This is a genomic window from uncultured Veillonella sp., from assembly GCF_934230905.1.
Taxonomy (GTDB): Bacteria; Bacillota; Negativicutes; order Veillonellales; family Veillonellaceae; genus Veillonella.
In genome coordinates, this window is record NZ_CAKQFJ010000004.1 from 57,672 (window position 1) to 100,839 (window position 43,168).

39 protein-coding genes and 2 pseudogenes (1 of these 41 running past the window's edge) are annotated in these 43,168 nt (G+C 36.5%); 9 read left to right on the top strand and 32 right to left on the bottom strand.

Features of this window, described 5'->3' with window-relative positions; genetic code table 11:
- The 6 genes from Q0E20_RS01725 to Q0E20_RS01750 all read right to left on the bottom strand — a co-directional run.
- Positions 1-873 carry the 5' portion of a cobyrinate a,c-diamide synthase gene (locus Q0E20_RS01725; protein ID WP_295995369.1) on the bottom strand. It extends 501 nt beyond the left edge of the window, so 873 of the gene's 1,374 nt are visible here — the first part of the coding sequence; its start codon is at positions 871-873; its stop codon lies beyond the left edge, outside the window.
- Positions 874-944: 71 nt separating this feature from the next.
- Positions 945-1,652, bottom strand: coding sequence for a precorrin-2 C(20)-methyltransferase (gene cobI, locus Q0E20_RS01730; RefSeq protein ID WP_295995371.1), 708 nt, complete (start codon positions 1,650-1,652; stop codon positions 945-947).
- A gap of 92 nt (positions 1,653-1,744) precedes the next feature.
- Positions 1,745-2,599: a sirohydrochlorin cobaltochelatase gene (locus Q0E20_RS01735; protein ID WP_295995373.1), complete on the bottom strand. Its 855-nt coding sequence runs from the start codon at positions 2,597-2,599 to the stop codon at positions 1,745-1,747.
- Between the two features lie 206 nt (positions 2,600-2,805).
- Positions 2,806-3,687 (bottom strand): sirohydrochlorin cobaltochelatase, encoded by an 882-nt coding sequence (locus Q0E20_RS01740; RefSeq protein ID WP_295995376.1) that lies wholly within the window; start codon positions 3,685-3,687, stop codon positions 2,806-2,808.
- 358 nt (positions 3,688-4,045) lie between these two features.
- A complete protein-coding gene (locus Q0E20_RS01745) occupies positions 4,046-4,603 on the bottom strand; it encodes a DUF805 domain-containing protein (protein WP_295995380.1) in 558 nt (185 codons plus the stop codon).
- A gap of 510 nt (positions 4,604-5,113) precedes the next feature.
- Positions 5,114-5,566: a hypothetical protein gene (locus tag Q0E20_RS01750; RefSeq protein ID WP_295995383.1), complete on the bottom strand. Its 453-nt coding sequence runs from the start codon at positions 5,564-5,566 to the stop codon at positions 5,114-5,116.
- A gap of 311 nt (positions 5,567-5,877) precedes the next feature.
- Here Q0E20_RS01750 and Q0E20_RS01755 point away from each other — a divergent pair, with 311 nt between their 5' ends.
- Both Q0E20_RS01755 and Q0E20_RS01760 read left to right on the top strand, forming a co-directional pair.
- Positions 5,878-6,879: a sirohydrochlorin cobaltochelatase gene (locus Q0E20_RS01755; protein WP_295995386.1), complete on the top strand. Its 1,002-nt coding sequence runs from the start codon at positions 5,878-5,880 to the stop codon at positions 6,877-6,879.
- A 51-nt stretch (positions 6,880-6,930) separates the two neighbouring features.
- On the top strand, positions 6,931-7,872 hold the full coding sequence (locus tag Q0E20_RS01760; RefSeq protein ID WP_295995389.1) for an ABC transporter substrate-binding protein: 942 nt from the start codon (positions 6,931-6,933) through the stop codon (positions 7,870-7,872).
- Positions 7,873-7,942: 70 nt separating this feature from the next.
- Here the strand turns inward: Q0E20_RS01760 and Q0E20_RS01765 are convergent, their stop codons facing one another.
- From Q0E20_RS01765 to Q0E20_RS01820, 12 genes are all read right to left on the bottom strand, one after another.
- Positions 7,943-8,725 carry an ABC transporter ATP-binding protein gene (locus Q0E20_RS01765; protein WP_295995392.1) on the bottom strand — a complete coding sequence of 261 codons (783 nt, stop codon included), beginning with the start codon at positions 8,723-8,725 and terminating at the stop codon, positions 7,943-7,945.
- Positions 8,725-9,720: an iron ABC transporter permease gene (locus Q0E20_RS01770; protein WP_295995397.1), complete on the bottom strand. Its 996-nt coding sequence runs from the start codon at positions 9,718-9,720 to the stop codon at positions 8,725-8,727. The genes Q0E20_RS01765 and Q0E20_RS01770 overlap by 1 nt, the downstream gene beginning before the upstream one ends.
- A 119-nt stretch (positions 9,721-9,839) precedes the next feature.
- Positions 9,840-10,505, bottom strand: a complete 666-nt coding sequence (locus tag Q0E20_RS01775; RefSeq protein ID WP_295991586.1) for a precorrin-8X methylmutase — start codon at positions 10,503-10,505, stop codon at positions 9,840-9,842.
- Positions 10,492-11,280 (bottom strand): precorrin-6A reductase, encoded by a 789-nt coding sequence (gene cobK / locus Q0E20_RS01780; RefSeq protein ID WP_295995400.1) that lies wholly within the window; start codon positions 11,278-11,280, stop codon positions 10,492-10,494. The genes Q0E20_RS01775 and cobK overlap by 14 nt, the downstream gene beginning before the upstream one ends.
- Positions 11,277-11,966, bottom strand: coding sequence for a precorrin-3B C(17)-methyltransferase (cobJ, locus tag Q0E20_RS01785; RefSeq protein ID WP_295995479.1), 690 nt, complete (start codon positions 11,964-11,966; stop codon positions 11,277-11,279). The genes cobK and cobJ overlap by 4 nt, the downstream gene beginning before the upstream one ends.
- Before the next feature lie 29 nt (positions 11,967-11,995).
- Positions 11,996-13,117, bottom strand: a complete 1,122-nt coding sequence (locus tag Q0E20_RS01790) for a cobalt-precorrin 5A hydrolase (protein ID WP_295995403.1) — start codon at positions 13,115-13,117, stop codon at positions 11,996-11,998.
- A gap of 4 nt (positions 13,118-13,121) precedes the next feature.
- Positions 13,122-13,883 (bottom strand): precorrin-4 C(11)-methyltransferase, encoded by a 762-nt coding sequence (cobM, locus tag Q0E20_RS01795; RefSeq protein WP_295995407.1) that lies wholly within the window; start codon positions 13,881-13,883, stop codon positions 13,122-13,124.
- Position 13,884: 1 nt separating this feature from the next.
- Complete coding sequence (gene cbiT / locus Q0E20_RS01800; RefSeq protein WP_295995409.1) at positions 13,885-14,472, bottom strand: precorrin-6Y C5,15-methyltransferase (decarboxylating) subunit CbiT; 588 nt, start codon at positions 14,470-14,472, stop codon at positions 13,885-13,887.
- Positions 14,469-15,095: a precorrin-6y C5,15-methyltransferase (decarboxylating) subunit CbiE gene (gene cbiE, locus Q0E20_RS01805; protein ID WP_295995413.1), complete on the bottom strand. Its 627-nt coding sequence runs from the start codon at positions 15,093-15,095 to the stop codon at positions 14,469-14,471. Before cbiE ends, cbiT begins: the two co-directional genes overlap by 4 nt.
- The gene (gene cbiD / locus Q0E20_RS01810) at positions 15,071-16,189 is read right to left on the bottom strand and encodes a cobalt-precorrin-5B (C(1))-methyltransferase CbiD (RefSeq protein ID WP_295995417.1); all 1,119 of its coding nucleotides are present in this window, start codon (positions 16,187-16,189) and stop codon (positions 15,071-15,073) included. The genes cbiE and cbiD overlap by 25 nt, the downstream gene beginning before the upstream one ends.
- A gap of 71 nt (positions 16,190-16,260) precedes the next feature.
- Entirely contained in the window at positions 16,261-16,755 is a 495-nt protein-coding gene (locus tag Q0E20_RS01815; protein ID WP_295995419.1) for a YajQ family cyclic di-GMP-binding protein, read from the bottom strand.
- Between the two features lie 294 nt (positions 16,756-17,049).
- Complete coding sequence (locus tag Q0E20_RS01820) at positions 17,050-18,660, bottom strand: WG repeat-containing protein (RefSeq protein ID WP_295995422.1); 1,611 nt, start codon at positions 18,658-18,660, stop codon at positions 17,050-17,052.
- Between the two features lie 147 nt (positions 18,661-18,807).
- Between Q0E20_RS01820 and Q0E20_RS01825 the strand changes: the two genes are divergently transcribed.
- The 3 genes from Q0E20_RS01825 to Q0E20_RS01835 all read left to right on the top strand — a co-directional run bounded on the left by Q0E20_RS01825 (position 18,808) and on the right by Q0E20_RS01835 (position 22,362).
- Complete coding sequence (locus tag Q0E20_RS01825) at positions 18,808-19,728, top strand: RluA family pseudouridine synthase (protein WP_295995424.1); 921 nt, start codon at positions 18,808-18,810, stop codon at positions 19,726-19,728.
- A gap of 144 nt (positions 19,729-19,872) precedes the next feature.
- Positions 19,873-20,802 carry a class II fructose-1,6-bisphosphate aldolase gene (gene fba / locus Q0E20_RS01830; RefSeq protein WP_005376256.1) on the top strand — a complete coding sequence of 310 codons (930 nt, stop codon included), beginning with the start codon at positions 19,873-19,875 and terminating at the stop codon, positions 20,800-20,802.
- 3 nt (positions 20,803-20,805) lie between these two features.
- Positions 20,806-22,362 (top strand): polysaccharide biosynthesis protein, encoded by a 1,557-nt coding sequence (locus tag Q0E20_RS01835; protein ID WP_295991634.1) that lies wholly within the window; start codon positions 20,806-20,808, stop codon positions 22,360-22,362.
- A 111-nt stretch (positions 22,363-22,473) separates the two neighbouring features.
- Here Q0E20_RS01835 and Q0E20_RS01840 read toward each other — a convergent pair whose 3' ends face one another.
- A complete protein-coding gene (locus tag Q0E20_RS01840; protein WP_295995427.1) occupies positions 22,474-23,838 on the bottom strand; it encodes a hypothetical protein in 1,365 nt (454 codons plus the stop codon).
- 220 nt (positions 23,839-24,058) lie between these two features.
- Between Q0E20_RS01840 and Q0E20_RS01845 the strand changes: the two genes are divergently transcribed.
- Both Q0E20_RS01845 and Q0E20_RS01850 read left to right on the top strand, forming a co-directional pair.
- Complete coding sequence (locus Q0E20_RS01845; protein ID WP_295995430.1) at positions 24,059-24,793, top strand: gamma-glutamyl-gamma-aminobutyrate hydrolase family protein; 735 nt, start codon at positions 24,059-24,061, stop codon at positions 24,791-24,793.
- On the top strand, positions 24,793-26,100 hold the full coding sequence (locus Q0E20_RS01850) for an APC family permease (protein WP_295995433.1): 1,308 nt from the start codon (positions 24,793-24,795) through the stop codon (positions 26,098-26,100). The genes Q0E20_RS01845 and Q0E20_RS01850 overlap by 1 nt, the downstream gene beginning before the upstream one ends.
- Before the next feature lie 58 nt (positions 26,101-26,158).
- Here Q0E20_RS01850 and Q0E20_RS01855 read toward each other — a convergent pair whose 3' ends face one another.
- Complete coding sequence (locus tag Q0E20_RS01855; RefSeq protein WP_295995434.1) at positions 26,159-26,992, bottom strand: hypothetical protein; 834 nt, start codon at positions 26,990-26,992, stop codon at positions 26,159-26,161.
- Between the two features lie 112 nt (positions 26,993-27,104).
- Between Q0E20_RS01855 and Q0E20_RS01860 the strand changes: the two genes are divergently transcribed.
- Positions 27,105-27,764, top strand: a complete 660-nt coding sequence (locus tag Q0E20_RS01860) for an HAD family hydrolase (protein ID WP_295995437.1) — start codon at positions 27,105-27,107, stop codon at positions 27,762-27,764.
- Between the two features lie 58 nt (positions 27,765-27,822).
- On the opposite strand, the gene Q0E20_RS01865 is transcribed toward Q0E20_RS01860, so the two are convergent.
- From Q0E20_RS01865 to Q0E20_RS01875, 3 genes are all read right to left on the bottom strand, one after another.
- Positions 27,823-28,821, bottom strand: coding sequence for an AEC family transporter (locus Q0E20_RS01865; protein ID WP_295995440.1), 999 nt, complete (start codon positions 28,819-28,821; stop codon positions 27,823-27,825).
- A gap of 206 nt (positions 28,822-29,027) precedes the next feature.
- Complete coding sequence (locus Q0E20_RS01870; protein WP_295995443.1) at positions 29,028-29,630, bottom strand: hypothetical protein; 603 nt, start codon at positions 29,628-29,630, stop codon at positions 29,028-29,030.
- Between the two features lie 17 nt (positions 29,631-29,647).
- Positions 29,648-29,962, bottom strand: coding sequence for a hypothetical protein (locus Q0E20_RS01875; protein ID WP_295995445.1), 315 nt, complete (start codon positions 29,960-29,962; stop codon positions 29,648-29,650).
- A 245-nt stretch (positions 29,963-30,207) separates the two neighbouring features.
- On the opposite strand from Q0E20_RS01875, the gene Q0E20_RS09425 reads away from it, so the two are divergent.
- Positions 30,208-30,258 carry a hypothetical protein gene (locus tag Q0E20_RS09425; RefSeq protein ID WP_353511575.1) on the top strand — a complete coding sequence of 17 codons (51 nt, stop codon included), beginning with the start codon at positions 30,208-30,210 and terminating at the stop codon, positions 30,256-30,258.
- A gap of 515 nt (positions 30,259-30,773) precedes the next feature.
- Here Q0E20_RS09425 and Q0E20_RS01880 read toward each other — a convergent pair.
- From Q0E20_RS01880 to Q0E20_RS01925, 9 genes and pseudogenes are all read right to left on the bottom strand, one after another.
- A pseudogene (locus Q0E20_RS01880) lies at positions 30,774-31,262 on the bottom strand (hypothetical protein).
- Positions 31,263-31,358: 96 nt separating this feature from the next.
- On the bottom strand, positions 31,359-32,273 hold the full coding sequence (locus Q0E20_RS01885) for a haloacid dehalogenase-like hydrolase (protein ID WP_295995448.1): 915 nt from the start codon (positions 32,271-32,273) through the stop codon (positions 31,359-31,361).
- A 171-nt stretch (positions 32,274-32,444) separates the two neighbouring features.
- Positions 32,445-33,776 carry a hypothetical protein gene (locus Q0E20_RS01890; RefSeq protein WP_295995452.1) on the bottom strand — a complete coding sequence of 444 codons (1,332 nt, stop codon included), beginning with the start codon at positions 33,774-33,776 and terminating at the stop codon, positions 32,445-32,447.
- A gap of 20 nt (positions 33,777-33,796) precedes the next feature.
- On the bottom strand, positions 33,797-37,066 hold the full coding sequence (locus Q0E20_RS01895; RefSeq protein WP_295995455.1) for a DEAD/DEAH box helicase family protein: 3,270 nt from the start codon (positions 37,064-37,066) through the stop codon (positions 33,797-33,799).
- Positions 37,066-38,982, bottom strand: a complete 1,917-nt coding sequence (locus Q0E20_RS01900; RefSeq protein ID WP_295995458.1) for an Eco57I restriction-modification methylase domain-containing protein — start codon at positions 38,980-38,982, stop codon at positions 37,066-37,068. The genes Q0E20_RS01895 and Q0E20_RS01900 overlap by 1 nt, the downstream gene beginning before the upstream one ends.
- 143 nt (positions 38,983-39,125) lie before the next feature.
- Entirely contained in the window at positions 39,126-39,674 is a 549-nt protein-coding gene (locus Q0E20_RS01905) for a hypothetical protein (protein WP_295995461.1), read from the bottom strand.
- A 241-nt stretch (positions 39,675-39,915) separates the two neighbouring features.
- Entirely contained in the window at positions 39,916-40,290 is a 375-nt protein-coding gene (locus Q0E20_RS01910) for a hypothetical protein (RefSeq protein WP_295995464.1), read from the bottom strand.
- Positions 40,280-41,121: pseudogene (locus Q0E20_RS09430) on the bottom strand (BRO family protein). Before Q0E20_RS09430 ends, Q0E20_RS01910 begins: the two are co-directional and overlap by 11 nt.
- A gap of 247 nt (positions 41,122-41,368) precedes the next feature.
- Positions 41,369-42,706: a hypothetical protein gene (locus Q0E20_RS01925; protein WP_295995473.1), complete on the bottom strand. Its 1,338-nt coding sequence runs from the start codon at positions 42,704-42,706 to the stop codon at positions 41,369-41,371.
- Positions 42,707-43,168 lie beyond the last annotated feature (462 nt).

Consider the following 43,168-nt stretch of genomic DNA (forward strand, 5'->3'; position numbering starts at 1 on the left):
GAGGCCATCTACATCAGGAATAACACTATCTTTTAACGGACTAAAGTAAACTAGTTCAGCACCTTGTGCTTCAAGCGCAGACAAGCTTGCTGGGTAGTAGAACGAAAAGGCTTCATCATAAGCAACGCCAATTTTCGTTCGTTTTGTAACACCCTTGGTTATATCAATCGGTGCCGGCATAGGTGTAGCACTGGCCGCCACCTTATAGAGCGCCTCTAAATCCACCATAGATTCCACGGCATGCTGAATCGTTGCAATAGCCTCTGTAGGATCAACTTCTGTAACCGGTGTCAAACCAAGATGACGTTCAGGAGAATGCATGCGATCATCACGGCGTATAGCACCAATAACAGGAACGCCAATTTTTTCCATACCTTCGCGAACCATACGTTCATGATTATCAGAACCTAAACGATTTAAAATGACGCCTTTAAAATCCACATCCTTATCATACTCTCTAAAGCCCATGGCAATGGCCGCAGCGCTTTCACCCATAGCCTTGCAATCAATAACGAGTACAACAGGAGCACCTAATTGCTTAGCGATTTGAGCCGTACTGCTCACACCTTCACGACCGCCATCATAGAGGCCCATAACGCCTTCAATAATGGCTAGGTCTGCATCACCCGCCATGGATGCAAAAAATGATGGCAATGTATCCGGTGGGACTAACCAGGAATCTAAATTATAACTTTCACGGCCCGATGCAATTTTATGAAAGCCCGGATCAATATAATCCGGGCCCACTTTAAAGGATTGCACCCCATGGCCACTTGCTCGATACGCTGCGAGAAGGCCCGCAACAATAGTTGTTTTGCCAACACCAGAATTAGTACCAGCTATAACAACACGTGGAATGGGTACAGTATTCATATGTATTACCTCTTATTAATACTATCCATGTAACTTTTACACAAGCACTACAGATAACAGAGAATAGTTAATTAACGATCTTTACGTTTTGCTAAAATTGTAGATAAGTAGTTTAATTTCTTGTCTTTTGGCATATTATCGAGACCTACGAAAACTTGTTCATCAGGCAAACCAACACGAGAAATCATAACGGCATCATCAGCCATATTATGTTTCAATAATACATCTTGCACTTCATCAAAGTTTTTATACACCTTCATAATAACTGCATCATCAGCAACAGCCAATACAGCATCAATTTTTTCCTTTGGTGCAGTAGCTGGAACAATCGCCAATACTTCTTCTTTTTCTACAATTGGATAGCCAAGATGGGAACCAATAGCACAGAACGCAGTAATACCAGGGATTGTTTCAATTTCATAACCTGTATTTTCAATCAAGCGATACACATACATATATGTACTGTAGAACATTGGATCACCAAGTGTTAAGAAAACAACTTGTTTACCTTGTTCTAAATACGATACGATAATGCGCTTCGCTTCTTCCCAACCTTCTTGTTGTGTAGCATCATCTAATACCATTGGAAATACAACAGGTACAATTTCAGTATGTTCTTGAATATATGGTTTTGCAATATTAAGTGCTACAGAACCATCTTTTTTCTCTGTTTTAGGTGTAATAATAATGTCTGCTTCGCCTACAATGCGCGCAGCTTTCACAGTCATTAATTCAGAGTCCCCAGGACCAACACCTATACCATATAATTTACCTTTCATGATGATTCTCCTATTCTATATTTCAATATGATTAACATTAGTATTATACCTAATTCGTTAAATATATACAAAAATTTTGTGAAATTTACACCTTATTTTACATTAGGAATAGATGGTCTATGGCTACTACGTTTACCATATACATCATCAATACAATCTTGAATATGTTGACAATAAATATCTTGAATCTCTGTATATTCACCTAATGCATGTTGCATTTCTTCTACTTCATAGCCGGCCTCACGTAATATATTTACTACGCTATCCTCTTCATCACCAAATAAGTCATTAAGCGCATGATCACCGAGTACGAGAAGCAATGGGTGTACAAAAATTTTATTAGGAATCTTACCATCAAGCCATTCCCAAGGTATAGCAATATCCTCAACGTAAGGAGCACTTTCTAAAGTGGCAACACGAACATGATTAAGGCCACTGCGAATCAATTGGTATTGCAAATAACCATACGCAGAGTTACCAGAGCCCAATCCACCATGACCAACAAATAACAAACCATCTTCGTCGCTAATAGCTAATGATTTCACAAATGTGTCGATTAAAATTTGATAATCATTTGGGTGTTCTTCTTGTCCCATATAGTATACCAACGGACGACCAACACGCAAGGTGTTAAGTTCTTGTGCTCGTTCATGATGCAAGATATTTCCTTTTAACTTATCGAATTCTTCACCACCAGTGAAATGTAATGGTTGCACATAAATGTCTGTATATCCGTCATTAATAAGAGCATCTAAAGCACCTTGCTCTGTAGGAATCTCAATGCCACGATCACGCAAACGCTTTACGATGATACGCGATGAAAAGGCTAGTCGCACCTCATAATTTGTATATTTTTCTTTAATATGATTTACAACAGCATCAATCTGGTTTTCGCGAGCTGAATCAACTGTCGATCCAAATGCCACTACTAATATAGCTTGTTTCATAACCGTCTCCTTATTTTATATAATTCACTACTCATCATACCATACGTATTCATATAGTGGGATACCATACCATGTATAAAAAACCTATTATGATTAACTTTCATAACCTTATATGACTTAAAAAGCACCTGTCTTCAAAGACAGATGCTCTTTAATGATAGTGTGTATTTATGAGAGGGTTTATATTACAACCTTATCAAAAGCAATTAGGAAATCATTCCTTGTGCCTCCATGCGAGAAGGTCGAATAACAGTTTGATATGATTCGCGTTGAGGGCTGCGTTTTCTATCAGACATACGAATTGCTTGGCCTAAATGTTTCAAGAACAAATCTTGTACATAGGGATTTTCACCAAGGCCTTCATTCCAAATATCTACATTGTATCCTTGTTCTGTAAGAAGTGCATAAATAGAATCAGAACGATCACCGCCAAGGTAATCCATTAAATGAGTAGAACCAATCAAAGCTAATGGTACAACAAGCACATCTTTATGACCCATTCGATCTACCAATGTTAAGGCTTGCTTAAATGTAGGGAAACCATTTGTGGTAAATACAGCTACATTAGGAGCAGAACCATACATGGCTTTCAATTGTAATGTGGAGAATTCCAATTGATTTTGACCATTTGCCATTAATAAAACGGATTTATTAAGAGATTTAGTGTTAATATGACGCATAATCCCATCTAATGTAGCTTCATAATCATCAGCGTAATTTTTAACACCTAATGATGTTAATAAGGGCTTACCAATATTAACTTGAGAGAAATTATATTCACTGCTATGTAAAAATTTAAGTGCTTGCTTACGCATTTGTTGATAGCATTGATCCGCTACGAGTGTAATCGGCTGAATATATACCTCATCAATTCCCTTGCGACTAAACTCTTGCATGACGTCGGTGAAAGAAGCAATCGTATCATCATATTTTTCATTCCACTTTTCCACTAATGCATCAGACAAAAATACACGTCGTACCTCTACATCTTTATATAAAGAACGAACTTTAGACTCTATAATACCAATGGATGTTTCCACCGCTTCTTTATAAATTGATCCAAAGGATGCAATGATTATACCTTTCATATGTGACCTCCATATACCCATATATATGAAATAATTTTCATAAATGAAAATTATTATCAACTACTACGTACTAATCATACAGGATTAGTATATGAAAGTCAATGAGAAATATTATCATATAATATTTCAGTTCACATCTTGATATACGTCCCCGCCAGTTAAATAACTCCAACGACAAAATCTTTTTTTTAATCGGTACGATTTTATATAGGGAAAACTCATCTAAAAATTGTTCAAATCCACCAAAATCAATTCTTATAAAATTAGAGCCGACCTTTTCAATACAATCTGATAAGCCATAGTCATTACAATATCTTTTACTTTCATATTTTGTAATACTTTCATGAATTGACCTCTTTTAAACCGATGGCTTTACAAAAATTAGATAAAAAACATATATGTTCACAACAGGCACTATAAGAAAGAAAATCCAAAGACCACTATTACCACTATCATGAAGTCTTCGAACAAGTAAACTAAAAAAAGGAATACACAAAATAGCAACTATAAATACATTTATCATCACTATACTATTTTGTCCCATAATTTTAGGAATAAATGGTACAAAATAACTCAATACCATAGATAGAATAGAAAACAAAACCGTAAAAAGTAACAATTCATCTCTAGATGAACGACCAATAAAATTGAATACATCCTTTATAAATACATTATGTAAGACATCCATAAATTCCAAGTCATCTTTTGTAGACTCTTTATTATTTATATCCTTAATTTCATCGGTTCTTCGAATTAAATCGAGCCACAACTTTCGAAATTTACTTTTAATAATCGATACGTTCAACGGATCAACAACTAAATCCGTTCCATCCCAAAATCCAGACTTCGGTTGTTCTCCATACCGATTTATTTTATTTCCGGGAACCAATAGCAATAATAATATAATTCTATTCATAATCATAAAAAAAATACGATTTATTTAGATTAAGTATAGAACTTGCTCCTGATTTAGTTATAGATATTATAAAGTTATCGGGACTAACGAAAAAGGTTCCTCCCTGCCAGAGCGTAATTAAGGAACTAACCATAACAACCAATATGATACCTACATATCTGTGAATACCATAATCCTGACATCGATACCCCAATACTATTAAAAATAATATATTGGTAGTCATCTCTACTCCATAAAACAAATACTCATACGGCATTGGATTAATAAAAAAAGCTACACTCAACGTAAGTAAATATATATAAATTATGGTTGTATAGTAAATTAACGCAGTTGTTATGTTTATTCGTCTATTTTTAAAAATACTGGTTACTCGCAAAGATTCTATATTATCTTTAAACAATCTTATTTCATTATCTATGTTTATATATTTACTCATTCTATATAAGACACTTTCTATAAACACTTAATTAATATCAAGTAAACGCCAAGCTATTACAAAATATATATTTGTTAAGAGTTTATAGCAACTACAAATCTATATGTCGCTATAAGTATAACTAGTAATTTTAAAACAAATGTCATCTCACTTTGTATCGACCACCCCACAAAAATAATATAAGCAAGTATGATGACTGCCCATTTAAACTTATTTTTATGAGCTATATTGATTCCCAGTAACTTACCATGCAGTCCTAATAGAATATATAAAAATACTTTTCTTTTTGATCCACACATTCTTAATGCTCGATTATATATAAGCTTATACAGTTTTCTTCTTCTATATACAGGTATTAAGAAAATACATGCATATAAAAATGCAGGAAACATACCTTCTAAAACCGCTATAGAGAACTCATAATTAACATCTTGCAAACTACCTATAAAGAAACCACCTAATAATATCAACGATGAAACCCATCGAAAACGTTGATCATTTAAAAATTTTAATAATTGTCTCTCCACAGCAAATAAAATCCTCCCAATTAATTTAACATCTTATACATTTAATCATTTTAACCAACCAAAATGATTAATCCTATCATAAATATTGAATTACTTATATTTATACCAACATAACTAATAAGAATATTTTTATGAAAAATTGGATTATTCCTCATTTATTATGATTTTTTATAAAAAAATAGTTGTATAATTTATACATGTACAGGTATAGGGTTTATTGACATCCATACCATAGGTTGCTACGATTGATTATAGATTATATAGTTATATCTGCATAGGCAGATGATGTTGTTTAATGAGGTGATTCACTTATGTATAGTGTAAAAAAACGTGCATTAACAGTTTCTGCTGCATTAGCAGCTTTCGCATTGACATTTGGTGCTCCTGTGCTTGGTCACGCTGCATACCAATTAAATTCTGAAGTAAAAGATCCTACTCCAGCATTGAAAGAAGCTGCTGCAATTGGTGTTCGTACACACAATACTGAAGCTTTACAAAACTTGCCAAACAAAGATGCTATGGTTGTTATGAGCTTTGGCACAACTTATAAAGATACTCGTGCTAAAACAATTGATGCTACTGTAGATGCTATTAAAGCAGCTCATCCAAACACTAAAGTAGTAACAGCTTTTACAAGTCACATTATTCGTGATCGTATCCAACAAAAAGAAGGTATTACATACCCAACTCCTGAAGAAGCTTTGGCAGAGCTCAAAAAAGATGGTTACACTCGCATTGCATTAGCATCTCTAGATGTAATTCCTGGTATGGAATACAACTACGATGCGGCAGTATATAATTTGTACAAAGATAATTTCAAAAAAATGACACTTGGTACATCTCTTATATACTGGATGGGGCAAGAAAATCAATCTGACCAAGTCATTGAAGCTCTAAAAGCCGTTCAATCTCAATTCCCTAAATTAGGTAAAGAAGATGCTCTTCTTATCATGGCTCATGGTACTCCAGATCCTTCTAATGCCTACTATTCCGTAATTCAAGATCGTATCCATACTCTTGGTATGAAAAATGTATACATCTATACAGTAGAAGGTACGCCAAATCTTGAACAAGTTATCCCTCAATTAAAATTACATGGTATTAAACATGTTACATTGATGCCATTCATGATGGTAGCTGGCGACCATGCAAATAATGACATGGCTGGTGCAGAACCAGAATCCCATAAATCCATTCTTGAAAAAGAAGGCTTCAAAGTTGACACTTACATCCATGGTTTAGGTGAAAACCCTAACATCCGTAACTTGTTCGTTGAACGTGCTAACGAATCTTGGGACGCTTTACAAAAATAATCAATTTACAATTTAACTAGTATCGTTATTTAACGTACATAGGAGTACATCATGAAAAAACTACTACTTTGTAGTCTCGCTTTGGTCATGGTTGTACTAGCAATAGCTGGGTGTGGTAAATCCACATCCAGCTCTTCTGCTACTACGAAGGAACTTACCTTTAATGGTGAAACCTACACTGTACCAAAGGATCCACAACGCATCGCCGTTCTTTCAAATTCCGTGTTGTCCATGCTATATGCAGTGGATGGCAAGGCTATCTCCCGTGCTAGCACAACAGATAAATTAGCACCAGACTTAGAAGCATTACCAGCATTAGGTCAAACGGCTAATATCAACATGGAACAATTGTTAGGTTTAAAACCAGATGTGGTATTGGGTTTGGAAAACCAACATAAAAAATATGAATCCCAATTACAATCTAACAATATTCCAGCCGTACTTTTCAATTACGATGGCATCAAGGATAATGTGCCAATGCTAACATTCCTTGGAGAGTTAACAAACCATCAAGATAAGGCTAAATCCGTTATTGCCACCTATGAAAGTAACATTCAAAAGGTAAAGGATGCCATTAAAAACCAACAACCTGCACGTGTTGCCGTATTGCGTGCTACCGGTAAAGGTGTGACAGCCGAAACCGACGAAGCGGTAACTGCATCTATGGTCAAAGAATTAGGTATGACAAATGTTGTAACATCTCACCTAGATGGTACAGCTAAAGATAAAACGGTACCGTATTCTCTTGAAACATTAACCGCTGATAATCCTGATATTATCTTCGTCGTTACCATGGGTAAAGAAGAAGAAATTACAAAGGCCATGAAGAAAGCTATGACAGATAATCCTGCATGGGCTAATCTTAAGGCTGTACAAAACAACCGTGTCATCTACTTACCATCTAAACTATTCCTACTTAACCCAGGTCTACAAACACCTGAGGCTATGGCTCGTTTAGTGAAAGAAGCATATGGCGTTGATGTTACATTTTAACATATTCTAACATGCTAAAGAGGGCATTCCCCATTTCGGGAATGCCCTCTTTCACTATTAGTCTAGCTATCTACTCAACTAAACCTTTTACGCGTACATATTGTTTATCATCAAAGGTATCGATTTGTACATCTACGGAAAATACATCTCTAAATAGTTCATCCGATACGATTTCTTTCGTGTCTCCAGCTATCACTAAATGACCATCTTTTATAATAGCCATATAATGAGAATATTGTACGGCTTGCGTCAATTCATGGAGTACCATCAATACGGTTAACCCTTGTTCATCGTTTAATCGTTTTAACAATTCCATGATTTCTAATTGATGGTTAATATCTAAGTATGTTGTTGGTTCGTCTAATACTAATAATTTTGGTTGTTGTGCTAACGCCATAGCAATCCATACTCGTTGCCGTTCACCACCCGATAAGGATGGAATCAATTGATTCCGTAAATGATTCGTTTTTGTAATTCCTAATGCATAGTCAACGATTTCTCGGTCCTCTTTGGCCGTATTCTTCCACCACATTTGGTATGGATAGCGTCCACAATATACCAATTCTTCTACGGTCATATCCTTTGGCATATTAGGCACCTGTGGCAGAAACGCCATTTGACGTGCCAATTCATTTTGTGAATACGACTGTAATGGTTTACCTAAAATAATCACACATTCACGAGGACTATGAATATATCCAATCATAGACCGTAAGAGTGTACTTTTACCACAACCATTAGGCCCGATTAAAGTCGTTATTTTACCAACAGGGACAGATACATTAATATCATGTAAAATATGACGATTTCCGAGAGTGACGGATAACTGATTTACATCAATAGCCGTATTCATTAGTTATCCCTCCTCAATAGATATAAGAAGAATGGCGCCCCAAAGAATGCCATGATAATGCCAACCGGTACCTCAATTGGACTCCACATAACACGCCCTACCGTATCACTAACAACGAGGATGAGTGCCCCTAATAATGCAGAGCCGGGGAGTAAATAAGCATAATCATTACCGATGATAAGTCGTAACATATGCGGTATAACGAGGCCTACGAAACCGATTAAGCCCGCAATACTAACGGCACCTGCTGCTAATAGAGCCGCAACAGCAGTCATAATAAACCGCGTTTGTTCTACCTTAAGGCCTAGCCCCTTTGCTGTTTCATCACCTAAACTTAAAATAGTAAGACGTTTGGCACCTAAACAGGCAAAAATAAGACCGACTAACGCGTATGGGAACAGAACCTCTACTTGAGGCCAACTGCGTGCAGCCAAGCCCCCTACCATCCAAAGTAAGGCTCCTTGCACACGATCTCCATAGAATACAAGTAGTGCAGAAATACCAGAGCCTAAAAAAGCAGCCACTGCAACACCAGCCAAGATGATACGGCTTGGGCGTACACCATTCTTCCAAGCAAGAGCATATACCATCAACGCCGCAGCCATAGCACCTATAAAGGCGACGAGAGGCACAATATGATCATAGCCAGGGAAAAGAATAAATATAATAACACCGGCAAGTCCAGCACCGGAGGAAACGCCAACGATTTGAGGATCTGCTAAAGGGTTCTTCATAACCGCCTGTAAAATGGCACCCGATACGGCTAAACAAGCACCAACTAATGCAGCAACAATATTACGAGGCAACCTAATATTCCAAATGATTTGCGATGCTGTATCTGTTAGCTCACTAGCCCACAATGTGTGCCAAATCTCCGATAGTGACACCGGTGTTGAGCCCCAAATCAGTGAGATAATCATGCTAGCTATGACAGCAATAACCAAGACAATAATAACTGATATGCGAAAGAGTTTTCGTTCATTCAGAGAGTCCACAGTAACCTCTCCTTTCACCAATACATGGTGCTATCAGCACCCGTATTATACATATAAACCTCATAATAGATACAGTAAAACCCGAATCGCCAGCAGTATGCAACGATTCGGGTTACTTATTATTTAGATTCTTTGCCTTCTACGAAGAGCATATCGTTGCGTTTTACATCTGTGTAAAGCAATGCATTACATACGGATGCTGCAATTGGGCTACCACCCTTGTTACCTTTTACAGTGATATAAGGAACTGGGGATACTTCCATCAAATAATCTTTAGATTCCGCAGCACCTACGAAGCCTACAGGAATACCAATAATAAGTGCTGGTTTAACTCCTTCTTCAAGAGCAAGGCGCAATACTTCGTACAATGCAGTTGGCGCATTACCGATAGCAACAATTTGACCTTCTAATTGTTTACCAAATGTACGCATAGCAGCAATAGAACGAGTTACACCCAATTCTTTAGCCATTTTAGCTACGTTTTCATCTTTAATTAAGCAGTGTACTTCGTTGCCACGAAGTTTAAGAGCCGGTTTAGAAATACCAGTACGTACCATTTCAACATCTGTATAAATATCGGCACCATTATCTAATGCTTCGATACCTTTTTGAACAGCATCAGGACTCATTTTTACGAGTTTAGCATATTCAACGTCACCAGATGCGTGAACTGTACGAGATACAACGCGTACTTCATCATCGGTTAAACCTAAATCCTTTACATAATCGTAAATGATTTCCATACTTTTATCTTCAATGGCTTTAGGATTTTTAACGTAATCCATTAGTGTCCTCCCATAATTTGAAAAATTCATCATTCGATGATACCACAGGGCATTCTAATGTTACCCGTGGACGATCGATAACAATAACGTGGATACCAAGGTCGATGGCAGCCTGTAATTTCGTATCAGCACCACCTACGAGGCCAGAGTTTTTCATAACCACGACGCTCGCCTTTGTATCGTGAAACATAATACGATTCATATCGTAAGAAAATGGACCTTGTACGGCAACGATACGCTTAGGACTCACATTGAGTTCTTCCATCATTTGCAACACCTCAGCAGTTGGCAAAATACGTGTCCATACTTCACAATCTTGTAAAGCTTCAGACTTAGCAAAGATGTGCATCGTCTTACTACCAGTGGTCAAATACACATGATTGTTGTTTTCCTTTGCTAATTTGCCTGCTAAATTAGCAGCTTCTGTTTCATCCACTACGATATGCAATTTATCATAGTCTGGCAATGGAACCTCTTTTCGTTCAAACCGAACAAAAGGAATGCCCACCGCTTTTGCTGCATCTTGCGCCGTTGCAGTCACAATAGCCGCATAGGGATGGCTTGCATCTATAAGTAGGCGCACATTATGCTCCTTAATCAACTGTTGCATAGCCTCTTGGTCAAGACGACCTGTATGAACTGTAATGCCTTCATGAGCAGCTAATTCCGCCCCATATTGGCTCACGACAGTCACGAGAACCTCTTCACCAGTCCGTTCTTGGATATCTACCGCTAGGGTACGACCATCCAAAGTACCAGCGATTACCCAAATCATAATTTGTAGCCTCGAGGTGTAATCATGCGACCATTTTCAACATAAGTTTGGCTGTTACCAATGATAACAAGTGTTTGCATATCTACTTCTTCTTTTGTGAAGTTTTCAAGATCAGAAATCACCATATGTTGACCTGGGCGACCTGCTTTTTGCACGATGCCTACAGGTGTTTTAGGATCGCGGTGTTTTAGAACGATTTCACGTACTTCATCTAAATGAGTTACGCGTTTTTTACTGCGTGGGTTATACAAGGAAATAACCATGTCCCCTTGTGCACAAAGGTCAGCACGTTTTTTAATTAAATCCCATGGGGTCATCAAATCGCTTAAGGAAATAACGGCAAAGTCATGCATCAAAGGCGCACCCAATACAGAGGCTGCTACGTTGACAGCACTAAGACCTGGCACGATGTCCACGGAAGGGCGTTTGTCTGCTGATACTTTATTAGCCAATTCCAATACAAGGCCAGCCATACCGTACACGCCGGAGTCACCAGAGGATACAACAACTACTTGGTGACCTTCTACAGCCAAATCAACGGCTTGTTGGCAACGATCCACTTCTTGCATCATCGCTGTACCAACTGTTTGTTTTCCTGCGATAAGGTCTTTAATCAAATCAAGATATGTTAAATAACCGACTACACGATCTGCCGCTAAAATCGCTTCCCGTGCTTGCGGTGTCATAAATTCAGCGTCCCCAGGGCCAATGCCGATTACTTTGATATTACCTGTGCAATGGCTACCGTTGTTTTGGGATACACCGTTTTGTGCTGTATTAATGTTTGGCTCTTGGCCGCTAGTAATGCTGTTGTCTCGCATACGTTTCCTACTCCTATTGTTCCTTTTACAAATGTGGATTCTTTTAAATCCTGTTCTTCTATAACGGGTGCTATCTCTTCTTGTGTGTAGAAATGGATATCCCACCCTAATTCGTTTACGGCCTCTAATAGACCGACTTCATCTTGTTTCACGATAACCGATGCAGCTGTGACAATGCTTTTTGGTGAAAGCTTATGCGCCTGTAATGATTGCGTAATAGCATCGAGGATGAGTTCCTTTGGCGTATCTCGACGACAACCAATGCCCATCGTATATGTACGAGGACGTAAGATGAGTTGCTCTGGATACTCGGTAATCACCTTATCTGTTATGACTACACGACGAACACCATCAGTCTCAGGCAATGTAAATACATCTACCACCTGAACAGTGCCATGCGTACCGATATGTAATGCAGCAGCATCGCGTAATCGATTAGCATCGACTAAGGTTTCATCGATGTAGTAATTGACGCTTTCACCAGCCACAACGGCAGAATTCACATCCACTAATGTGTGAAAATCGTCGACCAACAAATGCTCGTGGCGCGCCAACACATCAGGCGCTGGCAATCCATTCACATCCGTAGCCGTTGTAATAACTGGGTCCGCATCGATGGCTAGCGAAATGGACTGCGTCCATTCGTTAGCGCCCCCAAGATGTCCGGATAATAAACTGATGACATGATGACCTGCCTCATCCATTACGACAACGGCAGGATCCTTGGATTTATGCTCAATATACGGAGCAATCATACGCACTACAATACCGAGTGCCATAATGCATAATACTTGGTCATAATCCTTAAAAATCTGCCCTATGTGATGTTTGAGAGAATCAAAATAGATAGCCTCTCCACCTGAAGGGCGATTTTCCTTTTCATAACAATCCGCATGGGGCGCCGCCAAAGACTTAATGCGTTGGCCTAGCCTTGCACCGCGTTCTGAAACGGAAAGAATAGCGGTTCTATTCTTATTTGCTGTCATCATAGGCTCATCGGATTCTAGTTCTTTCATCACACTAGTCCTTAGCACTACGATACATGTGGGCAAAGCCCTTATCGTAAAGCTTTGATAGTTCGTATTCGCTATCTAATACATGACTAACAACGATCATAGCTTGACGTAGTACGCCTTCCTCAGCCACGATATCCGCAATCGTTTCTAATGTGCCACGAATAATGCGTTGGTCGGGCCAAGAAGCTTTCACTACGATAGCCACAGGTGTTGTCTTATCATAACCACCTTCAATAAGTTCAGCCACTACCTTATCTAACATTTGAACGCTAAGGAAGATACACATGGTTGCTTCATGAGCCGCTAACATGCGTAATTTTTCCTTTGGAGGCATTGGTGTACGGCCTTCCATACGTGTAATAATGACTGTTTGAGATACATTTGGCAATGTATACTCTTGTTTCAATGCAGCAGCGGTAGCTAGAAAAGAGCTTACACCTGGTACTACGTCATAGGTAATCCCCATGCCAGCCAAAGCGTCCATTTGTTCTTGAATAGCACCATAAATAGCTGGGTCACCCGTGTGCAAACGGACAACCTTTTTGCCTTCTGCTACGGCTGCTTTCATAACAGCCAATACCTCATCAAGGTTCATAGTAGCACTATTATGAATTTCACAACCTGGTTTACAAGCCTCTAAAATAGCAGGGTTTACCAAAGAACCGGCATAAATAACAACGTCGGCCTCTTGTACTAAACGATACCCTTTGCGCGTAATAAGCTCTGGATTCCCAGGACCTGCGCCTATGATATGTACATCAACCATATTACTCTCCTTCTGCGATACGCGTTGCAGATACAATAAAAATTGGACTCAATGGGTCTAACAAATGATACGGACCAGCCTTACGATAACGGCTAATGGACATTTGATACCCTTCATATGTGAAAGGACGACCTTTTAACTCTTTTAAAATGGTGTATCCCGTTTCCATCGTTACAGCTGTAACAACAAGACGCCCACCTATTTTTAATAAGCGTTGTGCTTCATCCATAATCCCCGTCATACCACCGGCACTGCCGCCAATAATAACCGCATCTAGCTCAGGTAACTCTTCCATACCCTCCGGAGCCTTGGATTTAATGACAGTCATATTATTGACGTTAAATTTCTTCATATTTTCATGAATCAATTCAATGCCTTTATCAAAACGTTCGATAGCATATACATGACCTTTAGGAGCCGCCAATGCAGCTTCGATAGAAATCGAACCCGTACCTGCACCTACATCAAGGACGATGCTATCTTCTTCGATGCGTGCCTCATTCATAACGGCTTTGCGAATCTCGCATTTCGTCATGGGCACGTCACCGCGTATAAATTCCTCATCAGGAATTCCGAAAAAATGTCTCATCCTAGTACCACCATGACAGAATGTCCAAAGCCTTCGAGCTCAGTTAACACCTCTAAGGTAGAGTCTACGATTTTTTCATCATCGTAACTCAAACGCTCAAGGGCCGCCGCTCTCGTTTCTTTTGGCCATCCTGCATCTATTAAAATACGCGCAATATGCGCTGGATTATATTCAGGATCCGTTAAGAATCCCATCTTTTTTCCCGCTTCATATACGAGTTTTTCAGGCGCTGGTTGGCGTCCATGAAAACTCATTAAATCCGCATCATGCCACACCTCATTGAGTCGTGCAAAGGCAAAGGTCATAGAACTTATACCTGGTACAACCTCAATAGGGTTAGTAGGGAATTTCTTCTTTAAATATGGCAACAAGCTATAGTAACCTGTATCCCCACTAACCATAACTACAACATCATGTCTATTAAGCTCATGCTCAATTTGCTCAGCTAATAAGCTAAGCTTTCCCGTTACAGGATATGTAATTTGGCCAGGTTCTTGAAAGTCCTCTAGCGACCGTTCGCTGCCTACCAAAACAGTAGCCTGTTTTATTAAATTAAGACCTTTAGGCACCACATAATCAGGATTGCCCGGACCAATTCCTACGATATACAAGGTATGTGCCAATGTTCTAGCTCTCCTATCTCTTTTGCATGCGTATCCATAGCCAAAATCTCACCCTTTAAGGTGGTAATAATAATACCAACCTCAGCCTCATTAGCAATATATCGTTCACTACGCATAGATGCGCGGTCTACTACACGTTGATATACACCAGTTAGACCTTCTCGCTCTAAGATAGGGAACGTAGATTCTGTAGTTTGGCAATTAAATAATTCTTCACAAACTGCTTGGGATGCTCCTTCAAGGGCTGCATAGGCCACAATACTTTCCATGCGACCATCGCTCATGCGATTGTGGGTATGGAAACTTCCGCTAGCAAGCTTAATGAGCTTACCGATATGACCAATAATCAAGATTCGTTTAAAGCCAATATGCACGGCTTGTTCAAGCATAAATCCGATAAAGTTACTCGTTTCCGCCATTTGGTTTTTATGAATACCCAATACTTGTTCTGCTAAATCTTGACCAATACGACCAGGAACAAGAACAGCTGTTTCACAGCCATTTGCTTTCATCACCTTTAACTGAGGTACCAAAGAATTTTTAAACCCTTCTTCACTCATTGGTTTTACGATACCTGTTGTACCGATAATAGATATACCACCTTCGATACCCAGCGTATGGTTCAACGTCTTCTTAGCCAGCACCTTACCATTAGGAACGCTTACTGTTACCGTCACACCTTGACCATGCGTACAAAACTCTTCAAATACGAGTTTCATCATCGCTCTAGGGCCCGGATTAATGGCAGGCTGTCCAGGGGGCATGGCAAGACCGGGTTTCGTAACAGTACCGACACCAAACCCAGCGCGAAAACGTAGCTTGGCTGTATCATCAAGGGTGATGGTCGTTTCCACATCATTGCCATGGGTCACATCTGGATCGTCACCGCCATCTTTCATCACAGTCGCCTTGGCCTCTGTATCAGAAATGATTTCCACAGATTTAATAGGCACCTCGATGAATTGACCTTGTGGGTTCTCAATGACGACCTTGTCCACAACATCATGATCTAAGAGGGCCAACAAACCAGCTTTCATGCCTGCCGTAGCACATGAACCGGTCGTATATCCGCCCTTCATGTCCTCTACTCTCATAGGGCCTCCTACACGGATAGGGTTAGCGATGCAATACAATCAACCTAACCCTATCTTTTATCTTTATTAAATTAAGAACGGAAATTAACGAATTGCAATTCAACAGGTACATCCAATTGTTTTAACATTTGAATAACCGCTTGCAAATCATCTTTATCCTTGCCAGATACACGCACTTGATCCTCTTGGATAGACGCTTGTACCTTAAGCTTCATGTTCTTGATTGCCTTTACTACTTCTTTAGCATTTTCTTTCGTAATGCCTTTTTTAATAGTAATCACTTGGCGTACAGTGGCACCAGCAGCAGACTCAACCTTACCATAATCAAGGTTCTTAATTGCTACATTACGCTTAACCATTTTACCTTTTAAAACATCGATAATAGCATTTAATTTATATTCGTCATCACCGATAATTTTAATCGTATCACCTTCAAGACTGATTTCGGATTTAGAACCACGGAAATCATAGCGTGTACCAATTTCTTTCTTTGCTTGGTTTACCGCATTATCCACTTCTTGCATATCCACTTCGGATACAACGTCAAAGGAACAATCTTTAGCCATTTTATACCTCCTACACCTGAACCCGTTGGGCATGGGGTTCACGCATTATTTTCATCATCATCCTAATATTCCAAATACTAATGTAAAAGTACACTAAATCGGAATATATCTCTATAATTATACATTATAATAGGCTTATTTTCTAGGTAAATCGATTTTTTTAATTATAACTATTATTAATCACAAAAAATGTAGACTCCACAGATTGATTGCAAACCCAATAGATTGGTAACATAAAAAACACTCATCAATAGCAAAGGCTACACTCTTACGAATGTAGCCTTTTAGTTACTATTATAAAATTGTAATTTCGTCGTAAGTAGGTTGAACTACTAACTCTCCTTTAGAGTTGATAATCCCCCATTTACCTTTAATTTTTACAGAGCTATAGCCATGAGAGAAACTACCTGTACCAGAAATATCTTTCATAACTGGAGTTTCTGTCACTGTACCATCAAGAGATAGAATCTTATAATTACCATCCTTGTTATAAATCCAAGTGTATTGATCGCCAACAAATGATTTTACAGTATATGCCTTATCGCCTTTATAAATGATGCGACCATCCGCCATATCTACTACATACCGATTAGTATCATTAGTAACAGACATTTGGTGTTCCCCAACAAAATCAATTGTATCATATTTAAATGGTACCTCTTGTTTGCCGGTTTCCATATCAAAAATACCATATTTATTAGTATCTTTGTTTTTCAATGTTAATAAAACATTATTCATATCAATGGAACCAGATTCATAGTTACCAGGTTGAATAATATATTGACCTTGACGGTTCATAAAACCTAGTTTACCTTCATTGCGCACCAAGGTGCCATGTTCTTCCATAGGATATACATAGTCATTTTTACTATCAATCACAATGGTACCATTACGATCAATATAGCCGCGTTTCATACCATCATCAATAAGTCCACCAAGGCCATCGATATATACGCCACCGTGATTATACAAATAGCCCATACCAACGAGTCCTAAGATACCGCCTAAGCCAAAATGACTTACCTTACGACGATATTCGGCCAATCCATTTTTATAAGGATATACTTCATTAGATGGTGCAGTAAATACTACCTTGCCTTGACCATCAATAGCAACGACCTTACCATCCGATTTTACAAAAGCGCGGTCTTCACTAAATTTAGTTTCTACATTTGGAATCTCTTTAAATTGTGGTTGAATAACTACATTACCAGCACCATCTTTAAAGCCAAGCTTACCTTTTTCTTTGAAAGTCACATAAGAATCACTTGGATAAGATTGATGAATATCTTTAGGATCAAAATTATTCATATCTTTAATAGTAGTATACCGTTCATCAGTATCCGCATATAGAGCATCTTGTGCCTCTTTGCCAGATTGTAATACGGTGCCATCACCTTTAATATGAACTACTTTATTTTTGCCTTCTTCAGCATAGAACGTACCATCTTTTTTGAAAGATGCATCTAGTGTTTTATAAGTTGGCGCTAATACCACTTGTCCATTAGGACCAACGATACCCCATTTCCCTTTTTCTTTAACAAGTCCAAGGTAACCTTGTTGTAAAAGAGAATCATCTTTTAGAACGCGAATCGCTTTTTTAACCGCTTCAGGAGGTTGCTTTACTGCACCAGCAATTGGCATAAATGTATCTAAACGACCGATACCAACGCCTACAGAAGTACTGCTAGAACGGTTTGATGTTTTATCAGATGTTATCGTAGGAGACGTGGATACAGTAGTACTATGTTGCTCACGAGCAACACGTGTACTAGTAGATGTCTGTGTATCTTGATTCGACACTATTGTACTACTAGTAGATGTTGTAGTAGATGCTGCAAAAGCACTTGTAGACATAGTAGCCAACACACATGCGACTAATAAAGATTTCTTGTTGAGTTTCATGGGCCTCTCCTCTTATTACTCAAAGGACTCTAGATATAAAAATTTTATAAACAACTATTAATATAAATTATACTATATAGCCCTTTATATATACAATAAATTGTGAAACATTCTTCATCTATTATTTTTTTTGCTATAATAAAACCTATGAAAACAGCAACAATAATCGATTTGATTGTACATACTGATGTACATACACAATCTATGAATCATATTATAAAACAACAGCATATTTCTCAACGCCTACGCAGGCGATTAAAAAATGATGGCATCATAACTATTAATGGACAGCTTGCTACATGGAATACCCTTGTTCATGGGGGAGATCATCTTCTTATAAGATTAGCACCTGAGCAAGAGTTTTCACGTACGCAAATGGATCTTGAAATCATATACGAAGATGAATATATCCTCGCCATTAATAAACCAGCAGGTGTACTTATGCACCCAACCTCAACTATACGAGATGGAACACTAGCAAATGGCGTTCTCTATTATTATGACGACACCAAGCAAGCTCATGACTTTCACCCCGTCCATCGCCTCGATAAGGACACATCTGGGCTCGTCATCATCGCTAAAACATCGGTGGTACAGCACGCCTTTGATAAGCAACGTACCAAATTTCAAAAGGTTTATGACGCCATCGTTGAAGGTACTGTGCCAAGTCAATCGCTAACCATTAATTATCCTATCGGACGTAAACCGGGTAGCATCATCGAACGGTGTTGCACATTAATCGGCAAACCGGCTCGTACAGATGTAACGGTATTGACACACCACATAGTTTCCCAGCCAATACAAATAGATACTAATGTGAGAACGCAACAGGTTCTAACGTATATGCAATGTGTACTCCATACGGGTCGAACCCATCAAATTCGTGTACACCTATCCCATTTAGGTTTTCCTTTAGCTGGTGATGATTTATATGGCGGTCATTTGGATTATATCCGTCGGCAAGCATTACATGCGGGATACCTTGCTTTCACCCATCCTATAACACAGGAATATATAGAACTACGAGCCCCTCTGCCTAAGGATATGAAACGTTTGCTACATCTATAACATATTAATCTACAAAACAATATAAAATTGTGGTACTTTATATTGTTTCTTGATATACTAACAATGAATAGATATGTATCATCATAAGTTGATGACAATACTTTCAATATATATAGAATCGGCTACTAAGCCAAGGAGGACAACATGCCATTAGTAACGACTACAGAAATGTTTAAAAAAGCTTATGAAGGTGGCTACGCAGTAGGTGCTTTTAACGTTAACAATATGGAAATCGTACAAGGTATCGTCGATGCAGCAAAAGAGGAACAATCCCCTCTTATTTTGCAAGTATCTGCAGGTGCTCGCAAATATGCTAAACATATTTATCTTGTAAAACTAGTAGAAGCAGCATTGGAAGATAGCAATTTACCAATCGCTCTTCACCTTGACCACGGTGATTCCTTTGAAATCTGTAAAGATTGCGTAGACGGCGGTTTCACATCTGTTATGATTGACGCTTCTCACCATGATTTTGAAGAAAACGTAAAAATTACAAAACAAGTTGTTGAATACGCTCATGCGCATGGTGTTGTAGTAGAAGCAGAACTTGGTCGTTTAGCTGGCGTTGAAGATGATGTTAATGTATCTGATGCTGATGCTCGTTTCACTGATCCTGAACAAGCTGCTGAATTTGTAGCATTAACAGGTGTTGATTCTTTAGCTATTGCCATCGGTACAAGCCACGGTGCTTACAAATTCAAAGGCACACCATACCTCGACTTTGAACGCTTAGAAAAAGTGGGTAAATTATTGCCTAACTTCCCTATCGTTTTGCATGGTGCGTCCTCTGTATTGCCTGAATTTGTAGCCAAATGTAACGAATTTGGTGGCAACATCCCTGGCGCTCAAGGCGTACCTGAAGAAATGCTTCGCAAAGCAGCACAAATGGCTGTTTGCAAAATCAACATCGATACAGACCTTCGCCTTGCGATGACTGCATCTGTACGTGAGTACTTGGCACAAAATCCATCTGAATTTGACCCTCGTAAATATTTAGGACCTGCACGTGATGCTATTAAAGGCATGGTAGCTCACAAAATTAAAGATGTATTAGGTTCTTCCCACAAACTATAATCTATGGCTAGTGGATTTGTAAAAGGAACCTTAATATTAACCATTGCCGGTTTCGTAGTGAAAGCCATCGGTAGTATCAACTGGATTCTTCTCTCCCGTATCTTGGGCGGTGAAGGCATCGGGATCTACCAGATGGCCTTTCCTATCTATTTGTTACTATTACAAATTTCGAGCGCAGGTGTGCCGATTGCCATCTCTATTTTGACGGCAGAACGATTAGCATTGCACGACTTTGGCGGTGCTAAGCGAGTATTCAATATTTCTTTCACAATGCTGACCATTACAGGCTTTATCGCCAGCTTGGCCATGTACTTTGGCGCAGATTGGCTTATCTCAAGCGGTCTCATTGCTGAAAGTCGTGCCTACTACTCTATCATCGCACTTGCTCCGGCAGTATTCTTTGTCACTTGGATATCCTGCTTCCGAGGCTATATCCAAGGTTATGAAATGATGACTCCAACAGCAGTCAGTCAAATCGTAGAACAATTATTGCGTGTTATCGTCATGCTTGGTGCAGCGGCCATCTTATTGCCATATGGCTTGCCAGCTGCAGCAGGCGGGGCTAGCTTAGGCGCTGGTGTCGGTGCCTTTGGGGCCTTTCTTGTACTGTTATACTATTACTACAAATTGCCTAAAGCTAGTAGCACTGGTGAAATCTACGATGGTCCACGCGAATCAGCTAAAGAAATTTTGTCGCGTCTCTTATCGTTATCGATTCCGATTTCATTGGCCAGTATCATGTTACCGTTGACGGCCAACCTTGATTTGCTTATCGTACCGCGTCGCCTATTAGACGCCGGTTTTCCGATGAATGAAGTAACAGAGTTGTTCGGTTACCTTACCGGTATGGCGGTTCCGCTCATTAACTTGGCTACCATCATTACGGCTGCCCTTGCTACGAGCATCGTACCAGCCATCTCTCATGCTTTTGCTAAACGAGATCATGACGGCATTTACGAACGCACTGCTGGTTCTATGCGCTTAACATTTATGGCAACCGTACCATTTACGGTGCTATTATATGTACTTGCGGCACCAACTGTTACATTGATTTACAATGCACCTAAGGCAGAACTGGCAACACAAATCACAGCATTCTCTATATTCTTCCTCGGTGTACACCAAGTTACAACAGGGATTCTACAAGGCCTTAACAAGCCACGTATTCCTGTTATCAATATGGGGATTTCTTTAGTCATTAAGGTCATCCTTAACTGGACATTAACAGCTATTCCTTGGCTTGGCATCGGCGGTGCCGCTTGGGCAACTGTTGCCGATATTGGCTTTGCGGCTTTACTCAATTTGATTTACATCAAAAAATACACAGGCTACTTCCTCGATATATCCCTTCTATGGAAAAACGTGGTCAGTGCCGGTGTCATGGGGGTACTCATCTTCTTGAGCTACCACTACTTAATAGATATTTTACCAATGTGGGCTAACTTCATACTCACAGGTATCGAAGGTTTATTACTCTACGTCATCATCATGGTTCTCTTAAAAGGACTTAATAAAAACGATGGTGCTAGCATGCCACTTATTGGTAGATTCTTTAGATAATTACATATACGAATAGAAAGAGGACCGACTCGTTTGAGCCGGTCCTCTTTCTACTAAGCAATATATATGCATCGCTTGATGTAATCATATAAAATCACAATATATAATAATTTATTTTTTCTTGTTCAATTGTTCCGATATATTTCGTTCAATTAAGAACTTTGGCATGCCTAAACCCAATTTAAATCTACCATAATCCTCTTTATTATGCTTATAATCTACATATTGAACGATATCACGTAATTTAAAATTGCTTACATGTACATCATGAGGTTTGACCATATAATGAGTATAAAGATGTGTATCATCAAATACAGTCATCACAAACAAAGTATCCTTTTCGCCCTTAACTTCATAATAAGCACCTGGTAAAGCATCATTCCATACGGTAGCAAATTGAATAGACTTACCTTCATTTAATCGATCTGCACCAATAAATCCAATTAAAGAATGGTTCATTATATTCTGTTTCTTTGGATCGTCTCGTTTAAAAAGAGGTCTAACAGAAATAGACTCTTTAATTTTACCAGACTTAAAATACTCGACTTGGCTACCATTTTTAGTAACTTTTGTACCTAAAGATTTACTATTTTTCAAAATCCTAAAGGCAAAAGGTCCTCTATGTACTTCAGAGGTATATTCTAATATATTACTAGCAGGTTTTACCGATGGCAATACGATGTTCGCCAAACCATTCATAGTTGCTTTGACTAAAGCATCATCACCTTTAGAACTTATCTTTTTAACTACCCCTTTAGGAAGCATATACCCAATATGATAGGAAATCGTCGGTTGTTTTGGCATAGTAAAATTGATTGTTCCTTCTACCAAATCATTCTTATATACGATTGAATCCCATGTAGCCTTTTCAATGGTTGGATATGTAAAAGTATTAGCACCTAACACCTTTTCACTAATTTTTTTGTTACCTGCTATGGGATTATATCTTTTATAAAATACTTCTTTCATAGCATCAGAATTCAGCTTACTATATGGAATGTTCGTATCTTCCCAATTATCACTCTTAGGCTGTGGTCTTAACTCATAATACCACTCCCCATTATAGGTCATTACTCCACCTGCACTGATTAATTCTTTATGCTTACCCATACTTCCATTAGCTTGAGCCACAATGCTTGATTGGGGAATAGTAAATTTTATATTCGCTCCGTTTTCTTTTAAAATAAACACCGTACTAGAATATTTAATACCATGATTTAATTCCGTTGTATGATATATATCCATCGGTACTCTAGACATATCATAATTAGGAATGTCAGCATCCTCTTTTTTAATCTTCTCTATAATTTTTTGGTCCATTTGCCTTGAATCTACCGTATTCTTACGATAATTTTGGTATTCATCAGCAGATATGGACGCATCGGCGCCAGGAATATTTACATCGATTGCATAGGATTGACCCATACCAACAGTTAATCCTAATAGACCTAATACTATCACACGTTTCCAATTCATAAAATCTCTCCTCAATTTATACTATACAATCTAAAACACATTATACCTAAATGTTAATTTTTTATCAAATTTCTATAAATTTATTTTAGATTTTTTAGTTAACACCTCATTTACACAAATGTAATTCCTACTTGTATAATATGTCATAGTATATTTTAAGGAAATGAATTATAATTATACTGTTCTTGATGTACAGTATTTTACACATTGAGGTGATAGTATGAAAAAACCATTAATCGGAATCTCCGGCAATACGCTACGCGATAACAGTGGCGCTTACGTCGATTTAATCCGTTCTTATGTAAATCAAGATTACGTCCGTTCCATCGAGGAGGCAGGCGGCATCCCTATTATTATTCCTTTTACAGAAAATTTAGAGCAAGCAAAGCAAACTGTCGATATCATTGATGGTCTACTCCTTACAGGCGGTCATGATGTATATCCGCTCAATTATGGCGAGGAACCATTACGAGGTATCGGCGATGTATTCCCGGAGCGTGATCAATTTGATTTCTCATTGCTAGCTGCAGCAGAAAAACGAAACATTCCTGTATTTGCTATCTGTCGCGGTTGTCAAATCGTAAATGTCTATCGTGGAGGCTCTTTATATCAAGATTTACCATATGATGAAAATTGTACAATCAAGCATAGTCAAAATCAAACGCCTGCATTGCCTACACATACGGTAGAAATTACTCCAAATTCAAAACTAGCCACAATTATCGGCACTACAACATGGATTACAAATTCCCACCATCATCAAACGTGTCGTAATATTGGTGAAAGTCTAGTTGTTACCGGTCGTGCTAAGGACGGAACGGTAGAGGCATTAGAAGATACAAGTCGCCCTTGGTTCGTAGCGACTCAATTTCATCCAGAAATGATGCATGTTAAAGACGTACATGCGAAAACTTTATTTAAATCCTTTGTAGATGCTACTAAGGAGGTTCACTAATGGATAAAAAAAGTAAATTTGGATTTTGGAGTATTGTACTCCTTGGGATCAATGGCATCGTAGGCACTGGTATTTTCTTATTACCTAACAAGGCCTATGCTATTATTGGTTCCGCTAGTTTAGGTGTTCTTCTATTTGATGCTCTCATTGCAGGTTGTATTGCCTTATGCTTTGCAGAAGCAGCTAGTCTATTCACACGTAATGGAGGCCCTTATTTATATGCTAAACACGCACTAGGCGATTTTTGGGGCTTTGAGGTTGGTGTTCTTAAATGGATTGTAACCGTTATTGCCTGGGCTGCTATGGCCGTCGGCTTTGCTACAGCACTAGGTGCTGCCGTGCCATCCTTAAGCAGCGATTTTGCAAAAGACGTCATTTCCTTTATATTAATCGTAGGCTTAACAATCGTAAATATATTTGGTGTTAATGTCTCTAAAGTTGTTAATAACTTAATTACCATTTCCAAACTAGTTCCTTTAGCCTTATTTATTGCCATAGGTATATTCTTCATTAACGGTGCTAACTTTACACCTATATTTCCACAAGATACTTATATAGACGGATCGTTTGCCCAAGCTGCCGTTCTCTTATTCTTTGCGTATACAGGATTCGAAGTTATCGCTATTGCTGCAGAGGATATGAAGAATCCTAAAAAGAATTTACCTCGTGCCATTATTATGTGCATGCTTATTGTATCCGTTTTATATATGGCAATATTGGCTGTTTCTATTGGGGTTCTAGGGCCTGATCTAGCAAATACCAAAGCTCCCGTACAAGATGCTTTCAATGTCATTGTAGGACCTATTGGCATGTACATTGTATTAGCAGGCACATTAATTTCTATGGGCGGTATCAACTTTGCGGAAGCCTACTATGCCCCACGTATTGCTACGTCCATGGCAGAAGATGGGATGCTACCAAGTGCATTAGCTAAACGTAATCGTTACAATGCACCATATGTGGCGGCTATCGTAACAGCTATTGCGAGCGTATTACTGGCATGGTCCGGTTCTTTTACTACACTGGCAGCTATTAGTGCAGTATCTCGCTTTACACAATATTTACCAACTTGTTTATCTGTCATTATTTTCCGTCGTAAATGGGCCGATAAAGAACGGTCCTATACAATTCCAGGCGGATACACAATACCAATTATTGCTATTGCTACCTCTCTTTGGATGCTATGGCAAGCGCAAACAAATCAATTGCTATGGGGCCTTGGTGGATGTATCGTCATCCTTCCACTCTACGTTTGGTACTGGCGCAAGAAAAAAGCAGGCTTAATTAAAGAAAAAGAAGATATGTAAATAGCTATATATACCAACACACAAAAGAGGCAGGAATGAATTCCTGCCTCTTTTACTATTATAATATGTCTTCTTCTATAGTCTCTGTTAAATCTTCTTCGATATAACCATATTCATCATTGAATTCTTCTTCGTCGCGCGTATCGATGTATATACTGATTACGGCCAAGGCCCCTTGTTCGTTAAGACTCACAATAAGACTCATCGGTCCATACACCAAGATAAGATTATCGTCCTCATCACGAATAATATGTGGTACAGCAGCAAAATGCTGATTCATAAGTTGATCAAAATAATCCTCTACATCGAGACCGTTTTCTAATGTAATGGATTCTGCATCGCCTTTTTGGAACACTACCTTTGTATCTTGATCAATGAATTGGTAGAAATCATCGATATCAAAATTATCTGTTTCAAGCCATATGCTAAGGGCCACAATCCAATCTTTCACAGTATGTGGTACAATTGGGAAACGATATGGCGTTTCATCTAAGGTTAAACGAAGCTCGTCGTATTCAAACTCATAATTTTCTTGGCTAGAAACGATGCGGTCAATACGGCCATCCTCATTGATATCAACAAACAACATATACGCATATTGATTGCCCTCTTCATAGGCTACGGTCAAACCATGACGACCCTCATGAAATAAAGCGCCTTCTTCGTATACCTCTGTAATATGCATAACACGACAAATAACCGGTACATGGTCAGATTGGATAGAATCAACCATGGCCGTCAAGAATTCTAAGCTTTCACGTTTATTACGAGCAATAATGCCTCGGCCCGTAGAAACATATTCGCAATCATCGTCGAGCATAGCTTCAACACCATGAAGATTTGCGGATTCTAACGTGGCTTTCATCAATAATAAAGATTGTATTTCAGTCATACTAATCCTCCAAATATTTTCAACTAGTATACTAATTGTATCATAGACTAATTTAAAATTCTCGGTTCATGTCATATAATGGAAGAAGATTATATAGATTTTGGAGGTCCCCATGAAATATACAACTATCGTATTTGATTGTGACGGCACATTGCTCGACACATTAACCGATTTACGCAATGCAGTAAATTATGTATTACACGCACATCATTTACCCGAACGGTCTATTCCCGAGGTGAAAGCAGTCCTTGGCAACGGCGTGGCTCATTTGATGCGTCAATCATTACCTACATCTATTTCAGATGATGAATTTACAAACTATCTTGATGAATTCAAAGCATACTATGAAAAACATCTACAAGATTATACAGCACCATACCCTGGCATACTTGATGTATTAGATACATTACGTGCCAAAGGATATAAGCTCGCCATTGTTTCTAATAAAATCCAAGAAGGTATTACCCCATTAAATAAGGAATACTTTGGCGACCGTTTGCCAGTAGCTATTGGTGAAAGGCCTGGATTACAACGTAAACCAGCACCAGACATGGTATTACAAGCCTTACAAGAATTAGGTTCCACACAAGGTGAATCTATCTACATCGGTGATTCTGAAGTAGATGTAGCTACTGCAAAGAACTCAGGCCTACTATGCATTGGCGTTACATGGGGCTTTAGAGATGAACAATTACATAAAGAGTTAGGTGTTACACATATTGCCCGCAAAGCAGAAGATATTGTAACTATTATTGAAAAACTCAACGCATAAAAACGACTAGCCACAACATACATGCATGTTGTGGCTAGTCATTTTATAATATATCATGTTACATGCCAATACCAACAAGTGTTAATACTTCCATAATAACAGGTATCACAAATACAAATAGTATAGAACTAATCATTACGAGTCCCGTTGCAAATGGCAAATCAGAACCAGCTTCGTTAGTTACAATTGGCAATACAGCAATAACAGGTCCTGCCGACTGGACGATAAATGTCACGACAGCCACGGGATCTAATGTAATGCCCATGAAGTATTTTGTAGCATAGATGACACAAAACATAATAAATGGTGCTACCACAAAACGTCCTATAATGCCACCAATAGAATCTTTGTTCAACCGCATACTTTTTAATCCTGCATCATGTAGCACAATACCAATATAAATCAAAGATAATGGTGTTACCATATTACCAATATAATTCAACGTATTATGTAATACCGTAGGCAATGGAATCTGAGCATACAAAAATACTAGTGCCAAGAAAAATCCTAGTAAAGGAGGCGGCAACAATTTTTTCCAAGAAAACTTACGCACTAACGAGCGGAAACTTTCATTATGATTGGCCCCATTAGCAGGTAATGGATCACCCTCAATAAGGAATACACCAAACATCCATACAGATATAGTATTACCAATATAATACAGCAAGAAAAACGGTAATGCATCGGGCCCAAACAAGGCAATCTGTACAGGTAGTCCAATAAATAAACAATTATCGTTAACCACCATATTAATAAAAATACCGCGGCGTCCCCGTGGGACATGTACAATTTTCATCATTATAAACGCTATGATGTACGACACCACATAGGTCAACATCACAACGAGTAAACCATACCTCAAGTTCCATAAGTCGGATGTTTGCACATTATGTAACACAGACATAAATACGCCAATTGGCAAAATGACGGACATAATTAACCGTGATAAATTTGAGCTAAATGTATCATTAAACATGCTCCGCCCTTTAAGAAAATACCCAAGTGATATGAGCAAGACGATAGGCATAATACTTTGTAATGAAGTAAGAAAAACCATATAACCTCCTACATAATCTATATGTAGTATATCACAAATCAAACCAAACAATTTACGTAACCGAAACAAAATCTACTAAGGTTATACGTTAAATATGGGTAAAAGCATCCTATAATTGATTAAAAACTAAATAATACAAGTTAAAGGTCTATATATTACTAAGTTGTAATATATAGACCTTTTTTCATTACATATGTACCTTTAATTTATTTATAGCTAAATTGCGCATCCATAATCATTTGTCGCAGTTGTTCAATACGTATACCGTTTGGCAGTCTATCTCTATAGAACTGCAATTTATAATAGTATCTAGTTCCTTCATAATCAGTAACTAGTACCATATCCGTCCTATTCTTTAAAGGCCAGCCATACATAAATTCAGCAAGTAAACTACGCACACCATCATTATTAACCTCTATTACACTATCCTTAATGGGCAATACCATCTTAGCAGTAGGTTCAGGAATCATTCTCTCTTTAACAAGATTTTTAATCTCATTATCTAAGGACATACTACTATCATCAATAGATCTAGCCTTAACATGCATAAATACCCCATCAGAGGTTCTAAACACCCTACCATCAATATCCTTTGTTTCGCCTTTCGTCTCAATAGCATCCTTTAATACGCGGAATTGATACGGTCCGAAGAATTTTGTTTCTGTAAAAGTATCTAACGAGTCATCATGTTGACCATTATGCTCATTCGTAACATGTATCATTGGTGTTGTAGTTGTATCAATTGCTTGTGAAAGCACTGGTACTGCTAGCAATACACCAAAGCTGATAGCATATATTATTCGTTTCATCTCTATGTCCTCCATGATTAACGATGATGTGGAAAATCCTGTTCAATATCCTCTCTATAATCATCTTTATACCGAATTTCATCAATCTCTGCTGGAGTCAACACACGACCTTCAGCATTTACATATTCACGGAATTCATTAAAATATATCCCCTCTATATCTGAAGGTTCTAATTGTGGTTCATATGATTCAATATTTCCATATGTGCGATTGACTTCCTCTAATATGCGATTCTGTTTTTCTAAATCTGCATCACTATCTGTTTGATCATTCGATAATCTAGATTTTGCAATAAGTGCAATGACGATGACGGCAATAACTAAATAGAACATAGGTCTCTCCTACAACACGACTGCTATATTATTAATTGTAACATATTGGATTATATAAATTAAAAAAGTCAAGTAAAAAAGGTTCCTATTGGTCACCTAGGTGACTATTAGGAACCTCTAATCTATTTACTTTTACACTTGCCATCGTTATATTGAACTTGAGGCCTCTAAATGGGTCCAGCCTTTGCTAATCAACTCGAGGATTGGCGGTGTTCAATATGAGTACATACAAAGTATTATCGTTAATGATTTCCTTTGGCATACTTGTAGCGACCATTATCATGGCTGCAAAGTGATTGACCTCTAGGTAAAAGCTAGCTTTCTAATCGTGGCATGAAAAAAGGCCCGACAGAGAAGTCAGACCGTTTCTTCAATTTCATTTATTAGAAGCGAAGTCTGGCGTCCAAACCATTTATGCCTCACTTTGATATAAATTATATCATATCTAAGCACGGAAAGGAATCAAACAATTTCTTTCCGTGTTTTCATTTATAACCCTTTATAATATAAAAGGTTCCTATTGGTCACCTAAGTGACTATTAGGAACCTCTAATCTATTTACTTTTACAACTGACATCGATATATTATTAAAGTGAGGTCCCTAAATGGGTCCAATCTTTGCTAATCAACTCGAGGATTGGCGGTGAGTTAACGTATGAAAAAAGGCCCGACTGTGAAGTTAAACCATTTCTTCAACATTAAATTCTAGAAGCGAAGTCTGGCGTCCAAACCATTTATGCCTCACTTTGATATAAATTATATCATATCTAAGCACGGAAGGGAATTAAACAAATCCTTTCCGTGTTTTCATTTATAAGCCTTCATGGTGCATACGAATAGCATAAACCTCTTGTAATACAGGCGGTTGCTCCTCCATAAGGTCTCTCATAGAAATAAGTCTACGTTTTCCGATACGTCTATCTAAAACTGCAAAAATACGTACAATTAGATTATCACTGATTAAGCTCTTATCAATACTTTGATTGTCAAATTCATCAAAGGCTTGATAAAAGCACCGCTGATCAAACACGCCTAATTCCAATGCTATATTGTCTATGAACGGAAACTCTTCACGCATCCGCCTATCATAGGTATCGTCCTTTGGGAATAAATGAGCTTTCACATATTAATTCCAATAATTACCCTTTATAATTTCCTTACCATTATATCTAATAGCCGCCCTCCCCTCATGATCAGGCGATTTACTATAAGAGGTAGCAAAATATTGAATATGGCCCTGCAAGCTAGGTGCTAAATATTCTGTTTCTAACTTATGTCGTATACCAGAACATGTAGGCATGCTATTTACTCCTTAAAACTACTGGTATGAAAAAAGGTCCGACATTGATTGATATGTACCCAAATAATGTTTGCTTATTACAAATATTATATATACTTATACCAAATGCCTTGGAACTGTGGATATCGAATTCCTAAATTTTGAACGTTCTTTTTCTCTAATACGATCAGCAATCTCCAAAATTTTATTTTTTATCCATAAATTAGCAGTTGTGCCCTCAGAGTAATCCGCCTCTGCATACATATCAACTCGACCATCAATACGCATTTGTTCGACTTGCTTTAAGGCATCACCATCTTCTCTAGGATAAATAGCAAAAGTAGTTCCACCTTTTTGCTTTACTAAGGAAAAAGCGGGAATATCACTAGGACCATCAGCAATATATATCATATTTTCAAAAGGTACACGTCTCATATCAAATGATATTTTAGCATTTACATCAACATGGAGTTCTTTGTTCCAACTTCCTTTATTAATTTCAAAAATTGCACGCGTTTTTGTTGTATTATCTATCGTATAGACTACATCACTAAGAACAAGATCATTATTTATATTAGTTTCAATAAGCTCACAACCCCATATTGATTTAGCAACATCATTTAATCTTGATCCGCGAATTAACTCTGCAAAGCCTGTACTTACAATATAATTCTCAACTTGAATATCATAATCCTTATATTCAGCTTTATCTTGAAAGAGATTATTTAATGATGCTAAGAATTCTGGTACATTTTTATAAAACTCTTGTTTATTACCATACTCATGTAATTTTTTATTATTTAATCCATCAAACTTCCCTTCACGAATATATTGAAGAAATAAATTTAAATAATATGTATCAGAATTAATGCGTATATTAGGATATTTCTTACATAAATCATCTTGTTTTTGATTATTTTCCGCCCAAAATTCCTTAGCATCAATACCATATTCTTTAAAAATCGGATCCTGCATATACCCATTAATTAAAGTTTTATCACAATCCCATATTACAGCAATTATGTTTGACATATTTATACCCGCCTATATAAAACCACAAAACACAACATTCAAAAACTAAATTCTTATGTTCCTTTAATAAAATAGTATTACATCCCCCTATATAACTGATGTAGAGCTAGTTATATTCATTTAAATTCACTTTATATATGAACACCGAGAAATATCAATTAATGAATCAAATTATATCGCTAATAAATCTAAAGTAAGTATATTATGTTGTAAATTATACGTAATTTTAGTAAAAATAGATAATTTTTCATCAACTTCATTATCATTTATTAGCTTACGCATCTCATGTGCTTTAGTTAGTTTGACTGACAATAAATTTAAATGATCATTAAACGATAGTACATCCTCATCAAAAGCAGACGTAGCATCAAAAAGTATACTAAAATCCATTGCATTAGCCTTATAAAAATTATAGTTATTCTCTTCAATCAATAATACTTTATCTAAGGTGTCAAGATTAGTTACATCGGTAAATATCTCTTTAGTATTCGAATCACTCTGTAGTTGTGATAATTGACTAATATAAAGCTCTTCATACAAAATTGAATACACATAAAGACTATATCTAGTTTTATGACTCAACCGTGAATCTTCAGCAAGAATATTAGTTAAAATATTAAGTTTATTATAGTCTTTATTAGAATCAGAATCTATCGTTTTTACTTTATCAACTAATTCTGAATACATAGTCGATTGACTATAAAATAATTTTATATTTTCATAATTAGATCCCACTATTATTACTATATTAATAATTCCAATTATCAAAATCGAGCTAACAAAAGATATAATATTACGACATGTAAAATCTAATTTTAATATACCGAAAATAATTTTCCACCAAATGATTATAGTAAATAAAAATATTCCAAATTTACACGCTAATATAAAATTATATTGATGTAAAATAGTTGCCTCATATATATTTACATACGATAAATATACATTAGCTATATAAACATCAATACTCCCTGAAGATGTATTATTCAGTAATTGATTAACAACTTCTAAATTACTAATAATACTATCATTTGTAAGCAGAAAAATTGACAATATTCCACTAAATAAAAAATAAATATACCCTGAAAAAGCAGCAAATCCAGAAGCTCCTAATACACTACTCACAGTAATTTTAATTTTAGATAGTCTATATATAAGAATTGAGAATAAAACAGAAAAAATAAAATTTCCCAATAAAAAACTAAGAAATTTAATGCTCCAAATCTTTGTAACTGGCGATATATTAGAAATATCTTTACTAGCTATTGTCAATATAACCCCTGTAATAGAATCTAACTCTAAATGCATAGAAATTAAATTTAATGCAATAAAATTAATTATTAAAAAGATTATCCCCCAAAGCAAGTACACTTTAGGAATCTTACTGACATTGAATATAGATAAATATAGACAGATAAAATAGCGTTTTATAAACCCACTAATTTTATCCACCAAGTTATCAATATTTTTTAAAAGTTTATATATATTAATCAATCTCCTCATTTGCATTAAATAACAACATACTAGTTCTCTTCAAAATATAACTCAACTAAGTCCTGTATTCTCCCTTCTTTAGCATAAGGTATCGTATCTTCTTGTACAAAATTCTTTCTACTTACATTATTACTAATTGGTCCAAATATAAAGTTAGTTGCAATCCGATAGATAATAGCCGATGGTGCAAAACCATAAACTTGATTTTCAAGAATATGTTTCAATCGGTCTTTATCATCTGGAAATTGTTGTTTCATAGATTCATTGTTGTATAAACGTTTAACCAATTCAGCAATATACAATCCAGATTTCATATAGAGATCTATATAGGTTTTCGTTGAATCAGCAAAAATATTAGGATTTTCTTTTTCCAATTCATCAACCATTCGTTTTACTACTTTTTTAGGTGTAAAGATTTGATTTGTTTGTTGTGGTGGAATGTAATCAAAGATATCTTCTTTATTATCTTCAAAGTAATTAGCAAGTTCTGCTTTTTTACGTAAGAATTCAAGTATAGCCTCATTAACTGTCGGTGCATCAAACAAATGACCATTAAAGTCATCTCCACCATCACGTAGATATCTAAATTGATCTAATGTGATTCCAGTAACTTCATGGAAAACATCTTCATCTACATAGGTATCAAAATTGTCTAATGTAAGCTGCTCATCACCATATGCCATAAGGAAACTTGGAATTGTTCTAGCAAATCCACGTAGATGACCACGGATTTTTTCTTCATCACTATTCATTCGGTTTTGTAGAGCTTCTACTTCCTGCTGTTTAATAATCTGTTTAGGCAATTCCTGTAATGTTGTACTAATATCTTTCGTAAATTTATCTTTATATTCTACTTTTACAGCACTAATTGCTTCTTCTCGTTCGGTTTCAATCGCTAACTTTTCCTCTTCTGATGTAGCAGCTTCAATTTTCTCTTTATATTCAGCTTCTTTATGTGCAATAGCAACATTTTGTGCCTTATCATTTTCTTCAGCTACCGTCTTAATTGCATCTTTAATATCTTTTTCAATTCGTTGTGCAGCACGATTTTTAAGGCCATACGTTTCTTGCATTTCTTGAACAATTGGTGTAATAACAGGTGCAGTCACACGAGCTAGCATATCCTCCAATGTCGGTTTTAAATCTTCATTACGTATCGTATTTTCAATGCTTGTAATTGAACTTCTTAATTTATCCCCAAATAAAGCCTCTTGCTTATTAATAACGATTTCGTCTAGAACAATTGGATTATCATCATCATCTAACTCAACATCAACAATATCAATGTCATCGTTTCCTACAACAACTTTACCTTGAGATGCTTCAGGCAATTCACTTAGAATATCTAAAACAGTTTGAGTCGCCCTAAAAATACCAGCAATATTATCAAATAGAAGATTAGACATGAAACCGCGTTTAACAACTTCTTGGGCTTTAATTTGCTTAGGAATCTTCATTACCTGAGCCGCATCAATCTCTACCATTCGACCTGATGAGTCCTCAGCTATAACAGGGAAAAAGTTTAATAATTCACCGATATTCTCTTTTCTTTCATCAGTTGTACCATGTCCATTAGCAGTTGCCATAGATAAATCATTAGCAAATTTATCATAAATAATCAGTGTACGTTCTGGTGCAAAATCAAATACATAAGCCCGTTCTTTTCTATAGTGTTTACCTTTTTCTGTCCAAGAATATGGATTTTGTGCCCTAAAAGCAGCCTGCATATACTGAGCCGGTGACTTCATATTACATAGCATAATAACACCAGTCCACTCTGGAACTGTAACACCAGTTGTTAATTGGCCCACTGAAAGTGTAATTGTCTTATCATTCTCTTTAATTGCTTTACGAACAGCCGCTAGAGAACGAAGATTCTCAGTTCCCTCATCACTATTATGTTCATAAGCATTACCTGAACCAGCAGCTAATACAATTCCATAATTTTCAAAAGTAGGATGATTTTCCAATAATTTCTTTAAAGCTTTAGCTGAATTTACACGATCTAAAATCCAAAATGTATGCTTTAATTCATCGCGTAAATCTTTTGTAGAGAATGGATATTTTTCATTATGTGTTAATGTATCAAGCCACGCTATAACCACCTCTTTGTGAATAAACTCACCACTCTCATTAGTGGCAAAGAACTCATTCAAATCAAATGCATAATCATAGTTTTCACCATCAACAGTTACACCATCATTAATGACATCTAAAACCATCTTAGACATTTGATAAGTAAACATATTCAGTTGAGGCAAAGCTTCGTATGGATTCTCGCTTTCACAGGTACTATCCCAATTTTTCTTGGCTTGTTGTTCATCTGCATAGGACCAATTATAAATTTGTTCATCACTAAATTGACCTTTTGCGATGGATTTAAATGGTGTGCCCGACAAATGCAGGGTCCAACGTCTATGTATATTGCTAAATGCAAAATCCGATTTACGTGTATCTACTGCTTCATGAGCCTCATCTATAATAACTAAATCCCAATGTAAATCGGCTACCCATTTTAATTTATCGTATTCGCCACCAAAATATTTAGACCCTTTTAAATCTTGTAAGCTGATGAAAGCAATTTGTTTTGCCTCATCATGTTCACTAAGATATTCAATAAATTGTTCTCGACTCATAGATGGTCTGTCTTTTAAAGAGTCGGTACTACTAACAAATTTATATTCTGTATTACCCGCAATAAACTGATCAAAATCATCATACCATGAATTCGCAACAGCTGGCCGATTGGTAAGTACTAAAACATTTGTTACGCCTAATCTTTTAACTAAATCATAGGCTGATAATGTTTTGCCAAACCGAGGTTTTGCATTCCATAAGAATTCACTATTTTCATGACTAGTGAAATATGTCACTGTTTTAGTAACGGCTTGGTCTTGCTCACGACGTAATGTATATTCATTACTTTTTCCTGGTTGATATCCTGATACATCATGATGAATAAACTTGTTAAATAGACCTTCTGATTTCTCCGGTGTACCATTGAAATAAAACCACTCTGTTTTCGGTCTACGTTGGATATCATGAAATTTTAGGAAACCATGAAAGTCATGGTCTTTAAAATTTAGACCTTTTTCTGGTCCATCTACATATTCGGCTAAATGATTCCATAAGATTTCTGTTTGAATGGCTGCTGTATGGGTTTGCTCACGAATACGAGTCTCCACATCCCGTTCCGTATAACCAATCTTAATCCATCCATCATTAGTGGTAACTTGCGGTGTAGTATATGCATAGATTTTAGGTTCTACAACCTTCCCTGTTTTTATCTCTGTCCCCATTAGTCCATAGCCCTCACTTTTGATTCAATGAAATCTATTTCATCCTGTGAAAGATTGTATTTTTTGTACAATTGTTGGTCTATGTTTTCGATGGACTGAGACCAATCAATATCTGAATTAGGTGTAAAATCTTGAAGGGGAACATATAACCATTTTTCAGCAGTATTATGTTGTGTTATTTTTAAAATTCCCAGCATAATTCTTGCAAACTTACCTTTAATATATTTTAGACAGGCATTAGCTTCATCTGCTGACTCAAAAGCACCTATTGCAAGAAAAGTTTCTGTTATCCCGATAAGGGGTTCCCCGATAAGGGGTTCCCCGATAAGGGGAGTTGCTAGAACCTCACCTATAGCACCACTTCCATTAGCTGCTGGTATAAATACATTATATTTATCTAATGTTGGGTGATTAACTATATAGTCTCGTCTAATCCATTTAAAAATACGTTCATTTTTACTTCTCCCCAATATCTGAATATATTCAAACCCATCATCTGGTCGATTATCAAAAAAAATAAAAGGTAATCGCTCAAAAATGTTCGTAGATACATCATTTTCATGACCTTTACTTAAATATTTGTAAGCATCTGGATAATCATCATGTAACTTATTCGTAAACCTATAGCTTGTTCGTGGATAAATAATTGTAGATAATGAACACCCAAATTTATAACTCTTGACTACTCTTTTAAATATATCTGCCAATTGAGGTATTGCTATAAAAATTTCTATAGGACCTAAATCACGACTAGAATCTCTATAAGATATGGCAACTCCACCTTTAATATCTGTATTTGGAAAAATATTAAAACTTTTTTGCTCATAATATGAAACTTTGAAATGTTGATCATTAAGACGTTCTTTATTCCACTTCTTAGATGTTTGACCCGCATTAAATAAAAATCTTGCTGGTGTAATTAAACATACCTTATCAGCAAGTTTAAAAGACTCATCCATAAAATAATTATAGATAGGATTACTACTTGTACTATCGCCTTCAGTTTCTTCCTGATACGGTGGATTCCCAATTACCACATCAAATTTCATTATTTCATCTCCCTTAGAAATTGAATCCATAGATACTAACATTTTATTATTCCAATCTTTAACAAGAGTAAACATATCCCCTTGCTTCTCTTGATTATTTACTTCATCAAATAGATTGAGTTGAATATTATCCTTTGAATCATCTGAATATGGGGTCTTCTTAGTCAACCCATTCATTTGGAATATATTATAAGAGATAATAGTTGCTATTTGTTTGATCACCTTCATAGTCGGTAATTTACCAAATTTATGATTATAATGTTCGCAGAATGATAATAATAAATTTTCGCGAGCCAATAGTAATGAATCACCTTGTAATTCATATCCATAGGTAGATTCATAAGCTATTTTTGACCACTTAATAAACTCTTTTTCCGTAATTGATTGTTCCGCTATTCTTTGTAATTTTCTATCTAAAAACCCAACACGCTTATCAACGGGAATAATATCTCCACTAATAGAATCATAGCGAGTTACAATATATGGACCCTCACCACAAGCAAGCTCTAACCAACGTAAAGCAATAAAATTTTCAAAAGAAATATCATCTAATTCATTCAATACAATAGATACTTGCTTATCAACAAGCCTAGATGGAGTAAATACTTCCCCCCGTTTGCGCGTACGTAGCTCTTGATTACGTTTATTTTTTTCAACACGTGGTTGAATAATAGAATCATAAGGACCTATAATTAGATTTTTTTTAATAGGCTGGTCAGCACAAAAAGGCTTCCCCATACCTTCGTAAGAAGGAGAAGCCCATACGATATTTTTATTTGTAGTCCGATCTTTTAATAAAATTGTCAACAGCGTTCCAGAATCATTAGCAATCCCTTCTTCGCTAATATCCACTGTTAATAATTGCATATAAGCCTCATTTCAAATTAATCTTACATTTGTAATCATTATATAATTATTCATCTAAACTTTAAAGTACACATTACTGTATAGAACAATAATTCAATAGGGTGTTGTAATCTATAAAAAATACAATGTCCTCTAATAGTATTTTATGAGTTATTTTTTTGTATGGCTAATTTTCGTGCAAGTAAGATATCCTTCTCATAAGATAAGTATCTCCAAATTAAATATAATAAACAAATAAAAGATAAGCTACTTAACAATAGATGATATACAATATTATTATCTAAAACGGGAGAGAAAAGTACCACACACCATAAAGTAAAGAAAAGCCCATATGTAATTAGATATTGCTTTATTGGTGCAGAAGAAAATACAAGAAAAATAAATAAGAATAAAGTAGCGACTAGAATGATTGAAACACCTGTAACTAATATAATTCCATATATCTCTTGATTTTTTTCAGTTATAAATACATTTACTTGAAATGGAATAAATAAAGTCGTAAAAGCTGTAATCATAGACATCATAGTCTTATATATAATATCAAGAGACCTTTCATATTTCTCTATAAACTCAACTTCTATATCTCGCTTCTCTTCTGACAATTTACTATATAGACGAGTATACTTTACAAAATTTTTGCGAAATACTTTGCTTTTTTTATACAGGATAGGCTCCTTTTTAAATTCTCTCATTATGTACTTCCAGTTTCTCTTAAAATTTAATTTAATCTGAATAACTTTTTCAACACATATATGAATAAATAAAACAAGATACTTCATAAATAATCCTTTCAATATACGTACTATCTATAATAAGGGATTTAATACTCTATAATGTATACAGTCATATATATATTATACAAAATACCACATCATACGGGACAAAAAATTCCTATATAATGTGGTATTATTTTCTTTACGCTCTATTTTATCACTATAGATTAAATGTAGTGCTACTTTTCGGATTCTTCAATTTCGGAAAACCATATTTCTCCAACGCATGTAAAATCTTTTGAATAGTCTCTTTCATATTATCTTTAGACACAGGTATAGAACTTACGATATATATGATTCCCTCAGCTTTTGCAGGATAAATACTTACAACACAATCATGACTATGTATGATGCGAAGCAGATATACATCATAGGTAGACTCAACATAAAAATCAAACTCCTGATTTTCATGTATTACATCAGGTATGTCGTGTACTGGTGCTACAGTACAATCAGCTATCTGAAAAGAATCTGCATCAAAATGGACTCTACAATTACGTTTCCGTTTCATCCGTTCAAGTTGTTCATCTATCATGCTTCACCACATCACTAATTAGTCGTCCCAAGTCTATAGCGTTTTTAGAGGTAATAACAGGCTTACCAGTTCTAACTTCAATAGATTTACGTGCATCACCAGCAATAGATCCACCATCTTGAGCAGCTTTTTTATTCTCCTCTAATCCTTGAGGATTAGTTGCCTCCGCAATATCCTTTGTAGCCGTTTCGGCTAACATATTTAAGATAAGTTCTGTAGTAGACATATTATCTCGTAGATTTTCTTTTTTTAGTCCCTTAAAGTCCTTATACTCTCTAGTCGTCATTCCAGACCAAGCTTTAGAGATTTCATTCGTTAGGATAGCATATTCATTACCAGCTTTAACACCATGATCTTGCCAAGTATCGGTTAATTCTTTACGAACCTGAATGGCCTGTAATCGTTGATTAATCCATTCTAGGCTATATCCTTTTCTAGCATATCCTTCTAGGGCCCTATCTATAGTTAGCTCTGGGTCAATTATCTCATCAATACGCTCTTACCAACTTCAGCCAACCACATTTTAAACGGTTCCGCTTTAGGAGAAGGCACAGATTGGATTATACGAAAAATACCTTGCATATCAGCTACATCAGTCTTATATAACTTACCATCTGTCGACTTAAGTTTCAGTTGTCGACAAAATGTCGACAACTCACTTCGTTCTTCTTCTGACATACGTTTTTTCACACGATACCAATAGTCACGCGGATTATTGCTTTCAGTCAGAGAACCTATCACATCAACTACACTAAAATACCACTCTTCCCTTTCGTTATCCCACACAGAACGAATTTGGCTACCTTCAAATATCTTTATATCATCACTCATAACAGTTCCTCCTCTCTTTAAACACAAATATATGTTCTATATTATTATCTATAGTATAAGCCTTTTAGAATAAGAAATAAAGATATTTTCTAGAAAAATAGAGCTCTTTTTTAACTTTTATCACACACAAAAAGCCCTCTATCACAAGACATATGCCTCGCAATAGAGAGCCTATAGTTACATGAAAAAATCTAACCTATGGTAAGAGTTACTTCATAAGGTATTTTTAAATTCCTTACATTATCTATTATTTCGCATTCTTAATATCAACCGTCACCATGTCTTTTGGCATCTTAGCCCCAAGCCCACTTTGGAATGTGTTATAGTAGTCCTTATTGTTATTAGTGTCTACATATTGCACAATATCTCGCAAATCTTTTTCGATTAAAGAGCTAGTATTATAGGTCATAATAAAGTGATTGTATACGTATTGTTTATCATGGGATATTAACATATATATCGTTGTTTTAGGGCGCTTAATTTGCATATATACAGATGGCATAGCATCATTCCATACGGTAGCAAATTGGATTGGTTGGTGCATCGAATACTTGTCAGTTAGGATAATACTGCGTACGGCTTTTGGGAAAATCTTCTCTGAATGTTGTATATCTCCAGCCTCAACTGGCATCACCATGATACCTTCTCTATACTGATCGCTATCGTAGACATACATATACGAATTATTTTTATCTTCCCGCATCATTTTACTTGTTTTTAGCGTTAAGAATGTAAAATCATTAATTTTCAAAGCTTTGCTTTTTGAAAGAATATCCTTCGCTGGTTCAATGGATGGTAATACATAGTTTACCAACGGGGACATTATTATGTCTTTAGCCTTATCAACACCTTGTACTTTTAACACACTAAACTGTTTTCTAGGCATAAAATTATAACCCACATGATACGAAATTGTCGGTGTATTTTTCATCGTAAAATTAAGACTTCCTACCATTGGTGCATCCTTAGCATACGTGACATCCCATGTTGCTTTTTCAACCGTAGGATACGTAAATTTACCAGCATATAATGAATGGTCATCACCACGAAATACGCCAGCTGTTTTCTCTGCGATAGCTTTCATATCATCAATAGTCAATTTGCTATAAGGAATCTTACTATCCTCCCAATTATTGCCTGCTGGTTGATGACGTAATTCATAAGCCATCACACCGTCAGGGCTCATAATCATTGCATTTCTGAAAGCAGGTGTACCATCTGCAACTTTCTCAGTATTCCCATATCGACTCGAGTATGGCACAGTAAATTTTACATTGGCCCCATCCTCTTTCAATATAAATACGGATGAAGAAAAGTCCAATGCATGGTTCAACTCACGATTAGAATAAATGACATCATTTAAATCTAATTCACCGTTACCTACCACTTCTTTTGGCATATATGTTTTTATATCCTTTTCAACCTCCCGTTCCATCTGCTGCGCATCTGCATCAGTCTTACGATAATTTTGATACGCATCCTTTGATACTGTCGGATCTGCACCAGGTATATTAATATCAATTGCATGACCACCCAATGTAACACAACTTAAACAGAGCGTAGCCATCAATACACGTTTCATCATACAAACTCTTCCTTTCACATAAATTTTCTCAAATAGTATATATGTATAGAATATCATATTTTATTTGACTCATAGTAGTATAATATAAATATAAAAACAAGGAGATGATTACTATGAAATTTACAAAACGTATACTCATCATGACTGCTTTAGCCGTAACCGCTGTTATATCTACTGGATTTGCTTACGATTATGTATGCAATAACTCTCAGTACAATTGCAACACTAACACACAATACAACTCCGATAACAATGCGAACAATACTAACTATGCAACATCCAACAATGACAACCAAAATTATTGCGGTCCAAACTCAAATTTTAGAGGATGCGGCGGATATAGAAGATAATATATTAGACATGACAAAAGCCTATAGTACGATTTTGATATGTACCCCCTTTACTGGACAACCAGTAAAGGGGGTATTTTCATGAGATATAGTTATGAATTTAAAAGAAAAG

What these genes read in the sequence shown, in the direction of transcription:
- Q0E20_RS01815 (WP_295995419.1), bottom strand. Translation starts at nt 16,755, where the DNA reads ATGGCTAAAGATTGTTCCTTTGACGTTGTATCCGAAGTGGATATGCAA.
- cbiD (WP_295995417.1), bottom strand. Translation starts at nt 16,189, where the DNA reads ATGAGAGTAGAGGACATGAAGGGCGGATATACGACCGGTTCATGTGCT.
- Q0E20_RS01835 (WP_295991634.1), top strand. Translation starts at nt 20,806, where the DNA reads ATGGCTAGTGGATTTGTAAAAGGAACCTTAATATTAACCATTGCCGGT.
- Q0E20_RS01925 (WP_295995473.1), bottom strand. Translation starts at nt 42,706, where the DNA reads ATGATGAAACGTGTATTGATGGCTACGCTCTGTTTAAGTTGTGTTACA.
- Q0E20_RS01735 (WP_295995373.1), bottom strand. Translation starts at nt 2,599, where the DNA reads ATGAAACAAGCTATATTAGTAGTGGCATTTGGATCGACAGTTGATTCA.
- Q0E20_RS01840 (WP_295995427.1), bottom strand. Translation starts at nt 23,838, where the DNA reads ATGAATTGGAAACGTGTGATAGTATTAGGTCTATTAGGATTAACTGTT.
- cobJ (WP_295995479.1), bottom strand. Translation starts at nt 11,966, where the DNA reads ATGACACCGCAAGCACGGGAAGCGATTTTAGCGGCAGATCGTGTAGTC.
- Q0E20_RS01820 (WP_295995422.1), bottom strand. Translation starts at nt 18,660, where the DNA reads ATGAAACTCAACAAGAAATCTTTATTAGTCGCATGTGTGTTGGCTACT.
- cobI (WP_295995371.1), bottom strand. Translation starts at nt 1,652, where the DNA reads ATGAAAGGTAAATTATATGGTATAGGTGTTGGTCCTGGGGACTCTGAA.
- Q0E20_RS01885 (WP_295995448.1), bottom strand. Translation starts at nt 32,273, where the DNA reads ATGTCAAACATAATTGCTGTAATATGGGATTGTGATAAAACTTTAATT.
- Q0E20_RS01905 (WP_295995461.1), bottom strand. Translation starts at nt 39,674, where the DNA reads ATGAGAGAATTTAAAAAGGAGCCTATCCTGTATAAAAAAAGCAAAGTA.
- Q0E20_RS01910 (WP_295995464.1), bottom strand. Translation starts at nt 40,290, where the DNA reads ATGATAGATGAACAACTTGAACGGATGAAACGGAAACGTAATTGTAGA.
- Q0E20_RS01850 (WP_295995433.1), top strand. Translation starts at nt 24,793, where the DNA reads ATGGATAAAAAAAGTAAATTTGGATTTTGGAGTATTGTACTCCTTGGG.
- fba (WP_005376256.1), top strand. Translation starts at nt 19,873, where the DNA reads ATGCCATTAGTAACGACTACAGAAATGTTTAAAAAAGCTTATGAAGGT.
- Q0E20_RS01740 (WP_295995376.1), bottom strand. Translation starts at nt 3,687, where the DNA reads ATGAAAGGTATAATCATTGCATCCTTTGGATCAATTTATAAAGAAGCG.
- Q0E20_RS01825 (WP_295995424.1), top strand. Translation starts at nt 18,808, where the DNA reads ATGAAAACAGCAACAATAATCGATTTGATTGTACATACTGATGTACAT.
- Q0E20_RS01790 (WP_295995403.1), bottom strand. Translation starts at nt 13,117, where the DNA reads ATGAAAGAACTAGAATCCGATGAGCCTATGATGACAGCAAATAAGAAT.
- cobM (WP_295995407.1), bottom strand. Translation starts at nt 13,883, where the DNA reads ATGGTTGATGTACATATCATAGGCGCAGGTCCTGGGAATCCAGAGCTT.
- Q0E20_RS01845 (WP_295995430.1), top strand. Translation starts at nt 24,059, where the DNA reads ATGAAAAAACCATTAATCGGAATCTCCGGCAATACGCTACGCGATAAC.
- Q0E20_RS01855 (WP_295995434.1), bottom strand. Translation starts at nt 26,992, where the DNA reads ATGACTGAAATACAATCTTTATTATTGATGAAAGCCACGTTAGAATCC.
- Q0E20_RS01755 (WP_295995386.1), top strand. Translation starts at nt 5,878, where the DNA reads ATGTATAGTGTAAAAAAACGTGCATTAACAGTTTCTGCTGCATTAGCA.
- cbiT (WP_295995409.1), bottom strand. Translation starts at nt 14,472, where the DNA reads ATGAGACATTTTTTCGGAATTCCTGATGAGGAATTTATACGCGGTGAC.
- Q0E20_RS01890 (WP_295995452.1), bottom strand. Translation starts at nt 33,776, where the DNA reads ATGAGGAGATTGATTAATATATATAAACTTTTAAAAAATATTGATAAC.
- Q0E20_RS01900 (WP_295995458.1), bottom strand. Translation starts at nt 38,982, where the DNA reads ATGCAATTATTAACAGTGGATATTAGCGAAGAAGGGATTGCTAATGAT.
- Q0E20_RS01760 (WP_295995389.1), top strand. Translation starts at nt 6,931, where the DNA reads ATGAAAAAACTACTACTTTGTAGTCTCGCTTTGGTCATGGTTGTACTA.
- Q0E20_RS01765 (WP_295995392.1), bottom strand. Translation starts at nt 8,725, where the DNA reads ATGAATACGGCTATTGATGTAAATCAGTTATCCGTCACTCTCGGAAAT.
- cobK (WP_295995400.1), bottom strand. Translation starts at nt 11,280, where the DNA reads ATGATTTGGGTAATCGCTGGTACTTTGGATGGTCGTACCCTAGCGGTA.
- Q0E20_RS01870 (WP_295995443.1), bottom strand. Translation starts at nt 29,630, where the DNA reads ATGAAACGAATAATATATGCTATCAGCTTTGGTGTATTGCTAGCAGTA.
- Q0E20_RS01875 (WP_295995445.1), bottom strand. Translation starts at nt 29,962, where the DNA reads ATGTTCTATTTAGTTATTGCCGTCATCGTCATTGCACTTATTGCAAAA.
- Q0E20_RS01895 (WP_295995455.1), bottom strand. Translation starts at nt 37,066, where the DNA reads ATGGGGACAGAGATAAAAACAGGGAAGGTTGTAGAACCTAAAATCTAT.
- Q0E20_RS01775 (WP_295991586.1), bottom strand. Translation starts at nt 10,505, where the DNA reads ATGGATTACGTTAAAAATCCTAAAGCCATTGAAGATAAAAGTATGGAA.
- Q0E20_RS01865 (WP_295995440.1), bottom strand. Translation starts at nt 28,821, where the DNA reads ATGGTTTTTCTTACTTCATTACAAAGTATTATGCCTATCGTCTTGCTC.
- Q0E20_RS01860 (WP_295995437.1), top strand. Translation starts at nt 27,105, where the DNA reads ATGAAATATACAACTATCGTATTTGATTGTGACGGCACATTGCTCGAC.
- Q0E20_RS01745 (WP_295995380.1), bottom strand. Translation starts at nt 4,603, where the DNA reads ATGAATAGAATTATATTATTATTGCTATTGGTTCCCGGAAATAAAATA.